Source organism: Streptomyces sp. NPDC047974 (assembly GCF_040653375.1).
Taxonomy (GTDB): domain Bacteria; phylum Actinomycetota; class Actinomycetes; order Streptomycetales; family Streptomycetaceae; genus Streptomyces.
Window position 1 is genome coordinate 1 of sequence record NZ_JBEZNU010000030.1, and the last position, 56,084, is coordinate 56,084.

Sequence of the window (56,084 nt, forward strand, 5' to 3'; positions counted from 1 at the left end):
CCCCGGTCCGATCGCCGCGCAACGAATCGCCGCCCCGGTCGTACATCGCGCAACGGTTCGACGGTCGGTCCGCAACGGTCCCGTCTTGTCCCGGCCGAGCCCGGAACCGTACCGTTTTGAACGTCTCCCGTAGACGCCCCTCCCTCCCCTCCGCCCCCATGAGGATCAGCATGCCCACGGTGCGCACCGCCCTGCTCCAGAGCTCCGGACGGCTCGGTGACGTGACCGCCAACCTGCGGATCCTGGACGAGGCCGCCGCCCGGGCCGCGGCCGCGGGCGCGGACGTGCTGCTCGCCCCCGAGCTCTTCCTCACCGGCTACGCGATCGGCGCCGACATCGCCCGCCTCGCCGAGCCGTCCGACGGGCCCTCGGCCCGCGCGGTCGCGGAGATCGCCGCCCGCCACGGCCTCGCCGTCGGCTACGGCTACCCGGAGCGGGACACCGAGCGGCACGGCGTGATCTACAACGCGGCCGCGCTCTTCGGCGCCGACGGCGCCCCCCTCGCGCACTACCGCAAGACCCACCTCTTCGGCGACTTCGAGCTGAAGTGGTTCACCCCGGGCGACGAGCCGCTCGTCCAGGCCCGCATCGGCGACCTCACCGTCGGCCTGATGATCTGCTACGACGTCGAGTTCCCCGAGAACGTACGGGCGCAGGCGCTGGCCGGCACGGACCTCCTCCTCGTGCCGACCGCCCTCATGCACCCCGCCGAGATCGTGCCGCTCTCCGTCGTCCCGGTGCGCGCCTTCGAGAGCCAGATGTACATCGCGTACGCCAACCGCGTCGGCGCCGAGGGCGACTTCGAGTTCGTCGGCCTCTCGGTCCTCGCCGGCCCCGACGGCACCGCCCGGGCCCGCGCGGGCCGCGGCGAGGACCTCGTCCTCGGCGACGTCGACCCCGAGGCCCTGGCGGCCTCCCGCGCCGAGAACCCGTACCTCCGCGACCGCAGGCCGGGCCTGTACGGCTCGCTCGTCTGAGCCGCCACCCCCGCCCCGCCCCCCTCAGCTTCCCGCCCCACCCCCGCGCAAGGAGTCCGTACCCCATGACGTCCACCGTGCCCAACGCCGTCGAGCACGCCGACGAGCAGCAGCCGCCGATCACCATGTTCGGCCCGGACTTCCCGTACGCCTACGACGACTTCCTGGCCCACCCGGCCGGCCTCGGCCAGATACCCGCGACCGAGCACGGCGCCGAGGTCGCGGTCGTCGGCGGCGGCCTGTCCGGCATCATCGCCGCGTACGAGCTGATGAAGATGGGCCTCAAGCCCGTCGTCTACGAGGCCGACCAGATCGGCGGCCGGCTGCGCACGGTGGGCTTCGACGGGCCGGAGACCGAGGGGCTGACGGCGGAGATGGGCGCCATGCGCTTCCCGCCCTCCTCCACCGCCCTCCAGCACTACATCGACCTGGTCGGCCTGGAGACCACGCCGTTCCCGAACCCGCTGGCCGAGGCCACCCCGTCGACCGTCGTCGACCTCAAGGGCGAGTCGCACTACGCCGAGACCGTCGACGACCTGCCGCAGGTCTACCGCGACGTCGCCGCCGCGTGGAACAAGTGCCTGGACGAGGGCGCCGACTTCTCCGACATGAACCGCGCCATGCGCGAGCGTGACGTCCCGCGCATCCGCGAGATCTGGGCGACGCTGGTCGAGAAGCTCGACAACCAGACCTTCTACGGCTTCCTCTGCGAGTCCGAGGCCTTCAAGTCCTTCCGGCACCGCGAGATCTTCGGCCAGGTCGGCTTCGGCACCGGCGGCTGGGACACGGACTTCCCCAACTCCATCCTGGAGATCCTCCGGGTCGTCTACACCGAGGCCGACGACCACCACCGCGGCATCGTCGGCGGCTCGCAGCAGCTGCCGCTGCGCCTGTGGGAGCGCGAGCCGGAGAAGATCGTCCACTGGGCGCAGGGCACCTCGCTGGCCTCGCTGCACGAGGGCGGGCAGCCGAAGCCGGCCGTCACCCGGCTGAACCGCACCGCCGGCAACCGGATCACCGTCACCGACGCCTCCGGCGACATCCGCACCTACCAGGCGGCGATCTTCACCGCCCAGTCCTGGATGCTGCTCTCCAAGATCGCCTGCGACGACTCGCTCTTCCCGATCGACCACTGGACGGCGATCGAGCGCACCCATTACATGGAGTCCTCGAAGCTGTTCGTCCCGGTGGACCGGCCGTTCTGGCTGGACAAGGCCGTCGACGACGAGGGGAACCCGACCGGCCGCGACGTCATGTCGATGACGCTGACCGACCGGATGACCCGCGGCACCTACCTGCTGGACGACGGCCCGGACAAGCCGGCCACCATCTGCCTCTCGTACACGTGGTGCGACGACAGCCTGAAGTGGCTGCCGCTCTCCGCGAACGAGCGGATGGAGGTCATGCTGAAGTCGCTCGGCGAGATCTACCCGAAGGTCGACATCCGGAAGCACATCATCGGCAACCCGGTGACGGTCTCCTGGGAGAACGAGCCCTACTTCATGGGCGCCTTCAAGGCCAACCTGCCGGGCCACTACCGCTACCAGCGGCGCCTGTTCACCCACTTCATGCAGGACCGGCTGCCCGAGGACAAGCGCGGCATCTTCCTCGCCGGCGACGACATCTCGTGGACGGCCGGCTGGGCCGAGGGCGCGGTGCAGACGGCGCTCAACGCGGTGTGGGGCGTGATGCACCACTTCGGCGGCGCCACCGACGGCACCAACCCGGGCCCGGGCGACGTCTACGACGAGATCGCCCCGGTCGAGCTGCCGGAGGACTGAGTCCGGTACGGGTCCGGGTCCGCAGGGTGCCGGGCCCGTACGAGGGCCGGGTCCGCAGGGTGCCGGGCCCGTACGGCGGTCAGGGCCTGGCCAGGGGCGTGAGCAGCATCCGTCCCACCAGGCCGACCGAGCGGTCGAGCCGCTCGGTGAACTCGCCCGCGATCCCGGGCAGCGCCCGCAGCTGCCACAGCGAGCGGGCGGCGAGCCAGGCCCCGTCGCGGGCCCGGTCCAGGCTCCAGCAGCCGAGCAGGTGCGTCAGCGGGTCCGCGATCTCCAGGAGGTCCGGGCCCGGCATCAGTTCCTCGCGGATGCGCTCCTCCAGGAGGACGAGGACGTCGCCGACCCGGTCGAACTCGTCCTCCAGGTCCGCCGGGGCGCACTCCAGGGCGGCGCAGGCGTCGACGACGGCGAGCGCCAGGTCGTGCCCGATGTGGGCGTTGATCCCGGCGAGCGCGAACTGCAGCGGGGTCACGCCGGGGTGGCGGCGGTAGTGGAAGAGGGGCCGCCAGCAGGCGGGCCCCGGGCGGCCCGCCGCGTGGGTCTCGACGGCGGCGAGGTAGCGCTCGGCGAAGAGCACGTCCAGGGTGGCCGCCGCCCGCCGGTCCCCGAAGGCGCCCGCCTCCAGGGCGTGGCCGATCTCCTCGGTGACCGTCAGGTACACCCGGTTGAAGACGGCGACCCCGTCGCCCGGGTGCCAGGCCGCCCGCAGCGACCGCATCCGGTCCACGACGGGGTCGACCGCCACGAACTGCCCGAGCCGTTCATCCGTCCACTGGGTCTGCGCCATGGGGGCAGACTTCCAGCCGCCGGGCCCGGGAGGGAGCCTCCCGGGCCCGGCTTCGCCGGAACGGGCGAATACCTCAGTTCTTCGCCGTGTCGCCGGAGCCCGTCTCGTACGAGCTGGTGCCCGAGTCCAGGAGCGGTTCCTGGGTCTTCAGATGGGCCGGGGCGAAGGCGCGCAGCACGTGGTAGCCGGTGATGACGACGATCGTGCCGAGCGCGATGCCGCCGAGCTCGAAGGTGTCGGTGAAGGTCAGCTTCACGCCGCCGACGCCGATGATGATGCCGGCGGCGGCCGGGACCAGGTTGAGCGGGTTGCGCAGGTCGACCTTGGCGTTGATCCAGATCTGGGCGCCGAGCAGGCCGATCATGCCGTAGAGGATGACGGTGATGCCGCCGAGGACACCGCCGGGGATGGCGGCGACGACCGCGCCGAACTTGGGGCAGAGGCCGAAGAGGAGCGCGAAGCCGGCGGCGGCCCAGTAGGCGGCCGTGGAGTAGACGCGGGTGGCGGCCATGACGCCGATGTTCTCGGAGTACGTGGTGTTCGGCGGGCCGCCGACCGCGGTCGACAGCATGGACGCGGCGCCGTCCGCCGCGATGGCGGTGCCCAGCTTGTCGTCGAGGTCGTCGCCGGTCATCTCGCCGACGGCCTTGACGTGGCCGGCGTTCTCGGCGATCAGCGCGATGACGACGGGGAGCGCGACGAGGATGGCGGACCACTCGAAGCTGGGGCCGTGCAGGGCGGGCAGGCCGATCCAGTCGGCCTCGCCGACGGCGGAGAGGTCGAGCCGCCAGTGGTCGGTGACCTGGCCGCTCGGGGACATCGAGTGGATCTTGCCGAAGACCAGGTCGAGGACCCAGGACAGGACGTAGCCGAAGATCAGGCCGAGGAAGATCGCGATCCGCGACCAGAAGCCGCGCAGACAGACCACGGCCAGACCGGTGAAGAGCATCACCAGGAGCGCCGTCCACTGGTCCTGCGGCCAGTACGTGGAGGCCGTCACCGGCGCCAGGTTGAAGCCGATCAGCATGACGACGGCGCCGGTGACCACCGGGGGCATCGCCGCGTGGATGATCCGCGCGCCGAACTTCCGCACCGCGAGACCGGCGAGGAAGAGCACCGCGCCGACCACGAAGACGGCGCCGGTCACGGTGGCGCTGCTGCCTCCGGAGGCCCGGATGGCGGCGGCGACGCCCACGAAGGAGAGCGAGCAGCCCAGGTACGAGGGGACGGTGCCGCGCGTCGCGAGCAGGAAGATGACCGTGGCGAAACCGGACATCATGATCGCGAGGTTGGGGTCGAGGCCCATCAGCACCGGGGCGACGAAACTCGCCCCGAACATGGCGACCACGTGCTGTGCGCCGAGACCGACGGTACGGGGCCAGGAGAGCCGCTCGTCGGGGCGGACGACGGCCCCGGGGGCGGGTGTTCTCCCGTCCCCGTGCAGGGTCCAGCGCACGCCGAGTTTCATGAGGTCGCTCCCGTTCTCCGGTTCCGGCGGCCATGTCGGGGCCGCAAAAGATCAGCCACATGGTATGCGCCGGAACCGGCCGGGGAGGGGGCGCCGCCGCGCCCCCGGGCGGGCTCAGCCGACCGGGCCCGCGCTCTTCGCCGCGTCGGTCCCGGCCGGCGCGGCCGAGGCGGCCCGCGGGGCGGTCCGCAGCACGCCCGCGCCCAGGACCAGGCCGAAGGCGAGGGCGGTGACCAGGCCGAACGAGAACACCAGCGAGGTGGCGTCGGCGATGCCGCCGATCGCGGAGGGGGCGATCAGGCCGGAGGTGTACGTGATGGTGGCGACGCCCGCGATGGCCTGGCTCGGGTTCGGGCCGCTGCGCGCGGCGGCGGCGAAGGCGAGCGGCACGACGACCGCGACCCCGAGGCCGACGAGACCGAATCCGGCCATCGCCACGGCGGGGTTCGGGGCGAGGACGACCATGACCCCGCCGAGGGTGGCGGCCACGCCCCCGACCCGTACGGTACGGACCGCGCCGAAGCGGTCCACGACCCGGTCGCCGATCAGCCGGGCCACGGCCATGGTCAGCGCGAAGGCGGTGGTGGAGGCGGCGGCGAGACCGGCGGAGCCGCCCAGCTCGTCGCGGAGGTAGACGGCCGACCAGTCGAGGCTGGCGCCCTCGGCGAAGACCGCGCAGAAGCCGATGGCGCCGATGACCAGGGCGGACTTCGGCGGCAGCGCGAAGCGCGGCGGGGCCTCTTCCTCCTCGGTGGGCGCCGGGTCAAGGACGTACTGGCAGCAGGCGAGGCCGAGGGCGGTGAGCACGAGCGCGGCGATCAGGTGGTGGAGGCGGGCGTCGCCGCCGAGGTGGGCGGCGACGGTGCCGGCCGCCGAGCCGAGCAGGGCGCCCACGCTCCACATGCCGTGCAGGCTGGACATGATCGAGCGGCCGAGCCGGTTCTCGGTCTCGACGCCGAGCGCGTTCATCGCCACGTCGGACATGCCGGCGGTGGCGCCGTAGACGAAGAGCGCGGCGCACAGGCCCCAGATGTTCGGGGCGAGCGAGGGCAGGGTGAGGGCGAGGGTCCACAGGGCGAGCAGTCCGCGCAGGGCGGTGCGGGCGCCGAAGCGGTGGCTGATCCGGCCGGCCAGCGGCATGGCGAGCGAGGCGCCGAGGGCGGGGAACGCGAGCGCGAGGCCGAGCTGGCCGGCGCTCACCCCGGCGTGTTCCTGGATCCAGGGGATCCGGGTCGCGAAGCTGCCGGTCACGGCGCCGTGCACGCAGAAGACGGCGGCGACGGCGAAGCGTGCCCGCCGGAGCCGTTCGGAGCTGAGGACGGTCTCCGCCGCCATGGGTCCTCCCCGGGTCGTTGGTGTGGCCGTAAACTATCAGGAACCCTGCCTGATAAATAGCGGTCCGGAGAGAAGACGGCGGGGAGGCGTCTGAGAGGATCACCGCATGGCCGCATCCCCGAGCACCGCCCGGGCCCTCAACGACCGGCTCGCCCTGCGTCTGCTCCAGGACGAGGGCCCGTTGACGGCAGCCCAGCTCAAGACCCTCACCGGGCTCTCCCGGCCCACCGTCGCCGACCTCGTCGAGCGGCTCAGCGGCTCCGGCCTCGTGCACGTCGTCGGCGAGGCCGGCGCCGAGCGCCGCGGCCCCAACGCCAAGCTGTACGGACTCGTCGCCGACCGCGCCCACCTCGCCGCCCTCGACATCCGCACCCGCTCGGTGACCGTCGCCGTCACCGACCTCCTCGGCACCCCGCTCGCCGAGGCCGCCGCCCCCGTCGGGGAGGACGCCGGCACCGGCCCCGCCGTCGACTTGGCCGTCTCCCTCCTGGAGCGCACCGCCGCGGAGGCCGGCGTCGCGCGGCTCCACTCCGTGGCCGTCGGCGCCCCCGGCCTCATCGACCCGGCCACCGGGGAGCTCCGCGACTCCACCGGGCTGCCCGCGTGGCACCGCCGGCTCGTCGCCGTCCTCCAGGAGCGGCTCCCCGCCCAGGTGCTCGTCGAGAACGAGACCAACCTCGCCGCCGTCGCCGAACTGCGCGAGGGCGCGGCGGTGGACCGCGAGGACTTCGTCCTGCTCTGGCTCGGCCAGGGCATCGGCGCCGCCGTCGTCCTCGGCGGACGGCTGCGCCGCGGGGCGTCCGGCGGCGCCGGCGAGATCGGCTTCCTGCCCGTGCCCGGCACCTCCGGGCTGCCCTCGGCCACCGGCTGCGACGGCGGATTCCACGAGCTGGCCTGCGCGGCGGCCGTCGGGGCCCTCGCCGCCGACCACGGCCTCGACCCGGCCGACGCGCTCACCTCGGGCCACGGCCCCTTCCTCGACGCCCTCGCCCGCCGGCTCGCGGTCGGAGCGGCGGCCGTCGCCGCCGTCCTCGACCCGGGCTGCGTGGTCCTCGCCGGCGAGACCGGCCACCAGGGCGGCCCGGAACTCGCCGCCCGCGTGGAGGCCGGACTCGCGGCCCTCTCCCCGCTCCGCACCGAGGTCCGCGCCACCGCCCTCGGCGACGCGGCCGTGCTCCGCGGCGCCCTGCTCAGGGCGCGGGACGCGGCCCAGGACGAGCTGTTCTCGCAGGCCTAGGGCAGCACCGCCTGGGGCGGGCCGAAGCGCCGGGCGAGGAACTCGTCGAACGTCACCCGGCCCACCGCCCGGTCCGGCGCCAGGTGCCCGCCGCGCCGCAGCTCCCGGTAGACACCGCCCGGCAGCGGCACCTCCACGAGCCGCCGCCGGCGTCCGCTCGCCCGCAGGTAGGCGCGGGCCAGGTCGGGGAAGGGGCGGATCTCGGGGCCGCCCAGGTCCTCCACCCGGCCCGCCGGAGGCCCGGCGGCGAGCTCGGCGAGGCGCGCCGCCGCCTCGGTCACCTCGACCGGCTGGACCCGGACCTCCTTGGGCAGCGGCATCAGCGGCGGCTTGGCGAGGAGCTGCAGCAGCTGGAGGATCAGGTCGTGGAACTGGGTGGCGCGCAGCAGGGTCCAGGGGATGCCGGACGCCTGGATCATGCGCTCCACCGCGTACTTGGTCCGGAAGTACCGGCGCGGTACCCGGTCCACCCCGACGATCGAGATGTACACCAGGTGCGGCACCCCGGCCCGCCCCGCGGCGTCGAGCAGGAGGCGGGCGGCCTCCCCGTCGCCGCGGGGGATGTTGCTGCAGTGGACGACCGCGTCGGTCCCGTCGACCGCCCGGTCCAGCAGCGGTCCGCCCTTGCGCAGGTCGACGGCGTACGGCGGTGAGTGCCGGCTGAGCACCCGCACCTCGTGGCCGTCCGCGCGCAGCCGCTCGCAGACGGGCGTTCCGAGCGTTCCCGTGCCACCGGTCACCAGGATCGTGCTCATGTTTCCAGCGTGGCCTTCCGGGGGCGGGAACGCGACCGCGCCGCGCCCCGGACAGGGGGGCGCGGCGCGGAGGGTGCTGCCCGGCGGCGGCCAAGGGCCGTGAGACCGCCGCCGGGGGTCTTGCGGAGGTGGTGCGTCAGCAGGCGCCGAGGTCCTGCCAGACGCCCCAGTCACCGGTGGTGCCGGGCGCCTCGTTCTGCGTCCACCACTTGGCCTTCCACGTGTGGCCGTTGTGGGAGACCTCGTTGCCCGCGTTGTAGACCTGGCCCGCCACGTACGCCGGGGCGGTGCAGCCCGCGGGCGGCGTCGTCGGCGGGGTGGTCGGGGGAGTGGTCGGCGGGGTCGTCGGCGGCGTGGTGGGCGGGGTGGTCGGCGGGGTGGTGCCCGTGCCGGGCTCCACGACCGTCGTGCCGCGCGCCAGGTCGCCGGCGAGGGCGTACGTGGTGCCGTTGATGTTCACCGTCCAGTTGGAGGGGGTGGACACCGGCAGGTAGTAGTTGAAGGAGAGCTCGACCGTCGCGCCGGGGGCCAGGGTCTGCCAGGCCGGGAGCTTCAGCGAGACCCGGTGGAAGTCGCCCTTCAGGCCGCCCACGTTGGAGCCCGTGTGGTCGCTGCTGATGACCTTGGTGCCGAAGCCGGACTGGTCGGAGGCGTTGGCCGGGGCCGAGGTGCCGTAGTCGAACTGGAACTCCGTGCCGCCGGGCAGCGTGGTGTTCGTCCGGTTGGTGATCTTCACCTTGGGGGTGATGGGGTAGTTCGAGTCGCCCAGCTTGAACTCGGTGAAGGCGGTCTCGATGTTCACGGCCTGGGTCGGCAGCGCCTTGTTCGACGTCTTGGCGCCGTACGGGGTGGCGGCCTTGAACTTGTCGTACATCAGCGAGGTGAGCGTGGAGCCCATCTCGTACTGGCCCTTGGCGGCGTTCCAGGAGTAGTCGCCGGCCATCTCCCAGACCATGGTGCCGCCGATGCCGCGGTCGACCACGTAGTCGGCCTTGGCGGCCACGGACTGCTCGTCCTCGGTGGAGAGGAAGACCTTCTTCTCGGCGTTCCACAGCCACGGCGCGACCAGGGTCGAGTCGTACTTGCGGGCGTAGGTGCCGGTCAGGGTGGTGTTCGCCGGGAAGCCGTACTGGGTGACGTAGTCGCCGACGATCCCCTTCTCCAGGTTCTTGGCGTGCCACATCGGGTTGGAGCCGGCGGGCGACTCCTTGCCCGCGGTGTCCTTGTCGTGCCACAGGTTGTCGATGCCGACGGCGCCGTCACCGCACTTGGTCAGGCCGGCGCCGGCCGGGCAGGTGGCCGCGGTGGCCTTGCCCCAGAGGCCGTCGGTGCCGCCCTGCACGTTCTTGTGGCCGCGGGTGTAGTAGGGCAGGCCGATGTTGATGCGGCCGGCCGGCATGGAGCCGCGGAAGTAGTGGTACGCCCAGTCGGTGTTGAGGTAGCCGATGCCGCCGTACTGGGAGGAGCCGTAGACGTTGGCGGCGGCGAGCTCGCCGTCCTTGCCGTCGTCGAAGAGCGAGGCGTTCGGACCGACGTACTCGTTCCAGGCGCCGTGCAGGTCGTACGACATGATGTTGACGTAGTCCAGGTACTTCTGGACCTGGAAGGTCTCCATGCCGCGCAGCAGGTAGCCGGAGGACGGGGCGGCGACGGTGAGCATGTAGTGCTTGCCGTCGGCGGCGCCGGCCGTGTCCAGCTTCTCGCGCAGGGTCTTCATGAGGGCCGCGTAGCCCTGGACCAGGCCGGCGCGGCGCGCGTTGGCGAGGGTCCAGTCGAGCGGGTTGCCCGCGTCCTTCATGGTGGTCGGGTACTCGTAGTCGATGTCGACGCCGTTGAACCCGTACTTCCGGATGAAGTCGACCGCCGAGGTGGCGAAGGTGTCGATGCCGGCCTGGTTGACCGAGCCGTCGGCGTTGGTCGCCATCGAGTAGAAGCCGCCGGAGTTCACCCGGTCGCCGTTGTCGGCGAAGTAGCCGCCGGTCTCGGCCCAGCCGCCGACGGAGATCAGCGTCTTCACGTCGGGGTGCTGCTTCTTGAACTTGTTCAGCAGGTTGAAGTGGCCCTTGTACGGCAGGGCCGGGTCCATCTCGGCGCCGGCCACGCCGGGCCAGGTCATGCCGGTGGCGGCGTTGTTCGGGCCGTCCGTGCCGACCGAGAGCTTGTTGTCGCCGCCGATGTGGCCGAAGGCGTAGTTGATGTGGGTGATCTTCTCCCACGGGATGTCCTTGGCGAGGTACGCGGGCTCGCCGTTCTTTCCGGTGCGCCAGCCCGTGAAGTAGCCGATGACGCGGCGCTGGTGGTCGGCGCCCATCTTCTCGCGGCCCTCGGTGTCGTACACCGAGCAGTAGGGCACGTCGACGCCGGGCGTCTTGTACAGGCCGTCGGGGCGACAGGACTCGTTGTCGGCGGCGTACGAGACGCCTCCGGCGAGCGAGCTGAGCAGCAGTCCGGCGACGGCGGCACCGGACGCGAGCAGCGACGCTCTCTTGGTCGTGGGGGACAGCACGATCTGGTCCTCCTCGGGGAGGTCAAAAAACACGCAACGAACAAGGGGGTGGTACGTGTTGGGCCCGTGGTGTGCGCACACCGGCGGGCCGTGCCTCGGAGGTGACACGGACATTAAGAGGACTAGACCAGTGCGTCAATAGGTCTGGACCAAATGAACATTCCAGAAGGCCGTTGTGAGTCATCGCACAGAGATCGTGTGCATGACCTTTGGCAAGGCGTGGCACACTGGCCGTGTATCAGCAGCAGCGCACTCCGGGGTCGGTGTAATTCCGAACCGGCGGTATAGTCCGCGACCCGTCCGCAGCCAGCGGCCGGTTGATCAGGTGAAATTCCTGGACCGACGGTGAAAGTCCGGATGGGAGGCAGTGCGCGGCGGGCGACCCCTGACAGGGGTGTGCCGGCCGTACGTCCGCTGGTGGCCGCGTTTCGCGTCGGCGCACCCGTGGACCTCACGGCCGTACCGGCACACCTGCTGCACAGCCGTCGTACCCGCTCTCTGTCGTCATCGACAGGCCCCGGAGTCCGTGCCCGAAGAGGCAGGAGGACCCGGTGGACCGGCAGGCCGACATCACCGCCATGCGACGCGCCGTGGAGCTCGCCGCCCGCGGACTCGGCGCCACCAGCCCCAACCCCGTCGTCGGCTGCGTCGTCACCGACGCCTCCGGACGGGTCGTGGGCGAGGGCTGGCACCAGCGCGCCGGAGGCCCCCACGCCGAGGTCCACGCCCTGCGCGCGGCCGGCGAGGAGGCCCGCGGCGGCACCGCCTACGTCACCCTCGAACCCTGCAACCACACCGGCAGGACCGGCCCCTGCGCCCAGGCCCTGATCGAGGCCGGCACCGCCCGCGTCGTGTACGCCGTCGCCGACCCGAACCCGCAGGCCACCGGTGGTGCGGACACCCTCCGCGCGGCCGGCGTCGAGGTCACGGGCGGCCTTCTGGAGGACGAGGCCGAGGCGGGCAACACCGCCTGGCTCACCTCCGTCCGCACCGGCCGCCCCTTCGTCCGCTGGAAGTACGCGGCCACCCTCGACGGCCGGATCGCCGCCGCCGACGGCACCTCCCGCTGGATCAGCTCCGCCGAGTCCCGCGCCGACGTCCACCGGCTGCGCGCCGAGGCCGACGCCGTCCTGGTCGGCGGCGGGACGCTGCGCGCGGACGACCCGCACCTCGCCGTCCGCGGCGTCGAAGGCGCCGTCCAGCCGCTGCGGGTCGCCCTCGACACCCGCGCCGAACTCCTGCCCACCGCCCGGATCCTCGACGACGCCGCGCCCACGCTGCTGGTCGTCGGCGAGGACGCCGACACCCGGCACCTGCCCGGTGTCGACCTGCTCCGGCTGCCGCTGCACGACGGCCGCGTCGGCGTGCACGAGCTGCTCGCCCACCTGTACGCGCGCGGCATCCGCTCCGTCCTCCTCGAAGGCGGCCCCACCCTCGCGGGCGCCTTCGTCGCCGGGGGGGCCGTCGACCAGGTCGTCGGCTACCTCGCCCCCGTTCTCCTCGGCGCGGGCCCGCACGCCCTCGCCGACGCCGGAATCACCACCCTCACGCGCGCGTGGCGCCTCGACATCACCGAGACCGCACACATCGGATCCGATATCCGCATCACCGCCGTCCCGACCCTCAAGGGAGCCTGACCGTGTTCACCGGAATCGTCGAAGAACTGGGCGAGGTCGTCGCCGTCGAGCAGCTGGAGGACGCCTCCCGCTTCCGGCTCCGCGGTCCCCTGGTCACGGAAGGCGCCCAGCACGGCGACTCCATCGCCGTCAACGGCGTCTGTCTCACGGTCGTCGAGCACGGCGACGGCGAGTTCACCGCCGACGTCATGGCCGAGACCCTCAAGCGGTCCAGCCTCGGCGCCCTCGCCGTCGGCTCCCGGGTCAACCTGGAGCGCCCCATGGCCGTCGGCGGCCGCCTCGGCGGGCACATCGTCCAGGGCCACGTGGACGGCACCGGCACCATCCTGGAGCGGACCCCCTCCGAGCACTGGGAGCTCGTCAAGGTCGGCCTCCCCGCCCCGCTCGCCCGCTACGTCGTCGAGAAGGGCTCCATCACCGTCGACGGCGTCAGCCTCACCGTCGTCCAGGTCGGCGACGACTGGTTCACCATCAGCCTCATCCCGACCACCCTCGACCTCACCACGCTCGGCCTCAAGCAGCCCGGCGCCCCGGTCAACCTCGAAGTGGACGTCATCGCCAAGTACGTCGAGCGGCTGCTCGGCACGGACGCACAGGAGAACGGCAAGTGAACTGGCTCAACTCCGAGGCGTTCACCGTCCTCGACCAGCACATCATCTGGTCGGACATGATCGGCAACACGATCGGCCTCATAGCCCTGGCCCTCGGCTGGCGCCGCTCCATCCTCACCTGGCCGGCCCAGCTCCTCTCCGGCCTGATCCTCGTCGGCGCGTACGCCTCCGCCGACCTCGCCGGCGGCGTCGGCAAGCAGCTCCTCGTCATCGGCGTCGCCGCCTGGGGCTGGTGGCAGTGGAACCGCGGCAAGCAGCAGGCTCAGGACGGCTCCATCGCCGTCCGCTTCGCCACCTGGAAGGAGCGCGGCCTCCTCGCGGGCGGCGCCCTCCTCGGCACCCTCGCCGTCGGCGGCCTCTTCACGCTCTACCCGTCGCTCTCCTGGAGCCCGTGGGCCGACGCGTACATCTTCGTCGGCACCCTCGTCGCGATGGTCGCCCAGGCCCGCGGCCTGGTCGAGTTCTGGTTCGCCTGGCTCCTGGTCGACCTCGTCGGCGTCCCGCTCGCCTTCAGCAGCGGCCTCGCCTTCTCCGGCCTCGTCTACGTCGTCTACTTCGCCCTCGTCCTCTGGGGCATGCGCGACTGGTGGCTCCGGTCCCGCACCCCCGTCCTGGAAGGAGCCCCCGCATGAACCCCTGGGACCTCGATGAGAGCCTCGCCCTCGACCCCGTCGAGCAGGCCATCAGCGACATCGCCGCAGGCCGCCCGGTGGTCGTCGTCGACGACGAGGACCGCGAGAACGAGGGCGACCTCGTCATCGCCGCCGAGAAGGCCACGCCCGAGGTCGTCGCCTTCATGATGAGCGAGTGCCGCGGCCTGATCTGCGCCCCCATGGAGCACGACGAGCTGGAGCGGCTCGACCTCCCGCAGATGGTCGCGCACAACACCGAGTCGATGCGGACCGCCTTCACCGTCTCCGTCGATGCGGGCCCCGAGCACGGCGTCACCACCGGCATCTCCGCCGCCGACCGCGCCACCACCCTCCGGATGCTCGCGAGCGGCCGGCACGAGCCCTCCGACTTCGTCCGCCCCGGCCACATCTTCCCGCTGCGCGCCCGCGAGGGCGGCGTCCTCGCCCGCCCCGGGCACACCGAGGCCGCCGTCGACCTCGCCCGCCTCGCGGGCCTCCGCCCGGCCGGCGCGATCGTCGAGATCGCCGGCGAGGACGGAGTCATGCTCCGCCTGCCCGAGCTGGTCCCCTTCGCCCGCAAGCACGGCCTGACGATCATCTCCATCGAGGACCTGATCGCCTACCGCCGCTCGGCCGAACCCACCGTCCGCCGCGAGGCCGAGGTCCACCTCCCCACCGCCCACGGCGACTTCACCGCCTACGGCTACCGCTCCACCGTCGACGGCGTCGAGCACGTCGCCCTCGTCCACGGCGAGATCGGCGACGGCGAAGACGTCCTCGTCCGGGTCCACTCCGAGTGCCTCACCGGAGACGTCTTCCACTCGCTGCGCTGCGACTGCGGCCCCCAGCTCCAGGCGTCCATGGACCGCATCCAGGAGGCCGGCCGCGGCGTCGTCGTCTACCTCCGCGGCCACGAGGGGCGCGGCATCGGCCTGCTCTCCAAGCTGCGCGCGTACGAGCTCCAGGAGCGCGGCCGCGACACCCTCGACGCCAACCTCGAACTGGGCCTGCCCGCCGACGCCCGCGACTACGCGGCCGGCGCCCGGATCCTCGGCGACCTCGGCGTCCGCAGCCTCCGGCTGATGACCAACAACCCCGACAAGATCGAGGCCCTCACCCGGCACGGCCTCGCCGTCGAGGGCCGCGAGCCGATGCCCGTGACGGCCGGCGAGCACAACCTCCAGTACCTGCGCACCAAGCGGGACCGGATGGGCCACGACCTTCCCTGGCTCGACGGCTCCCCGGCCCCCACCTGCGGCAACCAGTAACCACCCCCGTACGACACCACACCGGCTAGGAGAACCATGAGCGGCAAGGGCGCACCCGTCCTCAGCGTGAAGAACTGCGGCGACCTGCGGGTCGCGGTCGTCGCGGCCCAGTGGCACGAGAAGATCATGGACGGACTGGTGGACGGCGCCCTGCGCGCGCTGTCCGAGCTCGGCATCGACGAGCCCACCCTGCTCCGCGTCCCCGGCAGCTTCGAGCTGCCGGTCGTGGCGAAGGTCCTCGCCGAGCGCGGCTACGACGCGGTCGTCGCCCTCGGCGTGGTCATCCGCGGCGGCACCCCCCACTTCGACTACGTGTGCCAGGGCGTCACCCAGGGCCTGGTGCAGGTCTCGATCGACACCGGAGTCCCCGTCGGCTTCGGCGTGCTGACCTGCGACAACGAGGAGCAGGCGCTGGACCGCGCCGGCCTGGAGGGGTCCAACGAGGACAAGGGCCACGAAGCGGTCACCGCCGCCGTCGCCACCGCCACCATCCTCCGCTCGGTCAGCGAGCCGTGGCGCAAGTCCACGGAGTGAACCCTGGCGACGGGGCCCGCGGATGAACCCGTACCCTAAGGACATCATGGCGAACAAAACCTTCGAAGAGCTCTTCACCGAGCTTCAGCTCAAGGCCGCCAACGGCGACCCCAGCACCTCCCGCACCGCCGAGCTGGTCGGCAAGGGCGTCCATGCCATCGGCAAGAAGGTCGTCGAGGAGGCCGCCGAGGTCTGGATGGCCGCCGAGTACGAGGGCAAGGAAGCCGCCGCCGAGGAGATCTCGCAGCTGCTGTACCACGTCCAGGTGATGATGGTCGCGCGCGGGATCTCCCTCGACGACGTCTACGCCCACCTCTGAGCACGGGCCGTCCCCGAGCGCGGCCCACCCCTGAGCACGCACCCCCACGTCTCCCACCACTCCCAGGCAAAGGAAGCCCACCCCATGCTGCGCATCGCCGTCCCCAACAAGGGTTCCCTCTCCGGACCTGCGTCGGCCATGCTCCATGAGGCCGGCTACCGCCAGCGCAAGGAGTCCAAGGAACTGGTGGTCATCGACCCCGACAACGAGGTCGAGTTCTTCTACCTGCGGCCGAAGGACATCGCCATCTACGTGGCGTCCGGCAAGCTGGACATCGGCATCACCGGCCGTGACCTGCTGCTCGACTCCGGCGCCAGCGCCGAGGAGATCCTGGCGCTGAACTTCGGCCGCTCCACCTTCCGCTACGCCACCCGCCCGGGCACCGCCACGGGCCCGGAGGACTTCGGCGGCATGACGATCGCCACCTCCTACGAGGGCATCGTCGCCAAGCACCTCGCCGACCAGGGCATCGACGCCTCCGTCGTCCACCTGGACGGCGCCGTCGAGACCGCGATCCAGCTGGGCGTCGCCCAGGTCATCGCCGACGTCGTCGAGACCGGCACCAGCCTGCGCAACGCCGGCCTCGAGGTCATCGGCGAGCCGATCCTCAAGTCCGAGGCGATCGTCGTCCGCCGCCACGGCGCCGAGACCGACCACCCGCAGGTCCAGCAGTTCCTGCGCCGCCTCCAGGGCGTCCTCGTCGCCCGCAGCTACGTGATGATGGACTACGACTGCCGCGCCGAGCACCTGGAGCAGGCCGTCGCCCTCACCCCGGGCCTGGAGTCGCCGACCGTCTCCCCGCTGCACAACGAGGGCTGGGTCGCCGTCCGCGCGATGGTCCCCGCCAAGGAGGCGCAGCGGATCATGGACGACCTGTACGAGATCGGCGCCCGCGCGATCCTCACCACCGCGATCCACGCCTGCCGTCTCTGATCCCCGCCGCACCACTCCTGGCACCGAGGTACCCCGATGTCCGAGTCGCCCACGCCCGCCCTTCCGGTCACCTTCCGGCCGGGCCGCACCCGCGCCGTCCTGCTGACCGTGGGCGTCGCAAGTTTCGCGGCGATCACCGCCGTGGCGCTGCTGCTGGAGCGGCTCGGACCGGGGGAGCGGGTGGCCTTCGTCTTCACCGCCGTGCTCTTCCTCGCCGTCCTGGTGATGCTCAGCCGCCCCAAGGTCGTCGCCGACAGCGAGGGCGTCACGGTCGTCAACATCACCCGCACCCGGCGCCTCGCCTGGGCGGAGATCCTCCGCGTCAACCTCCGTCCCGGCGACCCCTGGGTCTTCCTGGACCTCAGCGACGGCACCAGCCTGCCGGCCCTCGGCATCCAGCCCGGTATCGCCAAGGAGTCCGCCATCAGGGACGCCCGCGCCCTGCGGGCCCTCGCGGACAGCCGGGGCGCCGGAGTCGAGGCGGCCTGAGCCCCCCGGTCCGGGCCTCCGGGAGAATCCCGGAGCCGTCCCCCATCCGGGGCGTCCCCCCTGCCACGCGGGGCGTTCGCGTGACTACTCTTGAGGCGGTGGTGCCGAGTGCGCCACCGCCTCGCGTGTGCAGGGCCGCCGCCGGCGGCCGGCGAGGCCACCCTTCGACCCGAGGAGTGACTCCCTCCGGCAATGGACGGATCGTCCGGTAGTACATGCGCCGCCCCCTCGTCCCCCGAGGCGGCGGCATGATCGTCTCCCTGCTGCTCCTTCTGGCAGCCTTCCTCCTCATCCTGGCCAACGGCTTCTTCGTCGCCGCCGAGTTCGGTCTCGTGACCGTCGAGCGCGCGGAGGCCGAGCGGGCCGCGGCCGCCGGTGACCGGCGCGCCCGCACCGTCGTCTCGGCGCTGCGCGAACTCTCCTTCCAGCTCTCCGGCACCCAGCTCGGCATCACCCTCACCTCGCTCGTCGTCGGCATGCTCGCCGAGCCCGCGCTCGCCGGCCTGCTGCACGCCCCGCTGACCGCCACCGGCCTCCCCCCGGGCGCCGTCTCCGGCGTCGCCGTGGTGATCGGCATGCTGCTCGCCTCGGCCGTGCAGATGGTCGTCGGCGAACTGGTGCCCAAGAACTGGGCGGTCTCCCGGCCGCTCCAGGTCGCCCGCTTCGTCGCCGCCCCGCAGCGCCGCTTCTCCGCCGTCTTCCGGCCGGTGATCGCCCTGCTGAACCGGGTGGCGAACGGACTGGTCCGCGCCCTGGGCGTCGAGCCCACCGAGGAGCTCGACTCGGTCCGCACCCCCGGCGAGCTGGAATCCCTCGCCCGGCACTCGGCCCGGGCCGGCGCCCTCGAACAGGACACGGCCGACCTCTTCGTCCGTACGCTGTCCCTGGCCGGCCTCACCGCCGAGCAGGTCATGACCCCGCGGGTGAAGGTCAGCGCCCTCCAGTGGGACGCCACGGCCGCCGACGTCCTCAACCTCACGCGCGCCACCGGCCTCTCGCGCTTCCCGGTCTACCGGGACCGCATCGACGAGGTCGTCGGCATGGTCCACCTCAAGGACGCGCTCGCCGTCGCCCCCGACGCCCGCCCGCGGACCTCGGTCGGACGGATCGCCGTCCCGCCGCTCCTCGTCCCCGAGTCGCTGCCCGTCCAGGCCCTCCTGGAGCGCCTGCGGCGCGAGCAGCCGATCGCCGTCGTCGTCGACGAGTACGGCGGCACGGCCGGCGTGGTCACCCTGGAGGACATCGTCGAGGAGCTCGTCGGCGAGGTCCGCGACGAGCACGACACCGCCGCCGACGCCCGCCCCGAGCTGGCCGCCGCGCCCGCCGAGGACGGCCGCCCCGCCTGGGAGGCCGACGGCTCCTGCCGGGTCCACACCCTGCGCCGGATAGGCCTCGACGTGCCGGACGGCCCGTACGAGACCGTCGCCGGGCTCGTCGCCGACCTCCTCGGCCGGATCCCGGCCCCCGGCGACCGGGCCGAACTGCCCGGCTGGCGGCTCTCGGTCCGCCGGGTCGACCGCTTCCGGGCCGAGCGGGTCCGGATCGTCCGCACCGCCCCGGTGCCGATGGCGGAGGCGGTCCGATGAGCACCCTCCAGCTCCTCCTCGCCCTCTTCCTCGTCCTGGCCAACGGCTTCTTCGTCGGCGCCGAGTTCGCGCTCGTCTCCGTCCGCCGCAGCCAGATCGAGCCGCTCGGCGGGGCCCGCGCCAAGCAGGTGCTGTACGGCCTGGAGAACCTGCCGCGGATGATGGCCGCCGCGCAGTTCGGCATCACCGTCTGCTCCCTCACCCTCGGCGCGGTGGCCGAACCGACCGTCGCCCACCTCCTCGAACCGGCTTTCCGCGCCGTCGGCGTGCCGGCCGGGCTCATCCACCCGCTCGGCTATCTGATCGCCCTCGCCGTGGTCGTCTTCCTCCACCTCGTCATCGGCGAGATGGTCCCGAAGAACCTCGCGATGGCCGCGCCCGAACGGACCGCGCTCCTGCTCGCCCCCGCCCTGGTCGCCTTCGCCCGGCTCTGCCGGCCGGTGACGGCCGCCCTGGGCGCCTGCGCGGCCGTGGTCCTGCGGGCCTTCAAGGTCGAGCCGAAGGACGAGGTGGAGGCCGTCTTCACCAGTGCGCAGCTGGGCCGCCTCGTCGAGGACGCCGGTCAGGCGGGCCTCCTCGACCCGGCCGAGCAGGAGCGCCTGGAGGACGCCCTGGAGCTGGGCAGCCGCCCGGTCACCGACGTCCTCCTCCCGGCCTCGGCGCTCGTCACCGTCCCGCCGTCGGCCACCCCCCGCGAGATCGAGGAGCTGACCGTACGGACCGGCTACTCGCGTTTCCCGGTCCGCGGCGAGGGCCGCCACCAGGACGTCTTCATGGGCTTCGTGCACGTGAAGGACGTGCTGGACCTGGAGGAGCGGGAGCGGGCCGTGCCGCAGCAGCTGTGGCGACCGATGGCGACGCTCCGCGCGGAGCTGCCGCTCGACGACGCCCTCACCGTGATGCGCCGGGCGGCGACCCACCTCGCGCAGGTCGCCGACGCCTCCGGCCGGGTCCTCGGTCTCGTCGCCCTGGAGGACGTCCTGGAGATGCTGGTGGGCGAGGTCCGCGACCCCGCCCACCGGCTGAGCCCCGCGCCCGCGGGCTAGCCCCGGGTCAGAACGGGGGCTCCTGCTGGGGGCCGCGGTCCGCCGGACCGCGGCCCGACAGCACCTCCCCGTACGCCTGCATGAGGTCCCCGAGCCGCAGGGTGGCCAGGTCCTCGCGGGTCAGCGTGCCGGAGTAGCCGGAGAGCCGCAGGTCCCGGTAGGCGCAGGACTTCTCGTACAGGGTGCGCAGGAAGCGGCCGTTGCCCAGCTCGTCGATCCAGCCCTGCTCGACGACGTGGCCGCTGATCGAGCGCAGTTCCTCCAGCGCCTCCTCGTCCCAGCCGTCGCCGTTCGCCGCGGCCAGCACCTCGCCGATCGACGTCAGTTCCTGCGGCCGGTAGGACGGGAAGTCGACCCGCGTGGTGAAGCGGGAGGAGAGCCCGGGGTTGGCGGCGAGCAACCGGTCCATGCCCTCCGGATACCCCGCCAGGATGACGACGAGGTGGTCGCGGTTGTCCTCGGCCCGCTTCAGCAGCACCTGGAGGGCCTCGTCGCCGTACGCGTCCCCCTTGCTGTAGCCGGAGTTGGAGAGCGCGTACGCCTCGTCGACGAAGAGCACCCCGCCGACCGCCGAGTCGATCAGCTCGTTCGCCTTCACCGCCGTCTGGCCCAGGAACTCGCCGACCAGGTCGGCCCGTTGGGCCTCCACGAGATGGTCCCCGCCGAGCAGGCCGAGCGCGTAGAAGACCCGGCCGAGGATCCGGGCGACCGTCGTCTTGCCGGTGCCGGACGGCCCCGAGAAGACGAAGTGCCGCTTCGGCGGCTGCACCGGCAGCCCCTGCCCCGCCCGCAGCCGGGCCATCTCCAACTGCGCCGAGAGCGCCTTGACCTGACGCTTCACCGGTTCCAGCCCGACCATGCCCTCCAGCTCGGCGAGCGCCTCGGCGAGCAGCACCGGATCGGTCGGCCCGGCCGGGAAGCGCGGCGGCACGGGCTGCGCGGGCACCGGAGAGCTGTGCCGTACGACCTCCGGGGGCGCGGCCGGCGCGCCGGGCGGCACCGGGTCGGGGGAGCGGCGCAGCCCGTCGCCGCCGGGGGGCAGGGGCTCCGTCTCGGGGCCGCCGGCGGTGTCGGTGCCGTCCTGCCCGGGGCCCGCGCCGACCGTGCCGAGGACGACGGCGGCGAGACCGGCCTGCTCGTCCATCCCGTCGAGCCCGTCGAAGCCGTCGTACTCGGCGATGGCGGCGAGCCGGGCGGCGGTGTCCATGAACGCCGGGTCGACGCGGTGCACCGCCCGGTAGAGGGGGAGGGCGGCGGCGCTGCGGCCGGTGCCCTCGTGGGCGCGGGCGAGCCAGTAGCGCAGCTCCTTGCGCTGCGGCTGCTCGCTGCGGCAGCGCATCAGGGCCGCCGAGAGCAGCGGCTCGGCCTGCCCGTACATCTCCAGGCGCACCCGGGCCATGCCGCCGAAGAGGCCGGCCTCGATGCCGAGCAGCGGGTCGTCCACGAGCGGTTCGGTGTGCCGGACCAGCTGGTCCCAGTCCTTGACCAGGTAGGAGCGGCAGGCGTGCAGGAAGCGGACCTGCGGGTCGGTGTCGACCGGCGGCAGCTCGGCGAGGGCCCGGTCGAGCTCCGGGACGTGCCGCCCGTCGAGCCAGTGCGAGGTGTGGGCGAGCAGCAGGTCGCGCGGGCTCTCCAGGACCGGCTGCACCCACCAGCCCAGCCAGTACCAGGAGTTGAGGGTGCGGCGGTGCCGGGCGCGCTGTTCGCCGAAGCGCTCGCGGTTGCGGTACATGCGCAGCAGCGCGGTGGTGGTGTCCACCCGGAGGGCGTGCAGCCCCAGCCAGGCGTCCGCCATGCCGGGATCGATCCGCACCGCGGACCGGAACTCCTCCTCGGCCTGCGGATAGGCGCCCATGGTGTAGGCGTCCACTCCGCGCAGCCAGGCGAGTTCGGCGGGGGCCTGTGAGCCCTGCGTGCCGATGTCCATCGGGTCCCCCACAACCGTCGGCGTATGGACGGGATTTGACCGCACCTGCGGGCATCGTACCTGCGCAGGCGGGGTGGGCTTAAGGAGAAGCGCAAGATCCGGAAGCGGTGACCCTGGGTGAGCGCGGGCGGTGGGGGAGGGGCCCGGCCGGGGGTGAGGAGGCGGAACGAAGCCCCCGATCACGGGGGAACAACCGGGGGCTTCGTGTCCGCGGCGGCTGGTGAAAAGCCGCACATTGAGAACGTAAGACCTGTAAGCCCCCGGGGTCAAGCGCCCTTGAGGCACTTGCGGAAGCGGAATTCCGGGGACTCAGTCCACCGCCATCAGGCCGTCACGGTGGGTGATGATCTGGTCCGCGCCCGCCGTCACAGAGGGCCCGGGAAGCCAGGCGTACCCCTCTCCCCGCTCCCGTACCAAGGTGTCGGCGAAGGGCCGCGACGGGTCTTCCGCGAAATGGCGAGTCTCCGCCACCACCCAGCCGTCCCAGAACTCCGCCTGCTCCGGTCCGTCCCGGTGCCGCCCCCGCTCCCAGGAGGCCCCGGCGGGCCGCTCCATCCACAGCAGCCACGCCAGGTGCGGCCGCAGCTCCCGCCGCCCGGAGCCCACGCCCTCCACGAGCACCACCGGCGCCGGGGGCAGCGGGCGGGCGGGGCCGAAGCTCCGCAGATTCCAGTCGTACGGGTGGTAGCGCGCCGTCCCGCCGCGCTCCAGCGGCTCCAGGACCTGGGAGCGCAGCCGGCCGGTCCAGGCGAAGAGCTCCTCGTGGGTGGCGAGGTCGTCGAGCCGGAGCACGGGCGCGCCGCCGAGCGCGGCGGCGAGCCGGCGGGCGAGGGTGGACTTGCCGGAGCCGGCGTGGCCGTCGACCGCGACCAGCCGCACCGGGCCGAGCGAGGGCGGCAGCCGGCGCAGCGCGCGGGCCGCGCGGTCGAGGTCGTCCATGCGGCCCAGGGTAGGCCAGGGCCGCCCGCGCAGGTCAGCGCGGTGCCGCCGTCAGTGGTCTGCACCCATGTCGGTGGCGGCGACGCGGGCCGAAGTGCTGGCGAAGGCCCCGTGGAGCCGGGATAGTGGGCCCGCGCAGCCCCGTCCGATCGCCGTCCCGTCCTCGACTGGGGGTCCTCGCCATGCCCGGATCAGCCTCACGCCGGACCGTCCTCGCCGCGGCGCTCGCGGCCGCCGCGGGCACCGCCGGAGCCGTGCCGGCCGCGGCGGCCGAACCCGGTGACGTGGAGGCGGACACCGCCACCGCGGCCGCCGCGCCCGCCGGGACCGTCGCCCACCGCTTCTGGTCGACCTTCACCGACTGGCGCTCCGGGACCGCCGAGGGCACCCGGGCCGTCGCCGGGCTCCGCCCCGGCCTGGTCCTGGACGCGCCCCTGGGCCGTACCGACTACACCGACCCGCACACCGGGACGACCTCCGCGTGGGAGTACGCCCGCTGGACCTCGCCCGAGCACACCCCGGCGGTGCCCGCCACCGAGGTGATCGCCTCCTGGAACGCCCGCACCCCGGCCGGCACCTGGATCCAGGTGGAGCTCTCCGGCACGTACTCCGACGGCACGCGGACCCCGTGGTTCGTGATGGGCCGCTGGGCCTCGGGCGACACCGACATCAAGCGGACCTCGGTCGACGACCAGACCGACGGCCGGAGCACCGTCTGGACCGACACCTTCGCCGTCGACGACCCGGCGAGCGGCCTCCGCCTCGCCTCGTACCGCCTCCGGCTCACCCTCCACCGCCGCCCGGGCACCGCGCTCACCCCCACCGTGTGGCGGCTCGGCGCGATGGCCTCGGACGTCCCGGACCGCTTCACCGTCCCGGCGTCCGTGCCCGGCCTCGCCCGCGAGCTGACCGTCCCGCGCTACTCGCAGAACACCCACGTCGGCCGGTACCCCGAGTACGACAACGGCGGCGAGGCCTGGTGCAGCCCGACCTCCTCGCAGATGATCGTCGAGTACTGGGGCCGCGCGCCCTCCGCCGCGGACCTGGCCTGGGTGAACCCGGACTACGCCGACCCCCAGGTCTGCCACGCGGCCCGCTCCACCTACGACCACCAGTACTCCGGCTGCGGCAACTGGCCCTTCAACGCCGCCTACGCCGCCGCCTACCCCGACCTGAACGCCGTGGTCACCCGGCTCCGCTCGCTCACCGACCTGGAGACCCTGATCCGCGCCGGCATCCCGGCGATCACCTCCCAGTCCTTCCGCAAGGAGGAACTGACCGGCGCCGGTTACGGCACCGCGGGCCACCTGATGACGGTCATCGGCTTCACCCCCGACGGCGACGTGATCGCGAACGACCCGGCGTCCCCGACCAACGACGCCGTCCGCCGCGTGTACCGCCGCCGCGAGTGGGAGAACATCTGGCTCCGCACCAAGCGCTACGACGCGAACGGCAAGGTCAGGAGTGGTACGGGCGGGGTCTGCTACGTCTACTGGCCGGTCGAGCCGGCACCAGGGCAGCACCGCGCACTGCGGACGCTCGGCCTGGTGTGAGCATGCTCGACCCGACGGCCGTCGGTCGGGCTTCGCGACGAGCCGTGTCGTCGGGCGGTCTCACGGCCGACCGGCGCACCCGGTCGGCGCGTCGGCGACCTGCTCCCGGCTTCGGCCCTGGTCGTTTGCCACACTGATCCACGGTCGAAGCCGGGTCCCCGCGCCCGGGGACGGCGCACGGGGGGCAACGGACGTCATCGCAACCCGAGAGGCCGTCGCTTGCGCATCATGATGGTGGCTCATGCCTTCCCGCCCACCTGGGGCGGGGTCGAGACGCATCTGGCCGATCTGGTGAGGGAGCTCCGCAGACGGGGCCACGAGATCCTGTGCCTGGTGGGCGGGGACGAGTCCGACGAGGTGTGGGAGGGAGTGCCGGTGCACCGGCACCCGCTCCTGCGGCCCGCGGAACTCCTCCGGGTCCACCGTGCCGGATCCGAGGGCCGCGCCGCGCACCTCGGATCGATCGAGAGGATCGTCCGGTCCTTCCTCGACGCCCGGCGGCCCCACGTCGTGCACCTGCACAACGCACACCACTACGGGCCGCAGCTCGCGCACGGCGTCCTGGCCGCCGTGAACGGCGCCGGCGGCACCCGCCCCGTCGTCCTCAACAGCGTCCACGACCACACCGGCGAGCACGTGCTCCACGACGTGATGGACCTGCCGTGGCACCTGCTGCTGTACGTCAGCGACTTTCTGCGCGCCTCCCTTCCGAGCAAGGCCCCGGCTGTGACGCTGCCGCTGGGCATCGACCTGTCGCGCTTCGCGCCGGACGGCGCCCGGCACGAGGCTCTCGCCCGGCTGGAACGGCCGGTGATCTTCCATCCCGCCCGCCCGCTCCCGTGGAAGGGCGTGGACACCGGCCTCGAGGCCTTCGTCGAGGTGCGCAGGCGGCTGGGCCGCGGCACCCTCGTCCTCTGCGCCGGTGACAACATCATCGGCGAGTCGGCGGTCGTCTCCGAGCTCCGACAGCGCCTGATGACCCGCGCGACCGACGCCGGAGTCGCCGAGAACGTCGTCTTCCACGACTTCCCGCCCCTCACCATGGGCGACGCCTACCGCGGTTGCGACCTGGTCTGGTACCCCACGACGGGGGAGGAGCCGTACGGGCTGGTCCCGCTGGAGGCCATGGCCTCCGAGCGGCCCGTGATCGTCGCCGCGTCCGGCGGCCTGGTGGAGACCGTGGCCGACGGGGTCAACGGACTGGTCGTGCCGCGCGGCGACGCTGCCGCCCTGGCGCGGGCCGCGCTGCAGTTGCTCGACGACGACCCGTCAGTGCGTCGCCGGGTCGTCGCCGGAGGACGGGAGTGGGTGCGGCGCTACGGCATCGACACGTACACGTGCCGGCTCGAGGAGATGTACGCGGCGGCCCGCGCAGGCGGCCCCACGGGAACAGCGGCGGACCCGGCCGGCTTTCCGGGGGACGGGGGATGAGCGGTGTTCCGCCCACCCCCGAGGAGATCGACATCACCGAGTTCGAGAACCTCCGAGCGGAGATCAACAACCGCACCAACCTGGCCTACGCCCTCATCACGCTCCAGCTCGCGGCACTCGGCACCGGTCTCTCCGTGATGACCCGGCTCCCGGACGTCCTGCTCGGCCTCGCCGCCGCGTCCAGCTTCCTGTGGCTGTTCTGGGTGGACCACGCCGGACAGGTGTACAAGATCGCCGGCTACATCGCCCTGGAACTCAGTCCGCAGCTCACCGCGGACGTCCGCCGCCCCGTCCTGCGCTGGGAACACTTCCTGCGCAGGATCGACGCAGGCGGCGGGACCACGGCCCGGGCGCTGTACGGCGCGTCCGCACCGCGGGGCCGGGTGTACGTCCAGAGCAGCACGGCTGCCGACGTGTACTCCATGCTGCTGTTCGGCTGCACACCCGTGCTGATGATCTGCGGCTACGTGGTCGTCATGCTGGTCGGCGGGGAGCGGCCGGCCGTCCTCGTCGTGGCGCCGGCCGCCGCCGCGACCGGACTGTGGATGTACACCGTCACCCGCTTCCGCGGCTTCCGGAGGATGGTCGGCACCATCGGGACGGCCATCCGGGCCTCCGACCCGAACGCCGGCGCGGTCACCGGCGCCGCGACCGGTACCGGCAGCCGGCCCGAGCCCGGCACCGGACCCGCTGCGGGACCCGGCCCCGGGGGCACCCCGTGAGCCCGTCGGCGGCCCGCTCCCTCCCCGGGGTGTGGCCCAGCGGCCTGCCCTCCTGGGCGGACCGCGCTCTGCGCGACTGGGTCCGCCGGCGCCCCGACGCCCCCCTCGTGCGCGCTGCCCGCAACGCGGCGTACGGCGCCCTGTCCGTGCTCCACACCGAGGACCACGTCCCGGCCACCAACGGTGAGGAGCGCGTCCTGCGGTGCCTGGCCCAGGCCGGGGGCACGGCACGGCAGGGCTCCGGCGGGCCCACGCTGTTCGACGTCGGCGCCAACCGCGGGACCTGGGCCGTCACCGCGCTCCGCGCCTGCCCCGGCGCCACCGTCCACTGCTTCGAACTGGTCCTGCCCGTACGGCAGCGACTGCGGCGCCGCACGGCCGGCCTGCCGGGCGTCGTCGTCGCCGACGCGGGGCTGGCGGAGCGCTCCGGGACGCGACGCGTGAAGTTCTACCCGACGTGCGACGAACTCAGCTCCCTGTACGACTACCCGCACGACGCACGTTTCGAGTGGCGCGACGAGCCCGTGCTCCGCGGCGACGACTACCTGAACTCGTGCGGCATCCAGACCGTGGACCTGCTCAAGATCGACACGGAGGGGGGCGAACTGGACGTCCTGACCGGATTCCACGACGCCCTGCGCGCCGGCCGCGTGACGGCCGTCCAGTTCGAGTACGGCTACGCCGCGATCCTCTCGGGCTCGCTCCTGTACCGGCTGTACGGCCTGCTGAAGCCCCTGGGCTACGAGGTGGGCCGGATCCTCCCGCAGCGCGTCGACTTCCGCCCGTACACGCTCTTCGACGAGCGGTTCTTCGGCCCGAACTTCGTGGCGGTGCACCGCTCCAGGCCGGACCTGGCAGCCCTGCTCGGTGGGGGGTGAGGGACGCCGTGTCCGGGACGCCGACCGATGCGGGCGCACCCGCCGCCGTCATCCGCCCCGTCGCGCTCGTGACCGGTGTGGGCCGGCGGCGGGGCCTCGGTGCCGCGATCGCCACCCGCCTGGCGGAGACGGGCTGGGACATCGCCTTCACCTACTGGACCCCGTACGACGCGAGGATGCCCTGGGGCCGGGACCGCGGTGCCCCGGAGGAACTGTCCGCCCGGCTCGCCGACGCCGGTGCCGGGGCCGTGGCCCTGGAGGCCGACCTCACGGACCCTGCCGCCGCCGCCGCCGTGCTCGATGGCGCCGGGGCCGCGTTCGGCCGGCCCGTGACCGCCTTGGTCCTGGCCCACGCCGAGTCGGTCGCCTCCGGCCTTCTCGACACCAGCCTCGAGAGCTTCGACCGGCACTTCGCCGTCAACGTCCGGGCGAGTTGGCTCCTCATCCGGGCCTACGCCGAGCGCTTCTCCGGACCGTACGGCAGCGGCCGCGTCATCGCCCTCACCAGCGACCACACCGTCGGGAACCTGCCGTACGGAGCGAGCAAGGGCGCACTGGACCGGATCACCCTGGCCGCGGCCCGCGAACTGGCCGCACTCGGCGTCACGGCGAACGCCGTCAACCCCGGCCCGGTCGACACCGGATGGATGACCGACCGCACCCGGCAGACGCTCGCGCGGGCCACCCCGCTGGGCCGACTGGGCACACCGCGCGAGTGCGCCCACCTCGTGGCCTTCCTCTGCTCCCCCGACGGCGGCTGGATCAACGGTCAGCTGCTGTACAGCAACGGCGGCCTGCAGTACGTCCCCGGCGCCGACGACACCGGGACCGCGCAACGTCCGGGGTGACCCCCGATCAAGGGTTGGTGTCGAAGCGGCGCGGGTCGAGCCCGGCCGGCCGGGCGGCTGTGATGCTCGTCTCCCGCGATGGGGTGATTTGCGACGATGCGTGAGCATCCCTGTTGCGCCGCCATGAACGGAGAAACATTCCGGCAATCCAAGGAAATATTGCCGATCAACCTTCGAATGCGGTGCGTTGCGGCCGTGTGGATCTTTCGATCTAATGTCTGACGTGCGGAGCGGTCACCCCGCCTCCGGCCTGAGCGTGGCAGCGGTATCGGTGGCGGACGCGTCCCGGCGCGATCGAGTCGGGACCCTCTCGCTCCGCGGTGTCGCGTTCTTCGTGCTCCTCGCCGTCACGGCGCCCTGCTCACGCGGGGCCGGGTCGTCCGGACCCGCTTCGTCGCGCCCGACGAGAACGAACCCGCCTGCCCGCCTGCCGTCCCCGTCCGCGAAGAACCCGACGTCGCGAAGAAGAGGAAAGCCCATGACGAACACACCGACCGAGCCCGGATCCACCCCCGCCCCCGAACTCCCCGACAAGCCGACGGGCGGGAGAACGGGGCTCATCACCGGAATCGTCCTCGGCACCGTCGCCGTGGTCGCGGCGGCCGCCGTGCTGATATCCCAAGTCGCGGGCGGTACGTCGGACGCGGGCGCGTCCGGGCGAGTCACCGTGAAGATCGGTACCACCGACGCGAGTTCGGACATGTGGCCCGTCCTGAAGGAGCTCGCCGCCAAGGAGGGCATCGACATCAAGCCGGTCAACTTCACCGACTACACGCAGCCCAACCCGGCACTGTCGCAGAAGCAGACCGATCTGAACCTGTTCCAGCACCTGTTCTACCTGGCGAACTACAACGTGGCGAACCACGACACCCTGACCCCCATCGGGTCGACGGTCGTCGTACCGCTGAGCCTCTACTCCAAGAAGCACACGTCGCTCGCGGAGATCCCGGAGGGCGGCCGGATCGCGATTCCCAACGACGCGGTCAACCAGGCCCGGGCGCTGCTGGTGCTCCAGCAGGCCGGCCTGCTGAAGCTGAAGGGCGGCGGTACGGCGCTGTCGACGCCGGCCGAGGTGGACACCGCGGCGTCGAAGGTCGAGGTGACCCCCGTCGACGCCTCCCAGACCGTGGCCTCTCTGCCCTCCGTCGACGGCGCGGTGGTCAACAACAACTTCGCCCTCGACGCCAAGCTGGACCCGTCGAAGGCCCTCTACGGCGACGCCCCGTCGAAGCCCGCGGCCGAGCCGTACATCAACGTCTTCGTCGCCCGCGCGGCCGACAAGGACAACCCCACCTACCTGAAGATCGCCAAGCTCTACCACGACGCGTCGGTGACCGAGGCGGAGCGTGCCGAGTCCAAGGGGACCGCGGTGATCGTGGACCGGCCGAAGGCCGATCTCGAGCGCATCACCGCCTCCCTGGAGAAGGCGGTACGCGCGGCGCAGTGACATCAGGGCCAGGGGGCGTCCCACCGCGGCGCGCCCCCTCCCGCACCGCAACGCTCGACTCGAAGCAAGGACCCATGGCACCCCTCATAGAATTCCGCAACGTCAGCAAGACCTTCACCTCCGGATCGACCACCGTCTCCGCGCTCGACTCGATCGACCTGGAGATCGACGCGGGAGAGATCTTCGCGATCATCGGGTACTCCGGGGCGGGGAAGAGCACCCTGGTGCGAATGATCAACGCCCTCGAGGGCGCCACATCGGGCACGGTCACCGTCGACGGTGTCGCGATCACCGAACGGAACGAGAAGGAGATCCGGAGGATCCGCTCGGGGATCGGCATGATCTTCCAGCAGTTCAACCTGTTCCGGTCCCGGACGGTGTTCGGCAACGTGGCCTACCCCCTGAAGCTCGCGGGCTGGTCCAAGGAGAGGCAGCGGGCACGGGTGGCCGAACTGCTGGCGTTCGTCGGCCTGACCGACAAGGCCTGGGCGTATCCCGGCCAGCTCAGCGGTGGACAGAAGCAGCGGGTCGGCATCGCGCGAGCGCTGGCCAACAATCCCACGATCCTGCTGGCGGACGAGTCGACCAGTGCGCTGGACCCCGAGACCACCCAGGACGTCCTGCGCCTGCTCAAGCGGGTCAACTCCGAAATGGGCGTGACCGTCGTCGTCGTCACCCACGAGATGGACGTCGTACGGAGCATCGCCGACCGGGTCGCCGTACTGGAATCGGGGAGGCTCATCGAGGTCGGCAGCGTCTTCGACGTCTTCTCCGCGCCCCGGACCGACACCACCCGCCGTTTCGTGGGGACGGTGCTGAGGAACCGCCCTGGCGCCGGTGACGTGACACGGCTCCGTGCGCAGCACGAGGGCTCCCTGGTGTCCGTGACGATCGACGGCGATGCCCCGATCGGCCGGGTCCTGACGGATGCCGTGCGCCGGCACGATCTCCGGTTCGAGCTCGTGCACGGGGGGATCGACGCCCTTCAGGGCCGCTCCTTCGGAAACGTCACCCTCGCGCTCTCCGGAGAGCCGGAGGACATCGAGAAGGCGGTGGCCCGCCTTCGCGCGGTGGCCGCGGTGGAGGTACTCGCATGAACACGGACTGGAGCATCCTCTGGCCGGTGTTCACGGAGTCCATCGGGCAGACCCTGTGGATGGTGGCCGTCACGATGCTGGCTGGGGGCTTCCTCGGTCTGCTGCTGGGCATTCTGCTCTACACGACCCGCCGCGGCGGTCTGCTGGAGAACAGACTCGTCTACACGGCCCTGAACATCCTGGTCAACTTCGTCAGGCCCATCCCGTTCATCGTCTTCATCACCGCCATAGGCCCGCTGACACTGCAGGTGGTGGGTACCACCATCGGTACCGCCGCCGCGACCTTCCCCCTGATCGTCGCCTCCACCTTCGGCATCTCCCGCATCGTCGAGCAGAACCTGGTCACGATCGACAACGGTGTGATCGAGGCGGCCCGGTCCATGGGAGCCGGCCCCGTACGCATCATCACCACCCTGCTCATCCCCGAGGCGCTGGGTCCGCTCATCCTCGGTTACACCTTCGTCTTCGTCTCCGTCGTCGACGCGACGGCCATCGCCGGCGCGGTCGGCGGAGGCGGACTCGGCAACTTCGCCATCGCCTACGGCTACCAGCGCTTCAACTGGACGGTCACCTGGATCGCCGTGCTCGTCATCGTGCTCCTCGTCCAGGTGGCGCAGTTCCTGGGCAACCGGCTGGCGCGCAAGACACTGCGGCAGTGACCCCCTCCCGCCGTGACGCCGTGACGCCGTGACGCCGTGACGCCGTGACGCCGTGACGCCGTGACGGCGGAAGGGTGCCTGCCGGCTCGGAAGACCAGGGGACGCGCGCGGGAAAGTGGCGTCCGGCACAGGCGGGGTCCGCTGCCCGTACTTCCCCGACCGGCCGACTCCCGCCCCGCGCAAGGCGCTTCAGGCCGTGGGCGTGCGCCGAGCCGTCCGGGGGCCGGGCGGGGGTGTGAGGGACGTCTCTGGTGGGGGGAGCGGGGTCTGGCCCATGGTGGTGGGCATGAGCGCCACCACCACCTTCGCGGCCCGTCTGTTCTCGCGCACGCGCACCGGCGGGCCCCAGGACGACCGGGGTCCCGAGCTCCTGGAGCACGTCCTGGGCTGGACCCTCGTCGTCCTGCTCGCCGTCCTCGTCACCCGCGCGGGCCTCATGTGACCCGGCGGGCGGTCAGTGGGCGCCGCCGCCCGGGGCGACCAGGACGCCGCTGACGCGGACGGTCCGGTCGGCCCAGACCGGACCCGCGGCGAGCCGCGCCCACTCGGGGTCACGGCGCCCGGGCAGCGTGCGGCCCTGGCTGGCCCAGAGCGAGTACAGCGCCTGGTAGATCGGCGGGTCGGGGTGGACCTGCACGGGGACCGGTGCGGGCACCGGCACCGGCACCGGCGCCGGCACGGGGGCGGGGGCGGGGGCGACGACCGTGGGGGTCGGGCCGGGCGGGGGCGCCTCCGGTGCCGGCGCGGTGCCGTCGGGGGCGGGGTCCGAGGGGCCCGAGGCCTCCGGGATCCAGTGAAGAACCGATTCTTCACCGGGCGGTTCGGTCTGCCGATGCCGACCGACTCCGCTGGGTGTGGAGTACAGCGTGGTCATGCCCGGACCAACGCGCCCCGGGGCCGCCGGGTCACCGCTCGACGGATTCGAGCGCCAGTTCGCGCCCTACCCGTCGCTTATTCGGCCCTTATGTGCGCCCTCACCGTGCTGCCGTACGCGCCCCCGCCCGTGCCGCCGTACGCGCCCCTCTCCGCGCCACCGTACGAGCCCCGCCCGTGCCGCTGTCCGGAAGCTCGCCCGTGCCGCTGTCCGGGCGCTCGTCCGCGTCGCCGTCCTGGCGCCCGCCCGGCGCACCCGCCGCCGCGCCCCGCGCACACCTCTGGTCCTCGCCGCGATTCCTGACGTACCGTCAGATCCTCTTCGAGGACCAGGAGGTCAGCCGTGGACGACGACCGGCCCGTCGCGCTCGACGAATACCCCGTGCACCAGGCCCCGCTGTCGATGAAGCACCACGTCAGCGGCGACCGGAACGCCTACGACCGCTGCATCTTCCACGTCTTCGACCACGCGGGCCGCGCCCTGCTCATCGCCGGGCTCGGCGTCTACCCCAACACCGGGGTCGTCGACGCCTACGCCACGCTGCGCACCGGCGACCGGCTGCACGCCGTCCGTGCCTCCGACGCGCTGGGCGACGACCGGATGCGCCTGGAGGTCGGCCCGCTGCGGATCACCGTCGACGAACCCCTCCGCCGCTTCACCCTGAGCTGCGCCGCCGACCCCGCCGACCCCGACGGGCTCTCCTTCGACCTCACCTGGACCGGCGACTTCCCGGCCCTCTGGGAGCCCCATCACCTCCAGCGCACCGGCGGCCGGCTCACCCTCGAAGGCCGCCGCTTCGTCCAGGCCGGGCACTGCGCGGGCACGATCACGGCGGGCGGCGAGCGGTTCGAGGTCGCGGCGGGGGAGTGGACCGGGACCCGTGACCGCAGCTGGGGGGTCCGCCCGATCCCCGGAGAAGAGCCCGGCCGGGCCGCGGAGTCGCGCCCCGAGGGCTTCCACTGGCTCTGGATACCCATGCGCTTCGACGACCGCTTCGTCATGGTCGTCGCGCAGGAGGACGCCGACGGCTACCGCACCCTCAACCAGGCGCAGCTCGTCCGCAACGGACAGCGGGACGCCCAACTCGGCTGGCCCCGCACCGAGATCGCCTACCGGTCCGGCACCCGCCACCCCGAGAGCGCCGTCGTCCACCTCACCGAGCCCGCGACCGGCAAGCCCCTGGAGATCGGCGTCGAGATCCTCGCCTCCTCCCCGCTCGCCGTCGGCGCGGGCTACCCGCCCGCCGACGACTGGCAGCACGGCACCTGGCGGGGCCGGGGCTGGACCGACCGGCGCGTCTACGACCTCTCCGACCCGGCCGCACACCCCCTCGCCGCGTACGGCGTCACCGACCACTCCGCCCGCTTCAGCCTCGACGGCCGCACCGGCCACGGCATCTTCGAGCACGGCTCCTTCGGCCGCCACGATCCCAGCGGCTTCGCCGACTTCACCTCCACCGCGCCCTGAGGAGACGCACATGGCCACCGCCCCCCGTCCCCGCACCACCACCCGCGATCCCGAGGAGCTGGCCGCGCGGCTCACCGCGTGGCTCGGCCGCCGGCTGCCCGGGGCCGCCGTCTCCGGGCTCGCCGTGCCCGGTTCCAACGGGATGTCCAGCGAGACGCTGCTCTTCGACCTGGAGCACCCGGACGCCCCGGTACGCGGCTGTGCCCTGCGGCTGGCCGCCGACCCCGCCGCGTACACCGTCTTCCCCGTCTACGACATGGCCCGCCAGCACCGGGTGATGGGGCTGGTCGCCGAGCACACCGACGTGCCCGTGCCGCGCGTGCTGTGGCTGGAGGAGGACCCGGAGCCGCTCGGCGCGCCCTTCTTCGTGATGGCCCGCGCCGAGGGACGCGTCCCGCCGGACGTCATGCCCTACACGTACGAGGGGAACTGGCTGCACGCCGCCACCGACGCCCAGCGGGCCGTGCTGGAGGCGGAGTCGGTGGCGGTCCTGGCCCGGCTCCACGACCGGTTCCCGCCGAAGGAGGCCGAGTTCCTGCTGCCCGCGGGGGAAGGAAGCGCGCTGCGCCGGCACGTCGACGCCCAACGCGCCTACTACGCCTGGGTGGTGGAAGGACTCGCGCCGTCACCGCTCATCGAGGCGGCCTTCGCGCGCCTGGAGGAGCTGTGGCCCGACGACGAGGGTCCGGCGGTGCTCTGCTGGGGCGACGCCCGGATCGGGAACATCGTCTACGACGGCTTCGTCCCCGCCGCCGTCCTGGACTGGGAGATGGCGGCCTGCGCGCCCCGCGAGGTCGACCTCGGCTGGACCGTCTACCTGCACCGCTTCTTCCAGGACCTGACCGTGGGCTTCGGCCAGCCGGGCCTGCCCGGCTTCCTGCGCCGCGAGGCGGTCGAGCGGCGGTACGCCGAACTGACCGGGCACACCCCGCGCGCGATGGAGTTCCACACCCTGTACGCGGCGCTGCGGCACGCGATCGTGATGCTGAGGATCGCGTACCGGCAGGCGTACTTCGGCGAGGTCGAGGTCCCCGCGGACCCCGACCGGCTGATCCTGCACCACGCCACCCTCGCGGCGATGGTGCGGGGAAGCTACTGGACCGACGGGGACTAGGAGCTGTCCTGGCGATCTTGGGCTGTGGGGTTACAGGCCGGTTTTGGTGGTGATCCAGGCGCGGTAGGCGCCCACGTTGGTGTAGACGGTGGGGTAGGTGCCGCTGCAGTTGGCCACACCCCAGCTGATGATGCCGAGGAGGCGGCCGTTCTGGGCGAGCGGGCCGCCGCTGTCGCCGGTGCAGGCGGAGATGCCGGAGCCCTTGTCGTAGGTGCAGAGGTGTTTGGTGTTGATGTTCTGGCCCGGCCAGCGCGCCTGGCAGTCGGTGACGGTCAGGAGGGTGGCAGTGGCCTGCTGGAGGGTGCTCGTCACCTGTCCGTTGCCGCTGGTCCATCCCCAGCCGGTCAGCGTGGTCGTGCCGGTGGGGTACGTGGCGTCGGGCAGCGCGATCGGCTGCACCAGCGGGGTGTAGGTGATCGGGGTGGCGAGTTTCAGCAGGGCGATGTCGTTCGGGTGGCCGGCGGCGTTGTCGTTGTAGGCCTCGTACCCGATCGTCTCCTGGACCAGGTGGAGTGTTCCCCCGGGGAGGGTGTTCGTTCCGACGGCGATCCGCAGCTGGCCGGCGGAGGTGATCAGGCAATGGGCCGCGGTCAGCACCCATCGCTGGTCGATGATCGAGCCGCCGCAGATGGCCTTCCAGCCGCCTGCGTTCTGGGCCTGCAGCGAGACTTGGTAAGGGTAGGCGCCCGGCGGCGCGTCGGTTCCGCCGACCACCGCGTCCGCGGTTCCGGCGGTGCCGATCATCGCGGCTGCCGTCAGCACCGTCCCGAGCAGCCCCGCCAGCGCCCGCCGGAACCCGCGCCGTCCTTGCTTCATCCCCTTGCCCTTCGCCTGCTGCACCCTGTGATCCGGATGCGACCGCTGCGGAGCCTTCCGGGAGCGGGGCGGGGCCCGCAAGCAGGGAACCGGCCGTTCCCGATCAACGGGTACGGCCGGTCCTGTGCTCGGTGCGGCTCAGCGGTCCGCGGGGGTCAGATGGCGACGGCCAGGTGGAAGATCGCGGGGACGCTGGTCCCGTAGGTCAGCAGGGTGGTGGCTCCGAGCAGGGCGAGGGCGGTCGCGGTGCGGCGGGCGGTGTTCACGGGGGAGGGTTCCTCTTCGTGCTGGAGGGCTGGTGGTCAGAGCGGGGTGATGAGGGGGCCGAGGGCGTTGATCGGTCTGACGATCTCGTCGACGAGTGTCATGGGGGTCCTCTTTCAGGGAGCGGGTTGGGGTGTGCGGTCGTGCGTGCAGCGGCAGGGCGGCTGTGCGGCGTGCTGCTCCAGGTGGCGCAGGCGGCGGGAGAGTTCCTGGACGGCGGCGATCAGGACGCCGTTGGCGTCGACGACGTCGATGGTGGTCTCGCGTCGGCCGTAGCCGAAGGCGGCCCGCCAGTCCTGGGCCATGGGGCCGATGTGGAGGGTGTCGGGGTCCCAGTCGTAGCGCCATTCACTGACGGTCAGCTCGTCCAGGATCGCGAGGATCTGGGCGCGGGTGAGGGGCTGGTCCCGCTCGGTGCGGGGCGGCCGGGGCCGCAGGAAGGTCGAGGCCATCCCGCGGATCAGGGCGGCGAGGCGCACGGCTGTTCCGGTCCGTCGCGTCGGGATCAGGAGATCGGCTTGATGTCGTGCTTCACGTCACGGTTGCTGCTGATCAGCGGCACGATGATCGGTTCGAGGGCGGTGACGACCTTGAGGACGGCGTCCAGGAAGTTCACGGGGGCTCCACGGGTCGGAGGGGCAAGTGCCGGTCACCGGTCATTGCACCAGAGCGGCCCGCCGCCGCGCGGGGGAAGATCGAAAATGACCGGCATCCACCGGTCCGGTCAGGACCCACCGGGCCGCGGGCACGCCCTGCGGTCGGCGGGCCCGCCCGCCGCGGACGGCCGGAGCTCCGGGCAGGCTGCCCGATCCATTCGCCGTGTCCGATTGGGCTGCGTTTATCAGCTCTTTAGGACCTATGAAAGTATTCATTCGCCCCTGTTCAGGGGCTCGATCCCCTGCGCGAGGAGTTGCCCCGTGTCCGCCCCACTGTCCCCAGCCCCGTCGTCTCCCGCACCGGCCGGGCGTCGCCTGACCTGGCCGTGGTTCCTGGTCGTGGTCGTCGTCTACCTGGCGATCCTCCAAGGGCTCGGCGCGCTGATCGGCGTCGACCGCGGCGACGGCAACAGCCAGTTCCCCACCACCGAGTCCGTGGTGCGCAACGGCATGATCCCCATCGGCCTGTCGGTCCTGTTCGGCGCCGCCGTGGTGACCTGGCTCGGCTGGTGGCGCGAGGTGCTGCACTACCGGGTGCCGGTGCGCCGCTGGGTGCGCTTCGTCCCCGTGTCGATGCTGGTGGTCGCCGTCCTGGCGGTGAACTACCCCAACCTCGCCGACCAGCCGCTCTCCCTCGTCCTGGCCCTGGTCGCGATGACCGCACTGGTGGGCATCGGTGAGGAGCTGATGTTCCGCGGCATCGGCGTCCAGGTCTTCAAGCGCGCCGGATACAGCGAGGGCAAGGTCGCCCTGTGGTCCTCCATCGTCTTCGGCCTCGTCCACGTCAGCAACGCCTTCGGCGAAGGCGGCGCGGCCGTCTTCCAAGCCGTGATCGTCTCCACCTCCGGCTACTTCTTCTACCTGTGCCTGCGCGTCGGCGGAGTCCTGCTCCTGCCCATGCTCGTGCACGGCCTGTGGGACTTCAGCCTCGTCTCCAACACCGTCGGCCCCGACCCCAAGACCTCCCCCGGCATGATCCTGCCGATCCTCCTCCAGATCGCCCTGATCGTCCTGGTGGTCGTCAAGCGCCGCACCATCGAACCCGCCGCCCCAGCCGGTACTACTGCGGCACCGGCTGCCAAGCACGCGGCCGGCAGCTGACAGCACCATCTCCGGCCGCCGCCGGCCCCGCCGTACGGCGGGGCCGGCGGCGTTCAAGTACCGCTCCCCTCTCACACGCTCCCTGCCAAGGCCCGCGGCACCCCGCACGCTCGCTCACACCCGGAGCCAGACAGCCAGCGCCGCCACCGTGACGGTGCCGAGGAACACGTACGCTCGCTTGTCATACCGGGTGGCGACCGCACGAAAGTTCTTGAGCCTGTTGACGGCCCGCTCGACGGTGTTGCGCTTCTTGTACCGCTCCTCGTCGAAGCCCGGCGGCCGTCCGCCTCGCGGTCCCTTGCGCAGGCGGGCGGCCCGGCTGTCGGTCTTCTCCGGGATCGAGTGCGGGATGCCGCGCCGCCGTAGGTACTGTCGGCAAGGACCGTTGCTGTAGGCCTTGTCGGCCGCGACACTGTCGGGCTTCTTACGGGGCCGGCCCGGCCCGAGCCGGGGGACCCGAATCTTCTCCAGTACCGCAGCGAACTGGGTGCAGTCGGCCCGCTGCCCGGGTGTGACGATCAGGGACAACGGGCGGCAACGGCCGTCCGCGCTCAGGTGGAGCTTGCTGGTGAAACCACCACGCGAACGCCCCAGGCCCTCACCTCCCGCACCACCCCCGCCAATCGGTCGGCACGGCTCCGCCCCGGAACTTCGTCCTGGTGTTCCAGCGCCTGGCCCCCCTTTGAGCCGGTGAACGCCGGCGGAGGATCGAGACGTGCACCGGCCGCGTGCTGGTGAGCACGCACGATGGTCGAGTCCACCGAGACGTCCCAGTCGATCTCGCCGACCGCGTCAGCCGCGGCCTGGGCCTGCTGCAGCAGACGCTCCCAGGTGCCGTCCGCAGACCAGAGCCGATGGCGCTCATAAACGGTCTTCCAAGGACCGAACCGCTCAGGCAGATCGCGCCAGTGAACCCCGGTCCGCACCCGGTGCAGGATCCCGTCGATCACCTGCCGATGGTCCCGCCACCGTCCACAACGCCCGTTACTGACCGGCAGGAGGGGCCGAAGCCGTTCCCACTCGGCATCTGTCAGATCACCCCGCCCCATGCCCGCATCAACGACCAGGACAAGCGACAGTCACATGATCGCCAGGACAGCTCCTAGGACCCGGCCGTCAGGCCGCGCGGCGCAGCTGCGCCGCGCGGATCGGCCGCGAGCCGGGGCCGCCGATGTGCGAGAACGGCTGGGTCCGCCAGTCGAGCCCCTGGGGGAGCGTCAGCAGGAGCGCGGTGTCCTGCTCCTGGACGCCCGCCTCGGCGTCGGCGGAGTCCGCCTCGTCGGCGGCCAGGCCGGTGCCCGGGCAGACCGTCAGGGTGAAGGGATTCCACGGCGTCGGGCAGAGCGCGTGCTCGGGCAGCGCGTCCTCGTCGGCGAGCAGCGCGATCGGCTGATCGCACTCCGGGCACACCACCCGGTACATCTCAAAGGTGTCGTACGCGTCGAACTCGTCGGACGGTTCGACGGAATCAACGGGCTCCTGCATGGAGAATCTCCCCCTCGGACCGGTCGGCCGATACTGTGCGGCCGGGACCACAGCAAGCCCTTCCCATACGGAACTCCGCATAACCGTGAGCGGGACGCGGATGCCCCTGGCAAACCTGTGGCGTTCGTCACATGCCCGTCGCAGGTGCCCCGTGAAGGCCCATAGCGGGCTATAAGGCTCCCTCCCGGCTGGGCCCGGGACCCTTCGGCGCAATAGGGTCGGCGCATGGAGGAGCTGGATCGTCAGATCGTCGAGTTGCTCGTCAAGGACGGGCGCATGAGCTACACCGACCTGGGCAAGGCCACCGGCCTGTCCACGTCGGCCGTGCATCAGCGCGTCCGCCGCCTGGAGCAGCGCGGAGTCATCCGCGGCTATGCCGCCGTCGTCGACCCCGAGGCGGTGGGCCTGCCGCTGACCGCCTTCATCTCGGTCAAACCCTTCGACCCCAGCGCCCCCGACGACACCCCCGACCGGCTCGCCGACATCCCCGAGATCGAGGCCTGCCACAGCGTCGCCGGCGACGAGAACTACATCCTGAAGGTCCGGGTCGCCACGCCCCTGGAGCTGGAGCACCTGCTCAGCCGGATCCGTTCCCAGGCGCACGTCTCCAGCCGCACCACCGTCGTCCTGTCCACCCCGTACGAAGCCAGGCCGCCCCGCATTTAGCCTGGTCGCATGAGCGAAAGCCTGAATCCCGGCGAACACCGCACTGTGCTGCTGCGCGGTGGAGAAGTCCACAGCCCCGCCGACCCCTTCGCCACCGCCATGGTGGTGGAGCGCGGCCACATCGCCTGGGTCGGCGAGGAGGGCGCCGCCGACGCCTTCGCCTCCGGCGTGGACGAGGTGATCGACCTGGAGGGCGCGCTCGTCACCCCGGCCTTCGTGGACGCCCACGTCCACACCACGGCCACCGGATTCGCCCTCACCGGCCTCGACCTCTCCTCTGCCGCCTCGCTCGCCGAGGCGGCGGAGCTGATCCGCGCCCACGCCGCCGCCCGCACCGGGGACCGCATTCTCATCGGGCACGGCTGGGACGCCTCCCGCTGGCCCGAGCGGCGCCCGCTCACCCGCGAGGAGCTCGACGGCCTCACCGGCGGCCGTCCGCTCTACCTCACCCGGATCGACGTCCACTCGGCCGTCGTCACCACCGCGCTGCTCGACCTCGTCCCCGGCGTGCGGGAGCTCGACGGCTTCCACGAGGGGCGCGCGCCCCTCACCGGCGACGCCCACCACGCCGTGCGGGCGGCGGCCTTCGCCGCCGTCTCCCCGGCCCAGCGCGCCGAGGCGCAGCGCGCCGCGCGCGCCCACGCCGCCTCCCTCGGCATCGGCACCCTGCACGAGTGCGGCGGGCCGCAGATCTCCTCCGAGGACGACTTCACGGGCCTCCTGGACCTCGCCCGCGGCGAGCCCGGTCCCCGGGTGGTCGGCTACTGGGCCGATCCGGACATCGAGCGGGCCCGGGCGCTCGGCGCCCTCGGCGCGGCCGGCGACCTCTTCGCCGACGGCTCCCTCGGCTCGCACACCGCCTGCCTCCACGAGCCGTACGCGGACTCCGCCGGTCAGACCGGCGCCGCCCACCTGGACGCCGCCGCGGTCGCCGCGCACGTCGTCGCCTGCACCGAGGCGGGGCTCCAGGCCGGCTTCCACGCCATCGGCGACGCCGCGGTCGGCGCCGTGGTGGACGGCGTCAGGGCCGCCTCCGAGAAGCTCGGCCTGGCCCGCGTCCGGGCCGCCCGGCACCGCGTCGAACACGCCGAGATGCTCACCCCCGAGACGGTCGCCGCCTTCGCCGAGCTCGGTCTGACCGCCTCCGTCCAGCCCGCCTTCGACGCCCTGTGGGGCGGCGAGGACGGCATGTACGCCGAACGGCTCGGCGCCGAGCGGGCCCGCACCCTCAACCCGTACGCGGCCCTGCTGCGGGCCGGCGTGCCGCTGGCCTTCGGCTCGGACAGCCCGGTCACCCCGCTCGACCCGTGGGGGACCGTCCGGGCCGCCGCCTTCCACCGCACCCCCGAGCACCGGATCTCGGTGCGAGCCGCCTTCACCGCCCACACGCGCGGCGGCTGGCGCGCGGTCGGCCGGGACGACGCGGGCATCCTGGTGCCGGGCGCGCCCGCCGACTACGCGGTCTGGCGCACGGGCGACCTGGTCGTCCAGGCGCCCGACGACCGGGTGGCCCGCTGGTCCACCGACCCCAGGTCCGGAACGCCCGGTCTGCCCGATCTGACACCCGGGGTCGACCTCCCCGTCTGCCTGCGGACGGTCGTGTACGGACAGACGGTTTTCGTACGGCCGAACGAGTGATGTGCGGTTGACGGCCACCCGGATGTACGCACCACGGGTCCGTCCCCGACCTGCGGATCTTCCCGCCCGGCCTGTGGCTTCTCGGGAACCCCGCAGGTCAAGCGGGTGTTGACAGCCGACCGTCATGGCCCGGTAGGTTCTCCCGCGTCCACCACAGGACGTCCGACCGGACCACACCTCCTCGCCCGCGCCGACCGCCGCCCGCGCCTCGGCCGCGAGGGAAGGTTTCACCGGCGGAAGGTGCGACCCGGGTGGGGCCCGGACGTTCAGTAGACAACGGCCTCGTGTCGATCCGCAGCCGGCGGGTCCCGGGTCGGACCGAAGGACGTCGGGCCCCGCACCGCACTCCGTGCCGGGGTCGCACGTCTCACACCCCGCAGGACCAGACCACGTCGGAGACCTCGCTAAGGTGGGGGCCTGTGTCTGTATCCGAAGGGGCAGTAGTGAACGACGGTGGCGTGAGGCGTTACGGCCCGCTCGGCAAGGCCTTGGTGATCATTCCGACCTACAACGAGGCGGACAACATCAGGCCGATCGTCGCGCGGGTGCGGGAGGCCGTCCCTGAGGCGCACATCCTCGTCGCCGACGACAACAGCCCCGACGGCACGGGCAAGTTCGCCGACGAGCTCGCGGCCGACGACGACCACGTCCACGTCCTGCACCGCAAGGGAAAGGAGGGGCTGGGCGCCGCCTACCTCGCGGGCTTCCGCTGGGGCATGGAGAACGGCTACGAGGTCCTCGTCGAGATGGACGCCGACGGCTCCCACCAGCCCGAGGAGCTGCCCCGCCTGCTCACCGCGCTCAAGGGCGCCGACCTGGTCCTCGGCTCCCGCTGGGTGCCCGGCGGCCGGATCGTGAACTGGCCGAAGTCCCGCGAGTTCATCTCGCGCGGCGGCAGCCTGTACTCCCGCCTGATGCTCGACGTCCCGATCCGCGACGTCACCGGCGGCTACCGCGCCTTCCGCAAGGAGACCCTGGAGGGCCTCGGCCTGGAGGACGTCGCCTCGGCCGGCTACTGCTTCCAGGTCGACCTCGCCCGCCGCGCCGTCGCCGCCGGCTTCCACGTCGTCGAGGTCCCCATCACCTTCGTCGAGCGCGAGATCGGCGACTCCAAGATGAGCCGGAACATCGTCGTCGAGGCGCTGTGGCGGGTCACCGGCTGGGGCGTCACCGCCCGCGCCGAGAAGCTCTCCAAGGCCCTGGGCCGCAAGAACGCCTGACGTCACGGACGCCCGGCCCCCGCGGGGGCCGGGCTGATCTTTTCCTTACGACGTTTTTCCGGGGTGCCAGGCACACTGGAGCGCATGACGACCGGCGTACCGTCCTCTTCCGCTCCCCGGCGCTCCCGGGCGCGCACCCTGCTGCCGCTGGGCCTAGCCGCCTGGCTGGTCCTGGAGATCTGGCTGCTCACCGTCGTGGCGAACGCGGCGGGCGGGCTGACCGTGCTGCTCCTGCTGATCGGCGGCGCCGTGCTCGGCACCGTGGTGATCAAGCGGGCCGGGCGCCGGGCCTTCGCCAACCTCACCTCCACCTTCCAGCAGGCCCAGGCCGCCGCTCAGAGCGGTACGGCTCCGGCCGCGGCCGACCGCAAGGGCGCCGAGGACCGCAACGGCTTCCTGATGCTCGGCGGGCTGCTCCTGATGATCCCCGGGTTCCTCTCCGACGCCGCCGGACTGCTGCTGCTCGTGCCCCCGGTGCGGACGGCCCTCGGGCGCGCCGCGGAGCGGGTGGTCGAGCGCCGGATGGCCGCGGCACCTCCCGGCAGCCTCCAGGACGCCTTCCAGCAGGCCCGTATGCACCGCCCGGACGGGAAGGTCGTGCAGGGTGAGGTCATCCGTGACGACGCCCCCCAGGGGCCGTACGGCCCCGCGGACGACCGCCGCCCGCCGCTGACGTCCTGACCCGGCGCTCGTACCCACGGGTGCGGGAACGCCGAGGGGCCCGGTACACGGATCGTGTACCGGGCCCCTCGGCGTTTCTCTCGCCGGTCGTCCGTCAGGCGGACTTGCGGCTGTCGCGCGGATGCACCGCGATGTTCATGGCGCCGGAGCGCAGGACGGCCAGCCTCTCGGCGAGGACCTCCTCCAGCTCCTCACGGGTACGCCGCTCCATGAGCATGTCCCAGTGCGTACGCGCCGGCTTGCCCTTCTTCTCCTCGGGTCCGTCGCCGTCCACCAGGAGAGCCTGGATTCCGCAGACCTTGCATTCCCACTCCGGCGGAATTTCCGCCTCCACCGAGAAGGGCATCTCAAAACGATGGCCCTTCTCGCATGCGTACTCCACGGCCTGGCGAGGTGCCAGATCGATGCCGCGGTCGGTCTCGTAGCTGGTCACCACGAGGCGCGTGCCGCGAAGAGCTCGCTCACTCATGAATCGTGCCTCCCGGGCTTGTCGCCCACAGGACAGGTGTCGCTGTCGTCGTCATCCGGTCAACGTCCGGTCGGCGAGAAAGATTCCCGTTCCGGGTAATGCGTCGCCCGTCGTGCCGCCCCTTGTTGTACCCACCAGTGCCCGATTTGTCACATCTGGCGGCAGATGTGACTCGTGGTCTTCACCAAAGCAGCACGCAGTAACGGTCCGCCTGGCAGGCCAAACGCGTACACTACCGGCCTTTCACTTCCGCGTCTAAATTCGCTCGGGTACGACATTCCCCGCCTCCCGTGCCGCCTCACGTACCGGCACCCGCGCGAGGAGGACGAATCCGGCCACGAAGAAGATCACGAGGGAGATGATGGCAGCTCGATAGCTTCCGGTCAGCTGGTTCACGAGCCCGAACACGAGCGGGCCGAGCCAGCTCAGTCCCCGGTCGCTCAGCTCGTACGCCGAGAAGTACTCCGCCTCCTTGCCCTCCGGCACCGTGTGCGAGAACAGCGAGCGCGACAGCGCCTGCGTCCCGCCCATCACCAGGCCGATGGCCGCCGCCAGGCAGTAGAAGAAGACCGGCGCCCCGGCGGGCAGGAAGTACCCGCCCAGCAGGATGAGCGTCCACACGACCAGCGCGCCCAGGATCGTCCGCTTGGCCCCGTGCGTCCGGGCGAGCCGGCCCATCGCGAGCGCCCCGGCCACCGCGAGCACCTGCACGAGCAGGACCGCCGTGATGAGCGTCGTCTGCTCCAGGCCCAGCTCGTTCTTCCCGAAGACCGCCGCCTGCGAGATCACCGTCTGGACCCCGTCGTTGTAGACCAGGTAGGCGAGCAGGAAGGCGAGCGTCTTCGGGTGGTTGCGCATGTCCACGAGCGTCGCCCGCAGCTGGCGCCACCCGGCCCCCACCGCGCCCGTCCCGTCGCCCTCGGCCGCCACCCCGGCGGGCGGCAGCCGCCGGTCGCGCAGCCGCCGCAGCGGGATCAGCGCGAAGGCGCCCCACCAGAGGCCGGCGGAGGCCAGGCAGATCCGGACCGCCTCGCCCGCCGACAGGCCGAAGGACTCGTGGCCCGAGTACAGGACCAGGTTGAGCACCAGGACCAGCGCGCCCGAGGTGTAGCCGAAGGCCCAGCCGCGCGAGGAGACCGCGTCGCGCTCCTCCGGCTCGGAGATCTGCGGCAGGTAGGAGTTGTAGAGCATCATCGACACCGCGAGCGCGGCGTTCGCCACGACCAGCAGCAGGGCGCCGAGCAGATAGCGGTCGTCCTTCAGGAAGAACATGCAGGTCGTCGCGCCGGCGCCGATGTACGCGGCGGCCGCGAGCAGCGGCTTCTTCCGGCCCGAGCGGTCGGCCGCCGCGCTCACCAGCGGCATCGCGACGATGGCCAGCACGAGCGACAGGGACACCGCGTAGGCGAAGAGCGAGTCGACGTGCACCGGGATGCCGAGCGGGTAGACGTGCGTCCCGCCGCCGGCCGCCGACTTCGCCAGCTCGTTCAGGTACGGACCCAGGAACACGGTCACGACGGTGGTCGAGTAGACGGAGCAGGCGAAGTCGTAGAAGTACCAGCCGCGCTGCTCCCGTCTGCGCTCGGCCGGATCGGTGATGGGCCCCTCGGGCCCGGTCGTCTCGGCGGTCACGGCCGCACGCCCCCCTCGTTCGTCCCCGTCCCGGGGACGCCCGCTCGCCCTCAGGTCCATGCCCCGCGGGCGGTGAGGACCGCGCGCAGCGTCTCCAGATGATCGGTCATGATGCCATCGACCCCCAGGTCGAGGAGAGACTCCATGCGCTCCGGATCGTTCACGGTCCACACGTGCACCTGGAGTCCGCGCGCGTGCGCCGCCCGGACGAAACGGCGGTCCACCACGCGCACCCCGCCCTGCGTCTCCGGGACCTGCGCCGCCACCGCGCCGGCCCGCAGCGGGGCCGGCAGGCCGAGCGAGCGCAGCCGCAGCGCCGCGACGCCGGTCACGCCGTACGAGGTGGCCAGGCGCGGGCCCGCGAGGCGCTGGGCGCGGGCGATCCGGGCCTCGGTGAAGGAGCTCACCAGGACCCGGTCCCAGGCGTCGCTGCGGGCGATCAGGTCCACCAGGGGGGCCAGCGCCGACTCGGTCTTCAGGTCCACGTTCCAGCGGGCCTCGGGGAACTCCTGGAGGAGGTCCTCGAAGAGGGGCAGCGGCTCCTTGCCGGCCACCCGGGCCTCCCGCACCGCCGCCCACGGCAGGTCCCGGATCCGGCCGGCGGTGTCCGTCACCCGGTCCAGGGTCGGGTCGTGGAAGGCGACGAGGACGCCGTCGGCGGTGGTGTGCACATCGGTCTCGAAATAGCGGTAGCCCGCCGCGGCGGCCCGGCGGAAGGCGGCCGCGGTGTTCTCCAGGCCGTCCGCCGTGCCGCCCCGGTGGGCGAAGGGCAGCGGGTGCGGGTGGTCGAGATAGGGGTGTCGTACGCGAGTCACCGCCGCAGTATGGCGCCTTCCGGTGACCGCGGGGCGACCGCGGCGTCGACGGGGCCCGGCCCGGGGGTGGCCTCCGGCTCCGGGACCGCGAAGAAGCGGAGGAAGAACTGGGCGAGCGGGCCGATCGACAGCGCGTACAGGAGCGTGCCGACGCCGACCGAGCCGCCGAGCAGGAAGCCGGTGGTCACCACCGCCACCTCGATCAGGGTCCTGGTCAGCCGGATCGACCGACCGGTCATCCGGTGCAGCCCCGTCATCAGGCCGTCGCGCGGGCCCGGCCCGAAGCGGGCCGCGATGTACAGCCCCGTCGCCAGGCCGTTCAGCACGATGCCCAGGACCATGAGGGAGATCCGGGCCGCGAGGCCGTGGCCGTCCGGGAGCAGCGCCAGGGTGCCGTCCATCGCCAGGCCGATCACGAAGACGTTCGACACCGTGCCCAGACCCGGACGCTGCCGGATCGGGATCCACAGCAGCAGCACGACGGCGCCCACGATGATCGACACCACCCCGATCGTCAGTCCGGTCAGCCCCGCCAGGCCCTGGTGGAGCACGTTCCACGGCTCCATGCCGAGCCCCGCCCTGACCAGGAGGGCCGAGCTGGCCCCGTACAGCGTGAGGCCGGCGTACAGCTGGACCAGCCGGCGGGTCAGATGCCGGCCTCGGGAGCCGGTGGCGATGGACATGGACGTGCCCCCCTGGGGTGGTGTTCGGCAGTGGATCGCGGCCCGCTGTGGTGTGAGTGGACCGACCCATGACACTCTGTGGCGGGAGAACGGATGCCAACCATGGCCAATTCGAGGAAGGTGGACTGATTTCCATGGCTCAGTGGACTTCAGCCGTCGGGGCCGCCCAGCTCGCCCGGCAGCTCCAGGCGCAGCAGCCCCGTCCCGCGGGCCCCGGCGCCCGGAAGCCGCCCGCCTACCGCGCCCTCGCCGACGGCATCCGCCTGCTCGTCCTGGAGGGCCGGGTGCCGGTCGCCGCCCGGCTGCCCGCCGAGCGGGAGCTCGCGCTCGCCCTCACCGTCAGCCGCACCACCGTCGCCGCCGCCTACGAGGCGCTGCGGACCGAGGGCTTCCTGGAGTCCCGGCGCGGCGCCGGCAGCTGGACGGCCGTCCCGGCCGGCAACCCGCTGCCCGCGCGCGGCCTCGAACCGCTGCCGCCGGAGACCCTCGGCTCCCTCATCGACCTCGGCTGCGCCGCGCTGCCCGCCCCCGAGCCCTGGCTGACCCGCAGCGTCCAGGGCGCCCTGGAGGAGCTGCCGCCCTACGCGCACACCCACGGCGACTACCCCGCCGGGCTGCCCGCGCTGCGCGCCACGCTCGCCGAGCGCTACACCGCCCGGGGCATCCCGACGATGCCCGAGCAGATCATGGTCACCACCGGCGCGATGGGCGCCATCGACGCGATCTGCCACCTCTTCGCCGGGCGCGGCGAGCGGATCGCCGTCGAGTCCCCCTCGTACGCGAACATCCTCCAGCTCATGCGGGAGGCCGGCGCCCGGCTGGTCCCCGTCGCCATGGGCGAGGGGCTCGGCAGCTGGGACCTGGGCCGCTGGCGCCAGGTCATGCGCGAGGCCGCGCCCCGCCTCGCGTACGTGGTCGCCGACTTCCACAACCCGACCGGCGCCCTCGCCGACGAGGACCAGCGCCGCGGGCTCGTGGAGGCCGCCAGGGCCGCCGGCACCGTCCTGGTCGTCGACGAGACCATGACCGAGCTGCACCTCGACGAGGACGTGGAGATGCCCAGGCCGGTCTGCGCCTTCGACCCGGCCGGCTCCACCGTCCTCACCGTGGGATCGGCGAGCAAGGCGTTCTGGGCCGGGATGCGGATCGGCTGGGTCCGGGCCGCGCCCGACGTCATCCGCTCCCTCGTCGCCGCCCGCGCCTACGCCGACCTGGGCACCCCGGTCCTGGAGCAGCTCGGCGTCAACTGGCTGATGCGCACCGGCGGCTGGGAGGAGGCCGTCGACCTGCGCAGGGCGCAGGCGCGCGAGAACCGGGACGCCCTCGTCGCGGCGGTCCGCAGGGAGCTGCCGGAGTGGGAGTTCGAGGTGCCGAAGGGCGGTCTGACGCTCTGGGTGCGCACCGGCGGGCTCTCCGGTTCCCGGGTGGCGGAGGCGGGCGAGCGGGTCGGCGTCCGCGTCCCCTCCGGCCCCCGCTTCGGCGTCGACGGCGCCTTCGAGGGGTACGTCCGGCTGCCGTTCACCGTCGGCGGCCCGGTCGCCGAGGAGGCCGCCGTCCGGCTGGCCGCGGCGGCCCGGCTGGTCGAGTCGGGGCTGGGCGCGGGAGTGGAGCCGCTCAGGACCTTCGTGGCCTGAGCCATGGGCGGGGCCACGCGCGCGTGGAGACGGGGAAGGCCGGTACGGACCTGGGGGTCCGTACCGGCCTTCATCGTCTTCTGGATCCGACCTACTGGATCCGATCTCCGGGATCCAATCTCCCGGATCCAATCTCCGGGATCCAATCTTCTGGATCCAATCTTCTGGATCCGGTGGGGGTCAGCCCTCCGCGGGGACCGGGGTGTGGAGGGGGGAGGGGCCGGGGGTCGGCTCGGCCGCCGCCTCCGGGACCTTCTCCAGGGCCACCGTGGCCGCCGCCCGCCGCTCCGGCAGCAGGTCGAGGACGGCCTGCCGGTCGGTGTCGCCGACGGCGTCGTCGTACGGGTCGGGCGTGGCCGGCACCTGGAGGCGGAGGACCGGGCCGGTGCCGAGGCGGGCGTAGCCGCGGCCCGGCGGGACCTGGGGGGTCGGCGTGGTGTGGGGCGCGGCGCCGAGCACCGCGGCGATCTGCTCGGGGGAGGCGGGGCCGAGGACGACGCGGGCGCGGGTGTGCGCGCGTACCCCGTCGTGGAGCGCGTCGGCGGTGTCGAACTGCTCCGCCACGACCACCGTCACCTGGGCCGTCCGTCCGTGCCGCAGCGGGACCTGGAGCAGCTCCTGGGGGTCGGGCCGGCCCTCGGCGGCGGCCAGGTGGCCGAGGACGCCGGGGCGGTCGAGGAGGATCCACAGCGGGCGGCGGGTGTCCGCGGGGGCGGGGTGCCCGGCCTGCCGGGCGCGGTTCGCGGTGATCAGCCGCCGCTCGGTCTCGTGGGAGGCCCATTCCAGGCTCTCCAGGGCGCCGGACAGCTCGCTCTCCACGCCGAGGACGCCGTCGCGGCCGACCAGGCAGGCGTACTCGCCGGCGCCGGCTCCGTCCACGATCAGCACGTCGCCGTGGGCGAGCGCCTGGAGCGCCAGGGAGCGCAGCAGGGAGGTGGTGCCGCTGCCGGGCTGGCCGACGGCGAGCAGGTGCGGCTCGGTGGAGCGGGGGCCGGTGCGCCAGACGACGGCCGGCGCGTCCTCGGAGCCGTCCGCCGAGAGGACCGGCACGGTCCGCTGCACGGCGTCGGCGTCGGTGAAGCCGAGGACGGTCTCGCCGGGGGCGGTGACGAACCGCTGGGCGGCGATGGTGGTCGGGAGGGCGGGCAGCACGTGCATGACGAGCCGGTTGCCCTCCTCGTCCCAGTCGAAGAGGTACTCGCGGCCGCGCCCCGACTTGGCGTGCAGGAGCTGCTCGATGCGGGCGCGCGAGGCTGCCTCGCCGTCGGTGAAGTACGGCGGGTAGGAGATCCGCAGCCGCGTCAGGCGGCCGCTGTCGTCGAAGGCGTGGTCGCCGAAGGCCCGGGCCCAGTCGCCGCCGTGGGCGAAGAGCGGGTCGGGGTCCTCGGGGACGGAGAAGTACGGCACCAGGGCCTCGTAGAGCCCCTTCAGCCGGGCCACCTCCGCCTCGTCGGGGCCGGTCTTCACGACCGGTTTCTCACGCCCCTTCCACGCGGCGGCGCCCATGAGCGTGACGAGCGCGAGGAGCGGCCCGTACGGCACGAGGGCGACGACCAGGACGCAGGCCGCGACCAGGAACAGCGTGGGACCGCGCCGTTCCTTGGGGGTCGCGGCCCACTTGGCGCGCGCGGTCGCGGCCAGCTTCCGCAGACCACGGGAGACCGTGATCAGCGGGTGGAGCACGTCGGTGGCGCTGTCGGCGGCCGACCGCGCGATCTCTCGGCCGCGCGCGAGCTGCGCGCCGCCGTTGCTCAGAATGCGGGGGAGTGGTCGCCGGGACACGTCGTACTCCTGGAGTGGTGGAAGGGGGTGAGTGGCGTCAGAACTTGATTCCGCCCAGCAGGCCGGCCAGGCTCTGGCCGCCCGCGGTGATGCTCGGTGCGATGGCGGTGCCCGCCAGATAGAAGCCGAAGAGCGCGCAGACGAGGGCGTGCGAGGCCTTGAGGCCGTCCTTCTTGAAGAACAGGAAGCAGATGATGCCGAGCAGGACCACGCCTGAGATGGACAGGATCATTGGGTGTTCTCCTGGTTGAGGGGACAGTCACGATGAGTCCTTCCAGGTTCACGGCAAGTATCTATGTGACTAAAGGTGCATTCGGGTGAATAGTGGGCGTTTTCACTTGACCGGCGGACGGTGATCGCCGTCCCGGGTGGCGAAACCGCCGAAGTGGGGTAAGGGAGCCACGAGAGGCGGAGGTCACGGGGGTGGACGCCGTGATCCTTGCCTCGGCCGGACGCGGTCATGTCACCGCGCGGGCAGTACCCTGTCGATTCACTCGTACGGCCGCGCTTGCCGTGCGCAGGTCAAGGGCAGGCGATACCGGGCGGCACGCGCCCGGTACGCGGTCGGAGCACGGAAGGCGGTTGTGAACATGAGCGAGACCCCGGACCCCGAGGTCGTCGAGCTGGCGTCGAAGGTCTTCGACCTGGCGCGCACCGGTGACGCGGCGGCCCTCGCCGCCTACCTCGACGCGGGCGTCCCCGCGGACCTCACCAACGACCGGGGCGACACCCTCCTCATGCTCGCCGCCTACCACGGCCACGCCGACGCGGTCACCGCCCTCCTGGAGCGCGGAGCCGACGCCGACCGCGCCAACGACCGCGGCCAGACCCCGCTCGCCGGAGCCGTCTTCAAGAGCGCCGACGCCGTCATCCACGCCCTCCTCGCCGGCGGCGCGAATCCGGAGTCCGGCACTCCGTCCGCCCTGGACACCGCCCGCATGTTCGGCAAGACCGAACTCCTGGAGCTCTTCACCACCAGGTGAACGCGGCCTGAACCCCAGGTGGGAACGGGTCCGTAAATGTGGTCGCGACCGTGCGGACGGTCGGTCATCATGACGACAAGCCCGGCCGTCCGACCGGGCCACGGACGAGAGGCAGAGGAAGATGAGCAGCGCGCACAAGCGACGTACGACGGACGGCCCGACCTGTTGTCCCACGGCCTACTAGGCCGGGCTCCGCGCGGACGGGCCCAGCGCCCGACCCCGACCACCCGGTCCACCCGTCGTGACGACAGCTTGATGTGAGGCGTCTTCCCATGTTCGAACCAGCCATAGCGCCGAGCGGCACCCTGCTCGGCCTGCTGCAGAGGGGCCGCGGCGACGGCACCCTGCACGCCCTCGCCGCACCCCGCCCCGAGGCCCTCGCGGCCCTCGACCACTGCGTGCTCGCCGACCCGCGCCACGACTGGCGGGTCGAGAACCGCTCCCTCTACTACGCCCGGCTCTACCTCGACCTCCACGGAGGCCTGGAGGCCATCGAGGCGCACCTCTTCGCGCCCGAGGACCACCTCGACGCCGAGGAGCAGCGCACCGGCCTCGCCCTCGCCGTCCTCGGCCACCTGGCCTCCTACGGCCGCCACGACGCCCTGCTGCTCCTCCGGCGCTACGCGGCCACCGGCTCCAACTGGGCCTGGGCCCTCGACGAGCTCGCCCTGCGCGACGACGACGCCGGACTGCGCTCGCTCGCCGAACCCGTCCTCGCCCGCTTCCCCCAGGACGAGGCCGGCGACACCGCGCTCGCCGGCACCGTCCGCGACGCCTTCGAGCCCCGCCCCTGGCGGCTGTGGGCCGAGGACCAGCGCGACGCCGTCGGCGCCCGCGTCCGCGCCGCCCAGGAACACGGCTCCTTCGACCGCTGGCAGCGGCAGCTGCGCCCCGCCGGGCCCCGCCCCGGCTGGAGCGTCCGCGCCGTCCTCGACTGGGCCCAGGAGGGGTACGAGCGCGGCGCCGACCTCGCCGGACCCGCCGCCCGCTGCCTGGCCGCCGTGGCCGGGGCCGAGGACCGGCCCGAGCTGCTGGCCGCCGCCCGCTCCGGCGCCCCCGGCGCCCGCGCCGCCGCCCTGCACCACCTGGCCGCCACCCGGGACCCCGCCGTCCTCGACCTCGTCGAGGCCGCCGCCGACGCCGTACACCCCCTCGATACGGCCGCCGGCACCGCCCCCGGACAGACCGGGCCGTACGCCGACGTGCCCGGAGCCGTCGACCGCGAGGCGCTCGCCGCCGCCCGGGCCGCCGTCACCGCCTACCTCCGCATGTGCGGCGAGGACGCGGTCGCCCGCGCCCGCGCCTGGATCCACCGCACCGACCCCCTCGGCGCCGCCGCCGGCGAGACCCTCGCCGCGCGCGGCGAGGACCGGGACGCCGGGCTCGTCCTCGGCGCCCTGCGCACCGCCATCCGCACCGGCGGGCCCGACGCGGCCGCCCTCGGCGTCCTCGTCGACGGCGCCGGCCGGCTCGGCATCGCCTGCGCGGCACCCGTGCTGCGCCACGTCTACCGGGAGACGGCCTCCTCCCAGCTGCGCGGCCGCACGGCCCGCGCCCTCGCGGCCACCGACCCCTCCTTCGCCAGCGGCTTCGCCGTCGAGTGCCTCTGGGACTGCGAGGAGACCACCCGCGAGATCGCGGCCCAGCACGCCGAGACCGCCGACGCGCGCGTGGCCGAGCGATTGCGCCGCCTCGCCGCCGACCCGGCCGAAGAGGTCGAGGTCCAGACGGCGGTCCGCAACCGCATCGGCCCCGACCTCCAGGTCTGAGCCGACCCACCACCGCCCCGGCCCGGGGCGGCGCGGCCCCCGGCGAACCCCGCCGAGCGTGGCCCCGCCCCGGGACCGGGAGGCCCGGCCCTGTTCCGGCACCGAGGGGACCGGCCCTGTTCCGGGCTGTTCCTGCCTCGGGCGTGGAGGGGTTCGTCGCCGGTCCCGGGCGGTGTCTGCCCTGGGGGTGGACGGCTTGTCGCCGCTCCTGAGCGGGGCGTCTGCCCCGTGTACGGAGGTTCGGCCGCCGGTCCTGGGCGGCTCCGGCTCCGGCTCCGGGTGCGGTGGGCTTGCCGTCGGTCCGGGGTGGCGTCCGCCCCCGGTGTGAGGAGCTCGCCGCCGCTCCCGGGCGGCTCCGGCTCCGGGGAAGGCCCGCAGCCGTCCAGAGCGGCCCCGGCTCCGGGTATCGGAGTGGCGCCGCGCGGGCCGGGCGGGAAAAGCTCACGGGACGTTCCCCCGGTGTCCAGATCCACGTCGGCGGGGACACGTCGGGCGCGACGAGAACACCCGTATGCGTGTCGTCATCGTCACCGAATCCTTCCCCCCTGACATCAACGGTGTGGCGCACTGCGCCCTGCAGACCGCGCGCCACCTGGTCCGCCGGGGCCATCAGCCCCTCGTGATCGCCCCGGCCGTCCCCGACCCCCATGCCGACGCCGACGCACCGTGCCCGGTGGTCCGCGTCCCCTCCCTGCCCCTCCCCGGCTACGCCCAGGTCCGCGTCGCCCTCCCCAGCCGCCGTGTCGCCGCCGCCCTCGCGGCCCACCGCGCCGACCTCGTCCACCTCGCCGGCCCCTTCGTCCTCGGCGTCCGCGCCATGGCCGCCGCCACCCGTCTCCGGGTGCCCGCCGTCGCCGTCTACCAGACCGACCTCGCCGGATACGCCCGCACCTACGTCGGCACCGGCGAGGGCACCGCCTGGCGCCGGCTCCGCGCCGTCCACGGCGCCGCCGACCGCACCCTCGCCCCCTCCCGGGCCGCCCGCCGCGACCTGGAGGCCCACGGCATCGAGCGGATACGCATCTGGGGCCGGGGCGTCGACACCGACCGTTTCCGCCCCGACCGCCGCGACCCCGGACTGCGCCGGGCCCTCGCCCCCGACGGCGAACTCCTCGTCGGCTACGTCGGCCGGCTCGCCCCCGAGAAGCGGGTGGACCTCCTCGCCGCCACGGACGGGCTCCCCGGCGTCCGGCTCGTCGTCGTCGGCGACGGACCCAGCACGGCCGGCCTGCGCGAACGCCTCCCGCACGCCCACTTCCTCGGCCGCCGCACCGGCGACGACCTCGCCCGGATCTTCGCCTCGCTCGACGTCTTCGCCCACACCGGCCCGTACGAGACCTTCTGCCAGACCGTCCAGGAGGCGATGGCCAGCGGACTGCCGGTGATCGCCCCGGCCGCCGGCGGCCCCCTCGACCTCGTCGCCCACCGCCGCACCGGCCTCCTGGTGCCCCCCGAGGACCCCCTCGCGCTCCGCGAGGCCGTCACCGCCCTCGCCGCCGCGCCCGCTCTGCGCGAGGCCTACGGCCGGGCCGGGCGCGCCGAGGTCGAGGGACGCACCTGGGAGGCGCTCGGCGACGAACTCATCGGCCACTACCTGGAGGTCCTGCGGGAGCGGACGGCGGTGGCGGCGTGAACGGGCGCACCGCCGCGGCGGCCGGTCCCGCGCGGGCGCGCGCGTGCCCCGCCTCGTACGGCCGGGACGGTCTGCGGATCGTACGGCTCGCGAACTTCGTCACCCCCACCTCGGGCGGCCTCCGGACCGCGCTCGACCGGCTCGGCCGGGGCTACCGCGCGGCCGGGCACGAGCCCGTCCTGATCGTCCCCGGGGCCACCGCCGCCGACGAACCGGCCGAGCAGGGCCGGGTGATCACCCTGCCGGGGCCCGAACTCCCCGGCACCGGCGGCTACCGCGTCCTCGCCGACCGGCGCCGGCTCGCCGAGCTCCTCGAACGGCTCGCCCCGGACCGCATCGAGGTCTCCGACCGCACCACCCTGCGCTGGACCGGGGAGTGGGCCCGGCGCGCCCGCGTCCCCTCCGTGATGGTCTCCCACGAGACCGCCGACGGGGTCCTGCGCACCTGGGGCGTCCCCGGGCCGCTCGCGGCCCGGGCGGCGGACCGGCTCAACCGCCGCACCGCCTGGGCCTACGGCCGGATCGTGTGCACCACCGCCTGGGCGGAGGACGAGTTCGTCCGCCTCGGCGCCCGCAACGTCGTACGCGCTCCGCTCGGCGTCGACCTGGAGCACTGCCGGCCCGGGCGGCGCGACCCCGCCGTACGGGCCCGGTACGCGGAGGGCGCCGGGGTCCTGCTGCTGCTCTGCTCCCGCCTCTCCGTGGAGAAGCGGCCCGGCACGGCGGTCGAGGCGCTCGCCGGTCTGCTCGACGCGGGGGTGCCGGCCCGGCTGGTCGTCGCGGGCGACGGGCCGCTGCGCGCGGGCCTGGAGCGGCGCGCCCGGGAGCGGGGCCTGCCGGTGCGGTTCCTCGGTCACGTCACCGACCGGGAGGAGCTCGCCGACCTCCAGGCGGCCGCCGACCTCTGCCTGGCGCCCGGCCCCGCCGAGACCTTCGGGCTCTCCGCCCTGGAAGCGCTCGCCTGCGGCACCCCCGCCGTCGTCAGCGCCTCCTCCGCGCTCCCGGAGGTCGTCGGCACGGCCGGGGCCGCGGCCGCCGACACCCCGGCCGCCTTCGCCGACGCCGTCCGGGGCCTGCTGGCCCTGCCGGAGCCCGTCCGCAGGTCCGCCGCACGCGCGCGTGCGGAGCAGTTCTCCTGGGACCGTTCCGTGGCCGCCTTCCTCCGCGCGCACGAAGCGGCCACCGCGCGGGACGACGTGGCGGCCGCCGTCTCGGATCCAAGGTCCAATGTCCCGGATCCGACATCCACCCTCCCGGATCCGATATCCACCCTCCCGGATCCAGTGGCCACTGTCCCGGA

51 protein-coding genes, 1 pseudogene and 1 riboswitch (1 of these 53 running past the window's edge) are annotated in these 56,084 nt (G+C 73.1%); of the genes and pseudogenes, 34 read left to right on the forward strand and 18 right to left on the reverse strand.

Annotation, left to right across the window (positions count from 1 at the left end; genetic code table 11):
- Positions 1–170: 170 nt before the first annotated feature.
- Positions 171–977, forward strand: coding sequence for a carbon-nitrogen hydrolase family protein (locus AB0E19_RS31330; RefSeq protein ID WP_362185907.1), 807 nt, complete (start codon positions 171–173; stop codon positions 975–977).
- Between the two features lie 65 nt (positions 978–1,042).
- The gene (locus tag AB0E19_RS31335; RefSeq protein WP_362185910.1) at positions 1,043–2,758 is read left to right on the forward strand and encodes an NAD(P)/FAD-dependent oxidoreductase; all 1,716 of its coding nucleotides are present in this window, start codon (positions 1,043–1,045) and stop codon (positions 2,756–2,758) included.
- Between the two features lie 79 nt (positions 2,759–2,837).
- Here AB0E19_RS31335 and AB0E19_RS31340 read toward each other — a convergent pair whose 3' ends face one another.
- The 3 genes from AB0E19_RS31340 to AB0E19_RS31350 form a co-directional block, all read right to left on the reverse strand.
- Positions 2,838–3,545, reverse strand: coding sequence for a DUF5995 family protein (locus tag AB0E19_RS31340; RefSeq protein ID WP_362185913.1), 708 nt, complete (start codon positions 3,543–3,545; stop codon positions 2,838–2,840).
- Positions 3,546–3,618: 73 nt separating this feature from the next.
- Positions 3,619–5,013, reverse strand: coding sequence for a solute carrier family 23 protein (locus AB0E19_RS31345; RefSeq protein ID WP_362185916.1), 1,395 nt, complete (start codon positions 5,011–5,013; stop codon positions 3,619–3,621).
- 114 nt (positions 5,014–5,127) lie between these two features.
- Positions 5,128–6,348 (reverse strand): MFS transporter, encoded by a 1,221-nt coding sequence (locus AB0E19_RS31350; RefSeq protein ID WP_362185919.1) that lies wholly within the window; start codon positions 6,346–6,348, stop codon positions 5,128–5,130.
- Positions 6,349–6,454: 106 nt separating this feature from the next.
- Between AB0E19_RS31350 and AB0E19_RS31355 the strand changes: the two genes are divergently transcribed.
- Positions 6,455–7,585 carry an ROK family transcriptional regulator gene (locus tag AB0E19_RS31355; RefSeq protein ID WP_362185922.1) on the forward strand — a complete coding sequence of 377 codons (1,131 nt, stop codon included), beginning with the start codon at positions 6,455–6,457 and terminating at the stop codon, positions 7,583–7,585.
- Here AB0E19_RS31355 and AB0E19_RS31360 read toward each other — a convergent pair.
- Positions 7,582–8,340, reverse strand: coding sequence for an SDR family oxidoreductase (locus tag AB0E19_RS31360; RefSeq protein ID WP_362185925.1), 759 nt, complete (start codon positions 8,338–8,340; stop codon positions 7,582–7,584). The genes AB0E19_RS31355 and AB0E19_RS31360 overlap by 4 nt on opposite strands.
- 136 nt (positions 8,341–8,476) lie before the next feature.
- Entirely contained in the window at positions 8,477–10,846 is a 2,370-nt protein-coding gene (locus AB0E19_RS31365) for a chitinase C-terminal domain-containing protein (RefSeq protein WP_362185928.1), read from the reverse strand.
- A gap of 245 nt (positions 10,847–11,091) precedes the next feature.
- Positions 11,092–11,221: riboswitch (FMN riboswitch) on the forward strand.
- A gap of 176 nt (positions 11,222–11,397) precedes the next feature.
- On the opposite strand from AB0E19_RS31365, the gene ribD reads away from it, so the two are divergent.
- The 10 genes from ribD (at position 11,398) to AB0E19_RS31415 (ending at position 19,901) form a co-directional block, all read left to right on the forward strand.
- Positions 11,398–12,483 (forward strand): bifunctional diaminohydroxyphosphoribosylaminopyrimidine deaminase/5-amino-6-(5-phosphoribosylamino)uracil reductase RibD, encoded by a 1,086-nt coding sequence (gene ribD, locus AB0E19_RS31370; protein WP_362185931.1) that lies wholly within the window; start codon positions 11,398–11,400, stop codon positions 12,481–12,483.
- 2 nt (positions 12,484–12,485) lie between these two features.
- Positions 12,486–13,094: a riboflavin synthase gene (locus tag AB0E19_RS31375; protein ID WP_362185934.1), complete on the forward strand. Its 609-nt coding sequence runs from the start codon at positions 12,486–12,488 to the stop codon at positions 13,092–13,094.
- Positions 13,095–13,150: 56 nt separating this feature from the next.
- Complete coding sequence (locus AB0E19_RS31380) at positions 13,151–13,726, forward strand: nicotinamide mononucleotide transporter family protein (protein ID WP_360604164.1); 576 nt, start codon at positions 13,151–13,153, stop codon at positions 13,724–13,726.
- A complete protein-coding gene (locus tag AB0E19_RS31385) occupies positions 13,723–14,994 on the forward strand; it encodes a bifunctional 3,4-dihydroxy-2-butanone-4-phosphate synthase/GTP cyclohydrolase II (RefSeq protein ID WP_362185937.1) in 1,272 nt (423 codons plus the stop codon). The genes AB0E19_RS31380 and AB0E19_RS31385 overlap by 4 nt, the downstream gene beginning before the upstream one ends.
- Positions 14,995–15,030: 36 nt before the next feature.
- Positions 15,031–15,528, forward strand: a complete 498-nt coding sequence (ribH, locus tag AB0E19_RS31390; protein ID WP_169092768.1) for a 6,7-dimethyl-8-ribityllumazine synthase — start codon at positions 15,031–15,033, stop codon at positions 15,526–15,528.
- A 46-nt stretch (positions 15,529–15,574) separates the two neighbouring features.
- Positions 15,575–15,847, forward strand: a complete 273-nt coding sequence (locus tag AB0E19_RS31395; protein ID WP_031005643.1) for a phosphoribosyl-ATP diphosphatase — start codon at positions 15,575–15,577, stop codon at positions 15,845–15,847.
- Between the two features lie 84 nt (positions 15,848–15,931).
- Positions 15,932–16,780, forward strand: coding sequence for an ATP phosphoribosyltransferase (gene hisG, locus AB0E19_RS31400; RefSeq protein ID WP_362185943.1), 849 nt, complete (start codon positions 15,932–15,934; stop codon positions 16,778–16,780).
- A 36-nt stretch (positions 16,781–16,816) separates the two neighbouring features.
- Complete coding sequence (locus AB0E19_RS31405; protein WP_362185947.1) at positions 16,817–17,269, forward strand: PH domain-containing protein; 453 nt, start codon at positions 16,817–16,819, stop codon at positions 17,267–17,269.
- Between the two features lie 248 nt (positions 17,270–17,517).
- Entirely contained in the window at positions 17,518–18,855 is a 1,338-nt protein-coding gene (locus AB0E19_RS31410; protein ID WP_360604166.1) for a hemolysin family protein, read from the forward strand.
- Positions 18,852–19,901, forward strand: coding sequence for a hemolysin family protein (locus AB0E19_RS31415; protein ID WP_362185951.1), 1,050 nt, complete (start codon positions 18,852–18,854; stop codon positions 19,899–19,901). Before AB0E19_RS31410 ends, AB0E19_RS31415 begins: the two co-directional genes overlap by 4 nt.
- Positions 19,902–19,908: 7 nt before the next feature.
- On the opposite strand, the gene AB0E19_RS31420 is transcribed toward AB0E19_RS31415, so the two are convergent.
- Together AB0E19_RS31420 and AB0E19_RS31425 are read right to left on the reverse strand one after the other, a co-directional pair.
- On the reverse strand, positions 19,909–21,828 hold the full coding sequence (locus tag AB0E19_RS31420) for an AAA family ATPase (RefSeq protein ID WP_362185954.1): 1,920 nt from the start codon (positions 21,826–21,828) through the stop codon (positions 19,909–19,911).
- A 309-nt stretch (positions 21,829–22,137) separates the two neighbouring features.
- Entirely contained in the window at positions 22,138–22,767 is a 630-nt protein-coding gene (locus tag AB0E19_RS31425; protein WP_362185957.1) for a hypothetical protein, read from the reverse strand.
- A gap of 182 nt (positions 22,768–22,949) precedes the next feature.
- Between AB0E19_RS31425 and AB0E19_RS31430 the strand changes: the two genes are divergently transcribed.
- The 9 genes from AB0E19_RS31430 (at position 22,950) to AB0E19_RS31470 (ending at position 31,844) form a co-directional block, all read left to right on the forward strand.
- Positions 22,950–24,320, forward strand: a complete 1,371-nt coding sequence (locus tag AB0E19_RS31430; RefSeq protein WP_362185960.1) for a peptidase C39 family protein — start codon at positions 22,950–22,952, stop codon at positions 24,318–24,320.
- Between the two features lie 228 nt (positions 24,321–24,548).
- On the forward strand, positions 24,549–25,751 hold the full coding sequence (locus tag AB0E19_RS31435; protein WP_362185964.1) for a glycosyltransferase family 4 protein: 1,203 nt from the start codon (positions 24,549–24,551) through the stop codon (positions 25,749–25,751).
- Positions 25,748–26,473: a hypothetical protein gene (locus AB0E19_RS31440; protein ID WP_362185967.1), complete on the forward strand. Its 726-nt coding sequence runs from the start codon at positions 25,748–25,750 to the stop codon at positions 26,471–26,473. Before AB0E19_RS31435 ends, AB0E19_RS31440 begins: the two co-directional genes overlap by 4 nt.
- Positions 26,470–27,351, forward strand: a complete 882-nt coding sequence (locus tag AB0E19_RS31445; RefSeq protein ID WP_362185970.1) for an FkbM family methyltransferase — start codon at positions 26,470–26,472, stop codon at positions 27,349–27,351. The genes AB0E19_RS31440 and AB0E19_RS31445 overlap by 4 nt, the downstream gene beginning before the upstream one ends.
- 8 nt (positions 27,352–27,359) lie before the next feature.
- Complete coding sequence (locus tag AB0E19_RS31450) at positions 27,360–28,199, forward strand: SDR family oxidoreductase (RefSeq protein ID WP_362185973.1); 840 nt, start codon at positions 27,360–27,362, stop codon at positions 28,197–28,199.
- Between the two features lie 478 nt (positions 28,200–28,677).
- The gene (locus AB0E19_RS31455; protein WP_362185976.1) at positions 28,678–29,646 is read left to right on the forward strand and encodes a MetQ/NlpA family ABC transporter substrate-binding protein; all 969 of its coding nucleotides are present in this window, start codon (positions 28,678–28,680) and stop codon (positions 29,644–29,646) included.
- A 74-nt stretch (positions 29,647–29,720) separates the two neighbouring features.
- Positions 29,721–30,743, forward strand: coding sequence for a methionine ABC transporter ATP-binding protein (locus tag AB0E19_RS31460; protein WP_362185979.1), 1,023 nt, complete (start codon positions 29,721–29,723; stop codon positions 30,741–30,743).
- Positions 30,740–31,402: a methionine ABC transporter permease gene (locus tag AB0E19_RS31465; protein ID WP_362185982.1), complete on the forward strand. Its 663-nt coding sequence runs from the start codon at positions 30,740–30,742 to the stop codon at positions 31,400–31,402. The genes AB0E19_RS31460 and AB0E19_RS31465 overlap by 4 nt, the downstream gene beginning before the upstream one ends.
- Before the next feature lie 286 nt (positions 31,403–31,688).
- Positions 31,689–31,844 (forward strand): SCO1431 family membrane protein, encoded by a 156-nt coding sequence (locus AB0E19_RS31470; RefSeq protein WP_169092785.1) that lies wholly within the window; start codon positions 31,689–31,691, stop codon positions 31,842–31,844.
- Between the two features lie 12 nt (positions 31,845–31,856).
- On the opposite strand, the gene AB0E19_RS31475 is transcribed toward AB0E19_RS31470, so the two are convergent.
- Positions 31,857–32,276 (reverse strand): hypothetical protein, encoded by a 420-nt coding sequence (locus tag AB0E19_RS31475; RefSeq protein WP_362185986.1) that lies wholly within the window; start codon positions 32,274–32,276, stop codon positions 31,857–31,859.
- Between the two features lie 342 nt (positions 32,277–32,618).
- Between AB0E19_RS31475 and AB0E19_RS31480 the strand changes: the two genes are divergently transcribed.
- Both AB0E19_RS31480 and AB0E19_RS31485 read left to right on the forward strand, forming a co-directional pair.
- Positions 32,619–33,743: a hypothetical protein gene (locus tag AB0E19_RS31480; RefSeq protein WP_362185989.1), complete on the forward strand. Its 1,125-nt coding sequence runs from the start codon at positions 32,619–32,621 to the stop codon at positions 33,741–33,743.
- Positions 33,744–33,753: 10 nt separating this feature from the next.
- Positions 33,754–34,857 carry a phosphotransferase family protein gene (locus tag AB0E19_RS31485; protein ID WP_362185992.1) on the forward strand — a complete coding sequence of 368 codons (1,104 nt, stop codon included), beginning with the start codon at positions 33,754–33,756 and terminating at the stop codon, positions 34,855–34,857.
- 30 nt (positions 34,858–34,887) lie between these two features.
- Here AB0E19_RS31485 and AB0E19_RS31490 read toward each other — a convergent pair whose 3' ends face one another.
- Positions 34,888–35,697 (reverse strand): serine protease, encoded by an 810-nt coding sequence (locus AB0E19_RS31490; RefSeq protein ID WP_362185995.1) that lies wholly within the window; start codon positions 35,695–35,697, stop codon positions 34,888–34,890.
- 356 nt (positions 35,698–36,053) lie between these two features.
- Positions 36,054–36,416 carry a tail fiber domain-containing protein gene (locus tag AB0E19_RS31495; protein ID WP_362185998.1) on the reverse strand — a complete coding sequence of 121 codons (363 nt, stop codon included), beginning with the start codon at positions 36,414–36,416 and terminating at the stop codon, positions 36,054–36,056.
- A gap of 438 nt (positions 36,417–36,854) precedes the next feature.
- Between AB0E19_RS31495 and AB0E19_RS31500 the strand changes: the two genes are divergently transcribed.
- On the forward strand, positions 36,855–37,694 hold the full coding sequence (locus AB0E19_RS31500) for a type II CAAX endopeptidase family protein (protein WP_362186001.1): 840 nt from the start codon (positions 36,855–36,857) through the stop codon (positions 37,692–37,694).
- A gap of 114 nt (positions 37,695–37,808) precedes the next feature.
- Here AB0E19_RS31500 and AB0E19_RS31505 read toward each other — a convergent pair.
- Both AB0E19_RS31505 and AB0E19_RS31510 read right to left on the reverse strand, forming a co-directional pair.
- A pseudogene (locus tag AB0E19_RS31505) lies at positions 37,809–38,743 on the reverse strand (IS5 family transposase).
- Positions 38,744–38,810: 67 nt separating this feature from the next.
- Positions 38,811–39,179, reverse strand: a complete 369-nt coding sequence (locus tag AB0E19_RS31510) for a hypothetical protein (RefSeq protein ID WP_362186004.1) — start codon at positions 39,177–39,179, stop codon at positions 38,811–38,813.
- A 225-nt stretch (positions 39,180–39,404) separates the two neighbouring features.
- On the opposite strand from AB0E19_RS31510, the gene AB0E19_RS31515 reads away from it, so the two are divergent.
- The 4 genes from AB0E19_RS31515 (at position 39,405) to fxsA (ending at position 43,384) form a co-directional block, all read left to right on the forward strand.
- Positions 39,405–39,845, forward strand: coding sequence for an Lrp/AsnC family transcriptional regulator (locus AB0E19_RS31515; protein WP_030493658.1), 441 nt, complete (start codon positions 39,405–39,407; stop codon positions 39,843–39,845).
- A gap of 9 nt (positions 39,846–39,854) precedes the next feature.
- Positions 39,855–41,483 carry an amidohydrolase family protein gene (locus AB0E19_RS31520; RefSeq protein ID WP_362186008.1) on the forward strand — a complete coding sequence of 543 codons (1,629 nt, stop codon included), beginning with the start codon at positions 39,855–39,857 and terminating at the stop codon, positions 41,481–41,483.
- 443 nt (positions 41,484–41,926) lie between these two features.
- Complete coding sequence (locus AB0E19_RS31525) at positions 41,927–42,703, forward strand: polyprenol monophosphomannose synthase (RefSeq protein ID WP_360604124.1); 777 nt, start codon at positions 41,927–41,929, stop codon at positions 42,701–42,703.
- Between the two features lie 84 nt (positions 42,704–42,787).
- Positions 42,788–43,384: an FxsA family membrane protein gene (fxsA, locus tag AB0E19_RS31530; RefSeq protein WP_362186012.1), complete on the forward strand. Its 597-nt coding sequence runs from the start codon at positions 42,788–42,790 to the stop codon at positions 43,382–43,384.
- 94 nt (positions 43,385–43,478) lie between these two features.
- Here the strand turns inward: fxsA and AB0E19_RS31535 are convergent, their stop codons facing one another.
- From AB0E19_RS31535 to AB0E19_RS31550, 4 genes are all read right to left on the reverse strand, one after another.
- Positions 43,479–43,853, reverse strand: a complete 375-nt coding sequence (locus tag AB0E19_RS31535; RefSeq protein ID WP_015032218.1) for an RNA polymerase-binding protein RbpA — start codon at positions 43,851–43,853, stop codon at positions 43,479–43,481.
- A gap of 255 nt (positions 43,854–44,108) precedes the next feature.
- Complete coding sequence (locus AB0E19_RS31540; RefSeq protein ID WP_362186016.1) at positions 44,109–45,485, reverse strand: MFS transporter; 1,377 nt, start codon at positions 45,483–45,485, stop codon at positions 44,109–44,111.
- A 50-nt stretch (positions 45,486–45,535) separates the two neighbouring features.
- Positions 45,536–46,300, reverse strand: a complete 765-nt coding sequence (locus tag AB0E19_RS31545; protein ID WP_362186019.1) for a glycerophosphodiester phosphodiesterase — start codon at positions 46,298–46,300, stop codon at positions 45,536–45,538.
- On the reverse strand, positions 46,297–46,983 hold the full coding sequence (locus tag AB0E19_RS31550; RefSeq protein WP_362186022.1) for a hypothetical protein: 687 nt from the start codon (positions 46,981–46,983) through the stop codon (positions 46,297–46,299). Before AB0E19_RS31550 ends, AB0E19_RS31545 begins: the two co-directional genes overlap by 4 nt.
- A gap of 134 nt (positions 46,984–47,117) precedes the next feature.
- Between AB0E19_RS31550 and AB0E19_RS31555 the strand changes: the two genes are divergently transcribed.
- Positions 47,118–48,617 (forward strand): PLP-dependent aminotransferase family protein, encoded by a 1,500-nt coding sequence (locus AB0E19_RS31555; protein ID WP_362186025.1) that lies wholly within the window; start codon positions 47,118–47,120, stop codon positions 48,615–48,617.
- A gap of 180 nt (positions 48,618–48,797) precedes the next feature.
- Here the strand turns inward: AB0E19_RS31555 and AB0E19_RS31560 are convergent, their stop codons facing one another.
- A complete protein-coding gene (locus tag AB0E19_RS31560) occupies positions 48,798–50,399 on the reverse strand; it encodes a hypothetical protein (RefSeq protein ID WP_362186028.1) in 1,602 nt (533 codons plus the stop codon).
- A gap of 37 nt (positions 50,400–50,436) precedes the next feature.
- Positions 50,437–50,631 (reverse strand): hypothetical protein, encoded by a 195-nt coding sequence (locus tag AB0E19_RS31565; protein WP_030493667.1) that lies wholly within the window; start codon positions 50,629–50,631, stop codon positions 50,437–50,439.
- A 358-nt stretch (positions 50,632–50,989) separates the two neighbouring features.
- Here AB0E19_RS31565 and AB0E19_RS31570 point away from each other — a divergent pair, with 358 nt between their 5' ends.
- The 4 genes from AB0E19_RS31570 to AB0E19_RS31585 form a co-directional block, all read left to right on the forward strand.
- Entirely contained in the window at positions 50,990–51,382 is a 393-nt protein-coding gene (locus AB0E19_RS31570) for an ankyrin repeat domain-containing protein (protein ID WP_362186032.1), read from the forward strand.
- A gap of 272 nt (positions 51,383–51,654) precedes the next feature.
- On the forward strand, positions 51,655–53,151 hold the full coding sequence (locus AB0E19_RS31575; protein ID WP_362186035.1) for a HEAT repeat domain-containing protein: 1,497 nt from the start codon (positions 51,655–51,657) through the stop codon (positions 53,149–53,151).
- 511 nt (positions 53,152–53,662) lie between these two features.
- The gene (locus tag AB0E19_RS31580; RefSeq protein WP_362186038.1) at positions 53,663–54,784 is read left to right on the forward strand and encodes a glycosyltransferase family 1 protein; all 1,122 of its coding nucleotides are present in this window, start codon (positions 53,663–53,665) and stop codon (positions 54,782–54,784) included.
- 71 nt (positions 54,785–54,855) lie between these two features.
- On the forward strand, positions 54,856–56,084 hold the 5' portion of the coding sequence (locus AB0E19_RS31585) for a glycosyltransferase (RefSeq protein ID WP_362186135.1). The gene runs 94 nt beyond the window's last position; the window shows 1,229 of its 1,323 coding nt (coding positions 1–1,229); it begins with the start codon at positions 54,856–54,858; the stop codon falls past the right edge of the window.

Coding starts and splice junctions, on each gene's coding strand:
- AB0E19_RS31330 (WP_362185907.1), top strand. CDS start 171: ATGCCCACGGTGCGCACCGCCCTGCTCCAGAGCTCCGGACGGCTCGGT.
- AB0E19_RS31335 (WP_362185910.1), top strand. CDS start 1,043: ATGACGTCCACCGTGCCCAACGCCGTCGAGCACGCCGACGAGCAGCAG.
- AB0E19_RS31340 (WP_362185913.1), bottom strand. CDS start 3,545: ATGGCGCAGACCCAGTGGACGGATGAACGGCTCGGGCAGTTCGTGGCG.
- AB0E19_RS31345 (WP_362185916.1), bottom strand. CDS start 5,013: ATGAAACTCGGCGTGCGCTGGACCCTGCACGGGGACGGGAGAACACCC.
- AB0E19_RS31350 (WP_362185919.1), bottom strand. CDS start 6,348: ATGGCGGCGGAGACCGTCCTCAGCTCCGAACGGCTCCGGCGGGCACGC.
- AB0E19_RS31355 (WP_362185922.1), top strand. CDS start 6,455: ATGGCCGCATCCCCGAGCACCGCCCGGGCCCTCAACGACCGGCTCGCC.
- AB0E19_RS31360 (WP_362185925.1), bottom strand. CDS start 8,340: ATGAGCACGATCCTGGTGACCGGTGGCACGGGAACGCTCGGAACGCCC.
- AB0E19_RS31380 (WP_360604164.1), top strand. CDS start 13,151: ATGATCGGCAACACGATCGGCCTCATAGCCCTGGCCCTCGGCTGGCGC.
- AB0E19_RS31385 (WP_362185937.1), top strand. CDS start 13,723: ATGAACCCCTGGGACCTCGATGAGAGCCTCGCCCTCGACCCCGTCGAG.
- ribH (WP_169092768.1), top strand. CDS start 15,031: ATGAGCGGCAAGGGCGCACCCGTCCTCAGCGTGAAGAACTGCGGCGAC.
- AB0E19_RS31395 (WP_031005643.1), top strand. CDS start 15,575: ATGGCGAACAAAACCTTCGAAGAGCTCTTCACCGAGCTTCAGCTCAAG.
- hisG (WP_362185943.1), top strand. CDS start 15,932: ATGCTGCGCATCGCCGTCCCCAACAAGGGTTCCCTCTCCGGACCTGCG.
- AB0E19_RS31405 (WP_362185947.1), top strand. CDS start 16,817: ATGTCCGAGTCGCCCACGCCCGCCCTTCCGGTCACCTTCCGGCCGGGC.
- AB0E19_RS31410 (WP_360604166.1), top strand. CDS start 17,518: ATGATCGTCTCCCTGCTGCTCCTTCTGGCAGCCTTCCTCCTCATCCTG.
- AB0E19_RS31415 (WP_362185951.1), top strand. CDS start 18,852: ATGAGCACCCTCCAGCTCCTCCTCGCCCTCTTCCTCGTCCTGGCCAAC.
- AB0E19_RS31420 (WP_362185954.1), bottom strand. CDS start 21,828: ATGGACATCGGCACGCAGGGCTCACAGGCCCCCGCCGAACTCGCCTGG.
- AB0E19_RS31425 (WP_362185957.1), bottom strand. CDS start 22,767: ATGGACGACCTCGACCGCGCGGCCCGCGCGCTGCGCCGGCTGCCGCCC.
- AB0E19_RS31430 (WP_362185960.1), top strand. CDS start 22,950: ATGCCCGGATCAGCCTCACGCCGGACCGTCCTCGCCGCGGCGCTCGCG.
- AB0E19_RS31435 (WP_362185964.1), top strand. CDS start 24,549: ATGATGGTGGCTCATGCCTTCCCGCCCACCTGGGGCGGGGTCGAGACG.
- AB0E19_RS31440 (WP_362185967.1), top strand. CDS start 25,748: ATGAGCGGTGTTCCGCCCACCCCCGAGGAGATCGACATCACCGAGTTC.
- AB0E19_RS31455 (WP_362185976.1), top strand. CDS start 28,678: ATGACGAACACACCGACCGAGCCCGGATCCACCCCCGCCCCCGAACTC.
- AB0E19_RS31460 (WP_362185979.1), top strand. CDS start 29,721: ATGGCACCCCTCATAGAATTCCGCAACGTCAGCAAGACCTTCACCTCC.
- AB0E19_RS31465 (WP_362185982.1), top strand. CDS start 30,740: ATGAACACGGACTGGAGCATCCTCTGGCCGGTGTTCACGGAGTCCATC.
- AB0E19_RS31470 (WP_169092785.1), top strand. CDS start 31,689: ATGAGCGCCACCACCACCTTCGCGGCCCGTCTGTTCTCGCGCACGCGC.
- AB0E19_RS31475 (WP_362185986.1), bottom strand. CDS start 32,276: ATGACCACGCTGTACTCCACACCCAGCGGAGTCGGTCGGCATCGGCAG.
- AB0E19_RS31485 (WP_362185992.1), top strand. CDS start 33,754: ATGGCCACCGCCCCCCGTCCCCGCACCACCACCCGCGATCCCGAGGAG.
- AB0E19_RS31510 (WP_362186004.1), bottom strand. CDS start 39,179: ATGCAGGAGCCCGTTGATTCCGTCGAACCGTCCGACGAGTTCGACGCG.
- AB0E19_RS31515 (WP_030493658.1), top strand. CDS start 39,405: ATGGAGGAGCTGGATCGTCAGATCGTCGAGTTGCTCGTCAAGGACGGG.
- AB0E19_RS31520 (WP_362186008.1), top strand. CDS start 39,855: ATGAGCGAAAGCCTGAATCCCGGCGAACACCGCACTGTGCTGCTGCGC.
- fxsA (WP_362186012.1), top strand. CDS start 42,788: ATGACGACCGGCGTACCGTCCTCTTCCGCTCCCCGGCGCTCCCGGGCG.
- AB0E19_RS31535 (WP_015032218.1), bottom strand. CDS start 43,853: ATGAGTGAGCGAGCTCTTCGCGGCACGCGCCTCGTGGTGACCAGCTAC.
- AB0E19_RS31550 (WP_362186022.1), bottom strand. CDS start 46,983: ATGTCCATCGCCACCGGCTCCCGAGGCCGGCATCTGACCCGCCGGCTG.
- AB0E19_RS31555 (WP_362186025.1), top strand. CDS start 47,118: ATGGCTCAGTGGACTTCAGCCGTCGGGGCCGCCCAGCTCGCCCGGCAG.
- AB0E19_RS31565 (WP_030493667.1), bottom strand. CDS start 50,631: ATGATCCTGTCCATCTCAGGCGTGGTCCTGCTCGGCATCATCTGCTTC.
- AB0E19_RS31570 (WP_362186032.1), top strand. CDS start 50,990: ATGAGCGAGACCCCGGACCCCGAGGTCGTCGAGCTGGCGTCGAAGGTC.
- AB0E19_RS31575 (WP_362186035.1), top strand. CDS start 51,655: ATGTTCGAACCAGCCATAGCGCCGAGCGGCACCCTGCTCGGCCTGCTG.
- AB0E19_RS31580 (WP_362186038.1), top strand. CDS start 53,663: ATGCGTGTCGTCATCGTCACCGAATCCTTCCCCCCTGACATCAACGGT.